The following is a 43,900-nucleotide window of genomic DNA, read 5'->3' on the forward strand; positions in this document are numbered from 1 at the left end:
CGTGGTTTTGATTTATTGTTTGGCGACGATTATCAGATCATAAATGAAGCCTTTTTTCTATCTAAAAATAAACGGTTATTGCTTAAGATCCTGTCTATGTATATGGTTTAGCATACCAAATAATCAAAGTACTGGAGAATATAATGAAGAAATTACATGATATCGCAAAAGAACTATCACCTGCAAAATCGTATAAGATGCTGATTGGTGGTGAGTGGGTAGACAGTACCTCAAAAGAAACAATGAAAAGCTATAATCCTGCAACCGGAGAGTTACTGACAGAATATGCAGCTGGAAATGCTCAGGATGTTGATCTTGCTGTCCGGGCTGCAACAAAAGCCTTGCCTGCATGGCGAAAAACTTCAGCAGAAAAAAGACAATCTCTCTTACTGAAAATTGCTGATTTACTGGAGGCAGAAGCAGAACGTTTTATCACTCTGGAAACATTGGATGGAGGTAAAACACAATCTTTATGCCGTAATTTTGATATTCCATTCGCTATCGATCATTTCCGCTATTTTGCTGGCGTGATCCGTGCTCATTCAGATGCAAGTGATATCATTGATGAAAATACCCTCAGTCTGGTGATCAGAGAGCCAATCGGTGTAATTGGTCAAATCATTCCCTGGAATTTCCCTCTGCTGATGGCAGCCTGGAAAATTGCCCCAGCTCTGGCTGCGGGTAATACCATCGTTATCAACCCAGCCAGTCTGACGCCTATTACTTTGTTAGAATTGGGCCGTATCATTAATCAGGTTCTTCCTGCGGGCGTTGTTAATATCGTTACAGGTCGTGGCTCTGTTGTTGGTCAGGCAATCCTCGACCATGAGGGCATTGGAAAGGTCGCTTTTACCGGCTCAACAGAAGTGGGTTACAACGTTGCCACAGCCGCTGCCAAAAGGCTTATTCCGGCTACGCTTGAGCTGGGAGGTAAGTCTGCCAATATCGTTTTCCCTGATGCAAATATGAAAAAAGCGGTCAAATATGCCGCCAATGCTATCCTGCTGAATCAGGGGCAAGCTTGTGAATCAGGAGCTCGTTTATTCCTGCACAAAGATATCTATGATTCATTCCTGCAATCATTAAAAACAGTCTTTGAGACTATCCGGGTTGGTGACCCGATGGACCCGGCAACTGAAATGAGCTGTCAGGTTAGTGAAGAACAGATGAATACCATTCTTAGCTACATTGATCTTGCTAAACAGGAAGGTGCAACCATTCTTACCGGTGGTAAACGTATTACCGGTTCAGGCTATGATGATGGATTCTTTGTACAGCCAACGATCCTTACCAATGTGACTAATAATATGCGGGTAGCACAGGAAGAAATTTTCGGGCCGGTACTTTGTGTCATTCCGTTCAGTAATGAAGAAGAAGTTATCGAGATGGCTAACGATTCAGAATATGGTCTGGCGGGGGCCGTCTGGACACAGGATATCAATCGTGCCCTGCGTGTCGCTAAAGCCGTTGAAGCAGGCCGCATATGGATTAATACCTACCATGAGCTTCCGGCTCACACACCATTTGGCGGTTATAAAAAATCAGGGCTTGGACGGGAAACACATAAAATGATTATGGATGCTTACACTGAAGTCAAAAATATCTATATCAGTACCAAAGAAGATTAAGTTATACCGTAAAATCAAGTATCCCTTTCTAAAAAAAGAGGATGCCAACCGGCATCCTCATTATTTTTTACCATCAATATCAATTAAATCCAGAAGAACCAGGCAACTACAGAGATAATCGCGATACATGCCAGATTCAGGACAATCCCAACCCGAACCATTTCAGTCTGCTTGATATAACCGGTGCCATAAACAATCGCATTCGGTGGTGTTGCTACGGGCAGCATAAATGCACAGGATGCACCAATACCAATAATCATGGTCAGCACAATCACCGGCATTCCCAACGCTTCTGCAACGGTGGCAAAAATAGGAACAAGCAGTGCTGCACTGGCTGTATTACTGGTGAATTCCGTCAGGAAGATAATAAATGCTGCAATAGCAACAATGATCACAAACCACGGGCTTGATCCGAAAGTTGCAGCCATACCATTTGCCATCACTTCACTGGCACCGGAGTTTTTCAGAACAGCACTCAGAGTCAGACCGCCACCAAACAGCATCAGCACACCCCATTCGGTGTTATTCTGAATCTGTGACCATGTTGATACGCCAGTAATACCAATCAGAGTAGCTGCACTCACCGCAATAATGGTATCTAGATCTTTTACACCACCAAGTGCATCACTGATGATGGAGCTAAAAATCCAGCAAACAACTGTCAAAAGGAAAATAAGCATGGTAATAACACGTTTACCATTCCATTCGAGACGCTCAAGTTCCAGATCAAATTTATGATTCAGGTTCGGACGTAACATGATGTACATCAGCATGACCATAACCGGTAACAGAATAATCACCATTGGTACGCCATATTTCATCCATGTCACAAAATCCATACCCAGCTGTGCCGCTGCAATTGCATTAGGCGGACTGCCTACCAAAGTGCCCAGACCACCAATGCTGGCGCTATACGCTACACCCAGTAACACAAAGACAAATGTATTACGTTCTGTACGAACATCCAGATTAGCCAGAATACCCAGAATAAGCGGCAGCATCATTGCGGCAGTTGCCGTATTGCTGATCCACATAGAAAGTAGCGCCGTGATACCGAATATCAGCATCACCGCCACTGACAAACGCCCACGGGCAATCAGTAGAAGACGGTTGGCTATTAGCCTGTCTAAACCTTGGATATGTAGCGCTGTCGCCAGTGCAAATCCACCAAAAAATAAGAAAATAATTGGATTGGCAAAAGATTTCAGCGCGTCACCGGTATTCATCAATCCCATTCCGACTGCCAGAATTGGAATACACAGTGCAGTAATCGTGACGTGAATGGCTTCAGTCAGCCATAACACACCCACAAATGCCATCAATGCCAAACCTGCGTTTGCTTTTTCGCTATAAGGCAAAAACTTCAGCAAGGCGATCAGCAAGATGATATCCAGCGCAAGAATAATAAAGCCTCTTTTATTTGAAGGCATCGGCCCGACCGCTGGGGTTAAAGATTCTGAAGCGTCCATGAAGACTCCATGTAACAATGAAACATAACTCCGTAATGTAAAAATAATAATTGATGAATCATTGCTCTAAATGTTAAAGAATTACATTACATGTGAAATAATAAGGAGTCTGAACGATAAATAAAATACGAGATGTACGATTTTGGGATCTGCTACGCGAGATTTGTTTAATTAATAATTAAACGAGCAAAAAAACAGCGTATTTTATGGAGTTATGTCACATTTCTTATTTTTGGTTTACCCGAGTAATCATCCATTACCCGGTAGAGAAGAATAAGGCGAAAGAATATTATCCTTTCGCCAAATCATAAACAATATTTATTATTTATCGAAGCAAATCAGTAATTATGCCTGACCTTTAACTTCTTTCAGGCCATTGAAAGGAGCACGGTTGCCCAGTACTTCTTCAATACGAATCAGCTGATTGTATTTAGCAACACGGTCAGAACGGCTCATTGAACCTGTTTTGATTTGACCTGCCGCAGTACCTACAGCCAGATCAGCAATGGTTGCATCTTCAGTTTCACCGGAACGGTGAGAGATAACTGCGGTATAACCCGCTTCTTTTGCCATTTTGATTGCAGCCAGAGTTTCGGTCAAAGAACCGATCTGGTTGAATTTGATCAGAATGGAGTTAGCGATGCCTTTTTCAATACCTTCTTTCAGGATTTTGGTATTCGTTACGAACAGGTCGTCACCAACCAACTGAATTTTATCGCCCAGTACTTGAGTCTGGTAAGCAAAACCATCCCAGTCAGATTCGTTCAGGCCATCTTCGATAGAAACGATTGGGTATTCTTTGGTCAGGCCTTCCAGATAATGGGTGAACTCCTGAGAAGTGAAAGTTTTACCTTCGCCTTTCAGTTCATAGTTACCGGTTTCTTCGTTATAGAATTCAGATGCTGCGCAGTCCATCGCCAGAGTGATGTCTTTACCCAGTACATAACCTGCTTGCTCTACTGCTTCTTTGATGGCTGCCAGTGCTGCTGCGTTGGATTCCAGATTTGGAGCATAACCACCTTCATCACCCACCGCAGTATTCATGCCTTTTGCTTTCAGTACTTTTGCCAGATTGTGGAAAACTTCAGAACCGATGCGTACCGCTTCTTTCAGCGTGCTCGCACCTACCGGCTGGATCATGAATTCCTGAATGTCCACGTTGTTGTCAGCGTGCTCACCACCGTTAATGATGTTCATCATTGGCAGAGGCATGGAGAATCGACCTGGAGTGCCGTTCAGTTCAGCAATGTGCTCATACAGAGGCATACCTTTTGATGCAGCTGCCGCTTTAGCGTTTGCAAGAGAAACTGCCAAAATCGCGTTAGCACCGAAATTGGATTTATTTTCAGTTCCATCCAGCTCGATCATGATCTTATCGATATTTGCCTGATCTTTCGCGTCCTGACCAGCCAGAGCCTGCGCAATCGGGCCATTTACCGCAGCAATCGCCTTCAGTACACCTTTACCCAGAAAACGGGATTTATCACCATCACGCAGCTCTAATGCTTCACGGGAACCTGTTGATGCACCTGATGGCGCCGCAGCCAGACCTACAAAGCCACCTTCCAGATGTACTTCTGCTTCTACCGTCGGGTTACCACGGGAATCGATGATTTCACGGCCGAGCACTTTAACGATTTTGGACATTAGGTTTTCCTCAGTACAAGTTAAATTCCGGGCGATTGATGGTCATGCAAAAATCGCATCAACCGCCCCATATTTTATTTCAACTGGCTTTTCTGGTATTTGCCAGCGGCTTCTACGAAACCGGCAAATAACGGATGGCCATCGCGAGGCGTTGAAGTGAATTCAGGATGGAACTGACACGCAACAAACCACGGATGATTCGGGTTCTCAATAATTTCCACCAGCTTATTGTCGATTGAACGACCAGCAATACGTAAGCCTGCATCTTCAATACGTTTCAACAATAAGTTGTTCACTTCGTAACGATGGCGGTGACGTTCAACAATTTCGTCCTGACCATAAAGATTACGCACCAGACTGTTTTCAGTCAGATGACACAACTGGCCGCCAACACGCATCGTTCCGCCGAGATCGCTCTCTTCGCTACGTACTTCAACATTGCCGTTCTCATCACGCCACTCAGTGATCAGACCTACAACCGGTAACTTACATTCAGGTTCAAACTCAGTAGAGTTAGCCCCTTCCATACCCGCAACATTGCGTGCAAACTCGATCAGAGCAACCTGCATTCCCAGACAAATCCCCAGATAAGGAATTTTGTTTTCACGGGCGTATCGGGCAGTCATAATTTTGCCTTCGATACCACGGCCACCGAAGCCTCCCGGTACCAGAATTGAATCCAGACCTTTCAGTACTTCAACACCACGGGTTTCAACATCCTGAGAATCGATCAGTTTGATGTTGACGGTCAGACGATTTTTCAGACCTGCATGTTTCAGGGCTTCAATCACCGACTTATAAGCGTCCGGTAATTCAATATATTTGCCCACCATACCGATGGTTACTTCGCCTGACGGATTAGCTTCTTCATAAATGACCTGTTCCCATTCGGACAGATCCGCTTCCGGGCATTCAATGCTGAATCGTTTACAAATATAATCATCTAAGCTCTGAGATTTCAAGAGGGCTGGGATTTTATAAATAGAATCAACATCTTTTAAAGATATAACCGCTTTCTCCGGCACGTTACAGAACAGTGCAATTTTTGCACGCTCGTTGGCTGGGATAATGCGGTCTGAACGACAGATCAAAACATCTGGCTGAATACCGATGGAAAGTAATTCTTTCACAGAGTGCTGGGTAGGCTTAGTTTTCACTTCGCCGGCTGCTGCCATATAAGGCACCAGAGTCAGGTGCATAAACAGAGTATTCTCACGGCCCACTTCTACAGCCATCTGGCGAATTGCTTCAAGGAATGGCAGGGATTCGATATCACCTACAGTACCGCCGATTTCCACCAGCACAACATCATAGCCTTCTGCACCACGGATGATACGGTCTTTGATTTCGTTAGTGATGTGAGGAATAACCTGAATGGTTGCGCCCAGATAATCGCCACGGCGTTCTTTGCGCAGAACTTCGGAGTAAACACGACCCGTCGTGAAGTTATTGCGACGTGTCATTTTGGTTCGGATGAAACGTTCGTAATGGCCTAAATCGAGATCAGTTTCAGCGCCGTCTTCGGTTACGAAAACTTCCCCATGTTGGGTTGGGCTCATTGTACCCGGATCAACGTTGATATACGGGTCCAGTTTCATAATGGTGACATTGAGTCCACGGGCTTCGAGTATGGCCGCCAAAGAGGCTGCGGCAATGCCTTTACCCAGAGAGGATACGACCCCGCCGGTCACAAAAATATAATTAGTTTTCATGCTGAACCTGAAGTTTAGGTTTAAAAGGATGATGAATATAACAGGACGGGAAAGCAGTATACCCTAACCTTAAATGCGCTACAAACTCTATCTCCTTTATCTGTTCAAGTGTAGTAATTTCTAGGGGAAACTTATCGTAGAAATAAATTTTTTAAATAGGCAAGGAATAAGGTACAGAATGCCGGCCTTATTAGCTATACTTGATTGTATCTCAATTGAGATACACCATGAACGATAAGTGAAACCGGAGAATTTAATTATGGCTAATACTTCAATGTTACATGTCCGTGTCGATGATGAACTAAAGACTGCTGCTGCTGAAAAACTTGCCAATATTGGTATGACTTTATCTGATGCTGTCAGAATTCTACTCACTCGCATAACGATAGAAGGAGGGATGCCCGTTGGATTAACAATTGATTCAGAAAAATATGATGTCTGGTTCCGTGACAAAGTAAAAGAAGCTTTAGCTGATACAAACCCCACAGTCTCGCATAAGCAGGTGATGGATGATGTACAGGCATTAATCGACAGGAAACGCCGCCGTGAATGAGTTAGAGTGGCTGGAGTTAGCTCGCACTGACCTGCTGGCGATTATTGAGTACATAGCTGATGATAATCCATATGCTGCTCAATGCCTCAAGGACGATATTGAAACAAAGGCAGAAAAGCTGCTGGATTTTCCCAAGATAGGGCGCCCCGGGCGGGTTGCAGGAACCAGAGAACTGGTTGCCGGGGCAAATTATATCATCGTGTACCAAGAAGATGTTTTCACCATTCGAATACTGCGCGTGTTACATGCCGCGCAACTGTGGCCCTCATCTAATTGAAATTGATTGATTATTTTTCGGTGTATTACAGTTGCTGTTTTTTCACCTGCTCCCACATTTTATCCATTTCCTCTAATGTGGCTGTTTCCAGCGACAAACCGCTATCAAGGATGAGTTTTTCCACATTACGAAAGCGGTTTTCAAATTTCTGACAGGCTTTCTGTAATGTCGTCTCCGGCTTGTGTCCTAAATGGCGGGACAAATTCACGACTGCAAACAACAAATCGCCCAGTTCTTCTCCCACGCGATCATCATCCACAACCGCCTGTTTCGCTTCATCCATCACTTCGTCAATTTCTTCATAAACCTTGTCTAACACAGGGCCGATGGTATCCCAGTCAAAACCGACAGAAGCACAGCGTTTCTGAATCTTATACGCTTTCATCAATGCAGGCAGGCTGGCAGGGATATCATCCAGAACGGAATGCTGGTCTTTTTCGGCTCTTTCTGCGGTCTTGCGCTGCTCCCAGCTACCAATCGCCTCTTCGCTGCTGATACCCGATTGCTGGTTAAAGATATGCGGGTGTCGGCGTTCCAGTTTGTTACAGACCGCTTCACAGATATCCTCGAAATCAAACAATTGCTCTTCCTGTGCCATCTGGGCATAAAACACTATATGAAACAGCAGATCGCCCAACTCTTCTTTCAGAGCATTCGCATCATTGCGCTCAATGGCATCAATGACTTCATAAGTTTCTTCCAGCGTGTAAGGGGCAATTGTGGCTGAAGTCTGTACTTTGTCCCACGGGCAACCGTGCTGAGGATGGCGCAACTGCGCCATAATCTCTTTAAGTCTCTCAATACTTTTCATACTTGCCACTGACTTGGTATTCATTTGATCCATAACTGATTAGTTTCCATGCAGACGTCTGGCTTCAATCACATCAGGCAGTTGATTCAGTTTCGCCAACACCCGCCCCAGCACCTGCAAGTTGTAAATCTCAATATTCATATCGATAGTTGCCAGCTGCTGTTTCACATCGCTACGGCTGCTGACCCCTAATACATTCACTTTTTCGTTAGCAAGGATTGTGGTGATATCCCGTAGTAACCCGCTGCGATCATTGGCAAGTAATCTCACCACCAGCGAATAGCCACTGGAGTAACTTTCTCCCCATACGGCATCCACCACACGCTCCGGCGCACTTGCTTCCAATTCCGTTAACTGATCACAGTCTGCCCGGTGAATGGAGATACCGCGCCCGCGTGTAATAAAGCCCGTAATTTCATCTCCGGGAATAGGCTGACAGCAACGGGCAATATGGTGCATCAGATTACCGACTCCCTCCACGACAACCCGCCCGTTATCTTTTTTGCTGTTACGTGGTGCGAATGTTTTGTTCTCAAGTGTGCGGAGCGCTTCCCGATCTGCTTCTTCTGCCGTGGTTTTATTGAACTTGCTTTGCAGGAAATTTGTCAGTTGATGAATACGGATATCACCTACACCGATACCCGCCAGCACTTCCTCCAGCGAATTCACGTTATAACGGACAATCAGCTCTTTTTCCGCTTCTTTAATGGTGACACCCAAATGAGCCAGTTCACTATCCAGCATCTGGCGACCCGCAATAATATTTTTATCGCGATCCTGTTTACGGAACCAATTGTGGATCTTAGCCCGTCCACGGCTGGTTGTGACATAGCCAAGGTTAGGGTTCAGCCAGTCACGGCTTGGATTGGGCTGTTTCTGAGTGATAACTTCAATCTGATCACCCATCTGGAGCTGATAACTGAATGGCACGATACGCCCGCCAATTTTCGCCCCGATACAACGATGACCCACATCGCTGTGAATGTGATAGGCAAAATCCAGTGGCGTTGAACCGGCAGGTAAATCGATCACATCCCCTTTAGGTGTGAAAACATAAACGCGATCATCAAATACCTGACTGCGGACTTCATCCAACATCTCTCCGGTATCTGCCATTTCCTCCTGCCATGCGATCAACTTCCGCAGCCATGCAATCCGGCTTTCATAACTACCTGATTTACCACCACCGATCGCCGTACCTTCTTTATATTTCCAGTGAGCAGCCACGCCCAGTTCAGCATCATCATGCATCTGGCGGGTACGGATCTGGATTTCAAGTGTTTTACCGTTCGGCCCTAACACTACGGTATGGATGGATTGATAACCATTGGGTTTAGGATTGGCAACGTAATCATCAAACTCATCCGGCAAGTGGCGGTAGTGAGTATGCACTATCCCCAATGCCGCATAGCAGTCCTGCAAACGATCAACGACAATGCGCACGGCACGCACATCAAACAGTTCATCAAATGCCAGCGATTTTTTCTGCATCTTGCGCCAGATGCTGTAAATATGTTTAGGACGCCCGTAAATTTCCCCCGAAATTCCTTCTTTGAGCATATAACGGCGCAATGTCGTGATAAATTTTTCGATGTATTGTTCGCGGTCAATCCTGCGCTCATGCAAAAGCCGAGCAATCTTTTTATATTCATCGGGATGCAGATAGCGGAAGCAGAAATCTTCCAGCTCCCATTTTAACTGGCCGATCCCTAAACGATTGGCAAGAGGCGCATAGATATTGGAGCACTCTTTTGCCACCAATACCCGTTCATCTTCACTGGCATCCTTCACTTCCCGCAGATAAGCGATCCGCTCCGCCAGTTTAATAATCACGCAACGGAAATCTTCGACCATTGCCAGCAGCATCCGCCGTACATTATCCACCTGAACGGAGCAGGTCGCATCGGTATGCGTGGCTTTCAGCTCGCGGATAGCGTCCATCTCCAGCACACCATGAACCAGATCCATAATGGGCTGACCAAACGCCTCTGTCACGGTTTCACTATTAAGTAGCCGGGCATCAAGGAGGGGAAAAAGCAGTGCCGCACGCATACTGTCATTATCCATGCTCAGTGTGGACAGAATTTCCACCATTTCAACACCACGCCACAATAACAACTCGGCATTAGGGTGATCCTGAACTTTTTCGTGACAATAGCGCCATGTTTCAACTAACTTTTGGCTGGATTGTGGATTAACAATATTTAAACTCGCGATCCACTTATCGACAGCAAATTCACCTGCCGGTGTGAGATGAGCACTTCTTACTGCAACCATAATTTCTCCCTACTCGATAGTCATCGGCTCTCAGCTGGCAGTGTTTCCGCAATTAACGCGAAAATAGCGCCATAGATTCCAGATGACCGGTGTGCGGAAACATATCCAGCATCCGCACACTGACAAGATGATAACCGGCCTCCAGCAGAACTTTGCTGTCCCGCGCCAGGGTTGTGGGGTTACAAGAAACATAAACCACTTTTTCAGGAGCCAGTTTTACTATATGTGACATAACACCAGCAGCACCCGCACGAGCGGGGTCCAATAATACTTTATTGAAGCCCTGTGCTGCCCACGGCTGTTGGCGGATATCCGATTCCAGATTTTCGTGGAAAAAAGTGACGTTACTAAGTCCATTTAACCGAGCATTATATTGCCCGCTTGCAACCAATGCCGCAACGCCTTCCACACCGACAACAGCCTTCGCTTTAACCGCTATCGGCAGAGTAAAGTTTCCCATGCCACAGAAGAGATCCAATATCCGGTCTTCCGGCTGCACATCCAGCCATGACAGCGCCTGAGCAACCATTTTCTGATTAACTTCATCATTAACCTGAATAAAATCCTGCGGGCTGAAGACCAACTTTAAACCATCCACCTGATACCAAGGCTCAAACTGCCCGATTTCAGGAGACAATGCTTCAAGGGATTTTTCATCACCCGCCAGATAAATGACCACCTGATACTGCCTCGCAAAATCCCGCAGCATCTCTTTATCTTCATGCTTTATGGGGGCAAGATGGCGTAAAACAACTAACGGGCCATTATCTGCCAGCACTAATTCAACATGCCCCAAGCGTTTCGCTACTTTCAGGCTGCTTAAACACAGAGATAATGGCTGCAATAATTTTTCCAGCTCAGGGCGCATAACCGGGCAATGTCTGATATCCACCAAATCATTGGTCTGACTCTGACGAAATCCCATCACTAGCTTACCCTGTTTATCATGATATTGAAGGCCAAGCCTTGCCCTGCGCCGATAACCATATTCCGGGCTGTGAATAACAGGCTGAGCACTGATACTGATGCCCGTCTCCCGCTGGATCAGATGTTCCAGTACGCTGGCTTTAGTTTTCACCTGTAACTCTGGTGCGGCATGTTGCTGCTGGCAACCTCCGCACATTTTGAAATGCGGGCAGCGCGGATTTACCCGAAGCGGGCTGTCCGATAAACGTTTTACCACTTTAGCTTTAGCAAACTGGCGTTTTTCTTCTGTCAGTTGAACTTGTGCCTGCTCACCGGGCAATAACCCCGGAATAAAGATCGTTTTTCCCTGATGACGGGCAATACCCTGCCCCTGAGCATCAAGGTTGTCTGCGGTAACGGAAATAATGCTTCGGTTTACGGAGCGGCGATTTGGGGAGTAAAATTGCACCATGATTCTGACTGACTTTGAAAAATTGAGTTTTGATTTTCCCACAATGGATGCCTAATGACCAAATATAGCCTACGCACCCGTATGATGAGCCTGATTTTGGTTCCTGTTTTACTGGTCGGAACGCTTGTGAGTATATCATTTATCTCATATCGCTATTATGAGTTGAAGAGCCTGATAGTCCGCAGTGGGATCAGTATTATTGAGCCGTTGTCGATCGCCAGCGAAATAGGGATAAACCTGGATAACAGTAAGCGCGTAAAATCATTGATAAATAGACTTCATCGCCGGAATTCTGAAATCGTTATGGCAATTGCGATCTTTGATGAAAACCATAAACTGTTCGAAATCTCCAATGATAAATATGATGTCAACCTGCTACGCCTCAGGCCTGATGATCCCATTCCGACAACACTGACCAAAGAGGAAGATAGCAACAGCATTATCCTGAAAATGCCGATTATCTCAGAAACCAGTGCTTCTCATGGATGGCCTGATTCACCAAACAAATCCGTTCCTATCGGTTATATCGCCATTGATTTGGATTTACGGGCCGCCCAGCTCCAGCAATATAAAGAGATTGCAACCTCTATCATTCTACTGATCCTCTGTCTTGGCGGAACGGCATTGTTTGCCCATATCTTGGTTCGTAAGGTCACTGAGCCGCTGGATTGTATGGTAAAAGCCGTTAACCGTATCCGGCAGGGGCAACTGAATACGCGGGTGACAGGGGCGATGCCGGGCGAGTTATCCGCGCTCCAGAATGGTATTAATACCGTTGCGGAATCGCTGTCAAAGTACAAAGATGAAATGCAGTTGCATATCGAACAGGCGACTTCTGATCTGCAAATTACGATGGAACAGTTGGAAATTCAGAATGTGGAACTGACGATCGCCAAAAAACGGGCGCAGGAAGCCGTCAGGATCAAAACCGAATTTCTGGCGAATATGTCCCATGAGCTACGGACTCCCCTTAACGGCGTTATCGGGTTTACCCGACAGATGCTGAAAACACCAATAACTTCTCAACAGACAGAATACCTCTATGTCATTGATCGTTCGGCTAACAATCTGCTGAAAATCATCAATGATATTCTGGATTTTTCACGTCTGGAATCCAATAAGCTGATATTGGATCAAGTACCTTTCCTGCTGCGAGATACCGTCAATGAAGTGATTGAGTTACTGACGCCTTCTGCTAGTGCGAAAAACCTGCCTCTGCATCATTATATTGATGAGAAGCTACCAAACCTGATGATTGGTGATCCTATCCGCTTGCAGCAAATACTCACTAACTTAATTGGTAATGCCATTAAATTTACCGATAAAGGCAACATTACGCTGGAAATAAAACTGCGTCAGCAAAGGCATCATAGGGTACAAATCGATTTTACCGTTACGGATACCGGAATTGGCATTAAATCAGAATACCGCCCTATTCTGTTTCAGGCATTCAATCAGGCAGATGCCAGCATTACCCGCCATTATGGCGGTACAGGATTAGGATTAAGTATCACCAAACGGCTGGTTAATGAAATGAACGGGGAAATAGATTTCATCAGCGAACCAACCAGAGGAACAGTATTCTATTTTGATATCTGGCTGGAAAAAGAGGAGTTCCAGCTTGGTTCTATACCTGAACGTTTACCTCAGCCCCACACATCATTCCGCCTGCCGATGACAGTCATGGCAGTGGATGATAATCCGGCTAATCTTAAATTAATCGGCGCTCTTTTAAGTGAACAGGTAGACAATACTATTTTGTGCAGCAGTGGTATGGAAGCCCTGAAAATGGCACAGAAACATCCGCTGGATCTCATTCTGATGGATATTCAGATGGCAGATATGGATGGGATTCAGGCCTCAGAACAAATCCACCAGCTACCGGAACATAAGCAGACTCCGATTGTTGCTGTCACAGCTTTTATCTGCGATGAAACATGCAATCAGACAGACACCCCTTTTATCGATTGCCTGTCTAAGCCATTGGATGAAGTTCGTCTAAAGAATTTGTTGAATCAGTACAGTCCCCCCCCAAAACCGCAAGCCATAGACTGGAAACTGGCTTTGCAACAAACAGCGGGTAAAGAATCACTGGCGCTGGAAATGCTGTCAATGCTGGTACAATCTCTGCCAGAGATGAAAACGAAGATTGAACAAGCATTAACCGCAGAAGGTGAAATTCATCGTGAATCGTTTTTGCATCATGTTCATCAGTTGCATGGCAGTTGCTGCTATAACGGTGTGCCTAAACTCAAAATGATTTGTGAGTTGATTGAAAAACAGTTGAGACAAGATATTTCTCTGGCTGATTTAGAACCGGAACTACTGGAATTTATTGATGAAATCGACCATGTTATTGCGGCAGCTCCTGATATATTAAGAGCCGCCAAATCACTCACCTCGACACCATAAACTTACGGTATTCTTCGTAAGCATAGTGGTCTGTCATGCCACTGATGTAATCCTGAATCAGGCGTGCCCGATAATAAAATTCGATCACGTCTTTTTCTGTTTCATCAGTGGCGATAATACCTTCCACCGCTTCGTTATAAGCCAGTCTGTGTTTGGTTGAAAGTTTGTGTAACAGGCGGGTTTCAATAAAGTATTTTTTGTGGAAGTTATTCTGATGTAACTCCCAGAAATCCTGTCGGGACAGCTCCAGTAACGGGCTGTAAACATCCAGTAAGCCGGTAATAATCCGATAGCCCTGCAACTCCAGCTCTTCTACTTCCGGGTGATTAAATACCCGTTTCCGCGTGACGCTTTTTAATGTTCTCAGCAGACGGTGTTCTTCGCCATTAGCTTCCAGCAAGGCTTGATTGAAAGTACCTGCATAAATTGCCGGTAAATGCTCAATAAAACGCTGCGCCGTATAAGGAACCAGTTTGCCGGTGATAAATACCCGCAGATACATAAAAAATTGTTCGTGAATATTGCGGCGGGCTTCATTATTCGTCGTTTTCCTATAGGCCTGAATCACTGTCGATTCGAACAAATCGCCTTTTTGGTGGCCGCCATTCTCTTCCCACTCCTGCTTCAGATATTCCATCAATTGATCAACATTAAAAATACCCTTCTCAACTGCATCATCCAGATCAGCAATACAGTAAGAGATATCATCAGCGGCTTCCATAATATAAGTCAGCGGAAAACGGCAGAAATCCCCCAATTGCAGCTCTTTTTTCAATTCTCGGATAAAACAGTCTTCCGACCAGTAATAGCCTTTTTTCTTCATCAGATAGCTGAATTCTTCCGGCGAGTCTTCAAGGCGATAAGCGGGACAGGTATATTTCAGAATGCAGCCAATTTGGGCATAAGTCAGATTCAGTTTAAGTAGATTGTGTGCCAGCCGGATAGCCTGTGCGTTTCCTTCAAACTGGCATAGATCCATACGTAACTGGCACCGGAACAGATCTTTTTTCTCTTCACCACTCAAACGTAATGCCGCAACCTGACAGTTATCCTGTCGGTTGGGTTGTTCTGCTGTAGGTTCAGGTAAATAAACAGGATCTAACCGACGAGCGAACCAATCCCTAATCGCTGCCTCACCAAAATGGCCAAACGGAGGGTTGCCGATATCATGCATCAGGCAGGCCATTTCAATCAGGCTTTCAAAAGCCATCAGGCGATCACTCAGACCATATTTTTCCAGCAAATTATGCTTTGCCAGTTCGGCAATAATTGTTTTGGAGATGTAACGACCAATTTGTTGCACTTCCAGCGAATGTGTTAACCGGCTGCGTACAGCTGCATTACGCTCCAGCGGAAACACCTGTGTTTTCTGTTGTAACCGCCGGATAGCTGCTGAGTTGATGATGCGCCCGCGATCGCTTTCAAACTGGCGGTTTATTTGCTCTTCATTGGCGTCATGGATGGCAGAGTTTCTGTACTTACGCTGAAAATTCAATTTTTGCTTGAAATCAATCTTAGACATCAATCCCCCCATATCGAATGATATGATTATTTATAGCCGGAACCTCTGGCAGACGATTATATAATGATACACTGCCGGATTAATCAAACCCTTATGATTATACCCAATGGATTTCGGGCTGCATCGCAGCGGCAAGGGAGTGATAAGACGAAGGGTATAGGTTATCCATTAATTAATAACATAAAGCGAGTATGACACAATGAAAGTAGGTGTAATAGGTGCAATGGAGCAGGAAGTGACTTTGTTACGCGACCAGATCGAAGGTCTGCAAACATTGTCACGCGGTGGATGTGAGATCTATACCGGTAAGCTGAATGGTGTTGATATCGCCTTGCTGAAATCCGGTATTGGTAAAGTTTCTGCCGCACTTGGTACTACCCTGTTAATTGAACACTGTCAGCCGGATATTGTGATTAATACCGGTTCAGCAGGCGGCCTGAATCCGCAACTGAAAGTGGGTGATATTGTGGTCTCTGAAGAAGTACGTTACCACGATGCAGATCTTACTGCTTTCGGTTATGAACCGGGCCAGATGGCGCAATGCCCGCCCGCTTTTATTGCTGATGATAAATTAATTACTCTGGCAGAGAAATGTATCCAGTCTCTGGAACTGAACGCAGTTCGTGGTCTGGTATGCAGTGGTGACGCTTTTATCAATGGTTCAGAACCACTGGCACGTATCCGGGCGACTTTCCCACAAGTTGCTGCGGTTGAAATGGAAGCGGCAGCCATTGGCCATGTTTGTCACCAATATAAAGTGCCTTTCGTTGTTGTCCGCGCTATTTCTGATGTCGCTGATCAGGAATCTCATATCAGCTTTGATGAGTTTCTGGTTGTCGCCGCACAGGAATCCACACGGATGATCAACGCAATGCTGACTGAACTCAGTAAACAATAATCCATTATGTAACGTGGAACACTGTTCATGAAAATCGCCTCTCACCGCGCTATCCGAATGGCATTTGCATTTCTGCCATTCAGTTTTCTGTATGGTTTTTGTCTATACAGTTTTTTCGCTGTTTTCAGTGCTCCACTTTACGCTGCATCATCCCGTGTTATCAGCCTTGCCCCTTCCACAACTGAGCTGGCTTATGCGGCGGGCATGGGCGATCAGCTTGTCGCTGTCAGTGCTTATTCAGATTACCCTGAAGCGGCGAAAAAACTGGAGCAAGTCGCAGATTGGCAGGGTATTAATGTTGAACGGATCATTGCCCTGAAACCTGATTTAATACTGGCATGGCGGGGGGGCAATCCGCAAAGGCCACTGGAACAACTGGCCGCGCTTGGCATTCCGATTTTTTATTCTGATATAAAGAAAGTAGAAGATGTTGCAACAGATTTAGATCGGCTGGCTGCCTACAGTTTACATCCGGCTGTAGCCGAAAAATCGGCTGCGGATATCCGAAAAAAATTCAGTGAATTAAAACAAGTGTATGCCAAATCCAACCCTAAGCCTGTATTTCTTCAGTTTGGCATAAGCCCGATATTTACTTCATCCCGTCATACCATTCAGAGTGAAATTGTTTCCGTATGCGGAGGAAGAAATATCTTTGCCGATAGTCCCGTTCCGTGGCCTCAGGTTAACCGTGAGCAGGTACTTGTCCGCAAACCTGAAGTGATTGTCATGGGAGGAACGGAAGAGCAAAAACAGCGAGTAGCCGAATTCTGGCAACCACAATTAAATGCCAGAATTATCACTATCAATGATGACTGGTTCAGCCGTGCAGGACCCAGAATTATTCTGGCAACAGAGCAGTTATGCCATCAATTAAATATGTTATAATTCTTTCCCCTTTATTAAATTGATAAATAAAACGAAAAAAGTTTTTTATAAAATATCATTAAAACATCACAAACATTATTTTTGTATAAAAATACATCAATATGCATAATTTATAAACAGGATGTATTGCATAAAAAAGTCAATTAAGCATTAATGTTTGAGTATTAAACTCATGTTGTGTTTTATTATCAAATAAAATCAGTATTGAGTTAAAATACACATATCAATTTTATTTGGTGATCATAACCTGAATGAAATTAATATTCCACTAAATTAATTTATCTTATAAAAAGGTGAATATAATGAAAAGAACACGTAAAATAGCCAAACCAGCCAGATGTGAAGTTACTGATTAACTCTTTGAATTTTCATTAATAAATAAATCATGATATTCAGGACTAATATCATGGATAATTCATAACTGGCTAAATAATTTCGGCATTGTAATGAGTCTTCTTAATTCCTGTTGAACTAAAATAGAAGATAAGTAAACCTGCAGGAATAGGACCATCCCCTTTTCCTGCTTTACTGATAATAAAATACTGGGGAATATAGAAATGACGAAAGAAGAATTTTTTGAAAAAATAGAGTCTGTTAATTTCTCTGTAATTAGAAAAAAATTAACTCAGAAAAATCCTAATATAGCCAAAGTATGGTCGGAAGAGGGAGCCATTGACGCGATAGAACAATATAAAAGATTTATGTATCTGATTTACAAATATAATAAATCAGGTATAAAACTAGTTCCATCTATTGAGATAGATGAAATATGGCATCATCATATTTTAGATACAAAAAACTACCAAAAAGACTGCGAAAACATTTACGGTTATTTTGTTCATCACTCTCCATTCTCCGAGTTAACAGGAGATAATAAACTCGATGAAGTAAGTATTAATTTCATGAAAACACAACAGCTTTATTTAGAGGAGTTTGGTGAATATATGTATGAGGTTGATTTTTAAGCATCCCTACCCAGTTAGAAATCCAATCAGAAATATTAATGCAAAAAGGATAATTTTTTCTGGATAAAAGAATGAGATTAGAAATAAAACAGGGCAACACTTCCGTTGCCCTTATGTTCTGAATAACAACATCAAATACTGAAAGATGAACCACAACCACAAGTCGTTTTTGCATTCGGGTTGGTCACAATAAAACGGGAACCTTCCAGCCCTTCGGTATAATCAACGCTACCACCTACAAGATATTGCAGGCTCATCGGATCAACGACCAGCTCAACACCCTGTTTCTGGATCGTCATATCACCTTCGTTAATTTGGTCATCGAAAGTGAAACCATACTGGAAACCGCTACAACCACCACCGGTAATGTAGACCCGCAGGCGCAGGTTCGGATTCTCTTCATCGGCAACCAATACTTTCACTTTGTTGGCTGCGGCATCGGTAAACTGCAAAGGCAGTGCAGCATCATCGCTCATATTTTTACTCCAGTCCGGTTTTCCGGTAAAAGTTCCCGGAAAGTTGCTGTATACCCATAAATAATAGGGAGGGCATAAACCTTCTGATCAGTTAGCAGTGATTATCTAATACCTGACTGATTCGTTCAAGTTTTGCCATGCTCAGATATCGTACATCTTATTCCTGAGTTTCTCATTTGGCTTACCTATTAGGGTGATTTAGAATGGCAAATCCACATATCTGTTGTCTTTCAGGAGCATTGATTAATGAGCCAGTCCGAAACACTTTACTCTCAGGCAAAACATGTTATCCCCGGTGGTGTTAACTCTCCGGTACGCGCTTTCAATGGTGTTGGCGGTATACCTGTATTTATCCAACGTGCCAATGGTGCTTATCTTTATGATGTCGATGGTAATGCCTATATCGATTATGTCGGTTCATGGGGGCCAATGGTTCTGGGACACAATCACCCTGCTATCCGCAATGCGGTTATTGAAGCCGCTGAGCGTGGCCTGAGTTTTGGTGCGCCAACGGCTGCCGAAGTAGAAATGGCAAAAGTGGTCACAGAGCTGGTTCCTTCCATGGATATGGTTCGGATGGTGAACTCAGGCACGGAAGCAACTATGAGTGCAATCCGTCTGGCTCGTGGCTATACCCAGCGTGATAAAATCATCAAATTTGAAGGTTGCTACCACGGCCATGCTGACTGCCTGCTGGTCAAAGCAGGTTCCGGTGCTCTGACTATCGGGCAACCAAACTCTCCGGGTGTTCCTGCCGATTTTGCCAAACACACACTGACCTGCGTCTACAATGATCTGAATTCTGTGCGTGAAGCATTCGAAAAATTCCCGGAAGAGATCGCCTGTATTATCGTCGAACCTGTTGCCGGAAATATGAACTGTATTCCGCCACAACCTGAATTTTTATCAGGTTTGCGTAAACTGTGTGATGAATTCGGCGCTTTGCTGATTATTGATGAAGTAATGACTGGTTTCCGTGTTGCTCTAGGCGGCGCACAGGAGTACTACGGAATTACACCTGACCTCACTTCTCTTGGAAAAATCATCGGTGGTGGTATGCCGGTAGGAGCATTCGGTGGTCGTCAGGAAATCATGGAAAAACTGGCTCCAACCGGCCCTGTTTATCAGGCAGGTACGCTTTCCGGTAACCCGATTGCAATGGCGGCTGGTTTAGCCTGCCTGAAAGAAGTGGCTCAGATTGGTGTTCATCAACGCCTGAGTGAACTGACAGATAAACTGGCAACCGGACTGAAAAATGCGGCATCCAAAGCGGGTATTCCTCTGGTTATTAACCATGTCGGCGGTATGTTCGGCATTTTCTTTACCGATGCAGAAAGCGTTACCTGCTATCAGGATGTGATGAAATGTGATGTTGAACGTTTCAAGCAATTCTTCCACTTAATGCTGGATGAAGGGGTATATCTGGCACCATCTGCCTTTGAAGCCGGTTTTATGTCCATTGCTCATTCAGATGAAGATATCCAGCGCACCGTTGATGCTGCGGCTCGTTGTTTTGCGAAATTGAAATAACCCATTTTCTATAACACCACGCATTCCCGTGGTGTTATAGATTACAGTTTATATCAAGCTTCGTGTCGCCTGAATTGCCGACATTATCCCCAAAACACCCAACACAATAAGCATCAACCAACGAAAATGCTGCGCACTGATTCGGCTTCTCAGGCGAGTGCCAATCAAGAGAGCAAAAACCGATAACACAGTCAGTAACAATACAGGCCACAAATAATCCGAAAAGAATAATTCAAATGCTTCATTACGCAATACTACCAACTGGCTGATCTTTCCGAGCAAAAAACAGAGATTAGCTGCCTTGGCTATTTCGTGGCGATCACGACTCATTGCTAATAAGCACATTATCAATATAGGAGACATCGCGTTTGTTGCCTCACCAATAACGCCTGCGAGCAAACCAAATATTGATAAAATGACTGGATTTTTAGGTAATTTAAAATTATTGCTGCCGATGCTACTGATAACGTAAAAAGCTATTACTCCGCTTAATAACAATTGCAAATAAGCTGGATTAATCAGAAATAATAGTTTAGCCCCAATAAAACTGCCTAATAATGAGAAAAGTGCCAGTAAACTGTATTTATGTAATATCCGACCAATCTTTCCGCCCGATATAACACTTAATATATTGACCACTAATGTTGGCCATAAGGCTAATACAACCGCCTCTTTCAAAGGCATAAATAAACTTAACGCGGTTGTACTGGCAATCGGAAAACCAATACCACTGATTCCATGTAATAACGCAGCGGTAATAAATAGAAGAGATAAAACAATAACATTCATAATTTCGAGCAACTTGTTTTTATATTTTTCTAAAAAGATCCTTAAATGGATCACGTTCTATGATGCTTTGATTGCGATCACTCAGATCTAAGAAATCATACGGTGCAGAAAGCTTACTCAGCACGTTAAAGAAATTATCCCAACTGTCAGTTTTAGACTCCTTTTTGAGAATTGTAATGGTTCTTTCCATAATCCGCCTTTGAACAGAACATATGCTTACATAATGCATATATCAAAAAGTTAGTGTATAAAAACAAATCAATATTTACTCTGATATCAGACAATATCGAGAAAAACAATGTCAAAACGTACTATTTTGTTAACCGGAGCAAGTGGGCGTATAGGGCAGACTTTTTTTCTGGCTATGCAGGAGCATTATATTTTTACTCTTGTAGATCAAAAATATCCTGACTATCCCATCTCTGATCCACACCATTTCATTCTGGCTGATTTATCTGATCCTACTGTTATTGAAGAATTAGTTTCTGATGTAGAAAATATTATCCATCTCGCGGGTATTCCCCACGCGAATGCTGTATTCGAAGATTTATTGCCTGCCAATATATTAACAACAACCTATCTGCTTCAGGCCGCAGCTAAATTACAATGCCGCCGTTTTGTTTTTGCCAGCAGCGCACAGACAATTGAGGGGTATCCAGTAGATAAACAGATACCGGATGGAGCAGCAGTATCACCCGCGAATATATACGGCGCGACAAAATGTTATGGAGAAGCACTTTGTTCCTATTTTGCTTCTCAGAAAGGTTTGTCTTCCGTTGCAATTCGTATCGGCGCATTTGAATTTAAGGAGAATCATTCGCTGAAAACAGCCCGTGATCTTAGTGCCTGGCTCAGCCCGGATGATGCAGTTCAGTTACTGACTTGTGCCATTGAGACAGAGGAAATTACGTTTTTTATTGCGCATGGCATTTCTGATAATCGTTTTAAACGCCTTGATTTAACTGAAACAAGAAAAGTGCTGGGATATACACCAAAAGACGATGCTTTTCGAACATTTGATCTAACATCGTTCGAGCATTGAGGTTTGCTATCGCACTGAAATTGGGTCATACCCCACTTATTAAAAGTAGGGTATGACATTTTATAGTTGCAGATAATTACAGGTTATTGCCCAAACATCTCTTTCAGCCAGCCCGGTGCCTCTTCTTCTTGGCCTTCCTCAATTGGCTGCTGCACGGATTGCTGGCATAACGCCTGTGGGTCATCCGTCCAGATCGGTAACGTTCTGATACCTGTTCCGGCACAATTGAAAGAACCATCTTCGTTAACTGACATATCCACAATACCTTCCGGTGGACGGTTATTCAGCACCAAAGGTGTTTCGTTTGCCAGATAACGTTCATAAATCTTCAAGGCGCCTGTTGCTCCCGTCAGCTTGGTCGGCTCGTTGTTATCAAGCCCGGCCCAGACAATCGCAACTTCTTTACCGTCAATTCCGGCAAACCATGTATCACGCAGATTATTGGTCGTTCCTGTTTTCCCAGCCAGATTATATTTACCATATTTTCCGGTCAGAGAGCGGCCTGTTCCCCGCGCAACAACCTGCTGCATACCATATAACGTCAAATAGGCTGCCTGAGCAGGTACAGCCCTTTCCGCCTGCGGAAAGCTCTGGTAAACCACGGTGCCATCCTCAGCAATGATAGAGCGCAGTGCTGAAAGTTTGGCGCGATTTCCCCCACTGGCAATAGTCTGAAACTCCTGAGCCATTTCCATCGGAGTCAGGTTGATACCGCCCAGTAACATTGCAGGTACTTTCTGAATTTCTTTCTCTGGAATACCCAGTAACACCAGAGTATTCGCAATATGATCCAACCCTACATCCAGCCCCAGATTAACTGTCGGTACATTCATGGAACGCGCCAGCGCATCAACCAACATCACTCTTCCACTGAAATTACGGCTGAAGTTTCTCGGCTCCCACGGTTTACCGCCCGCCTGAGGGATTGAAATAGCTTCATCCGCCAGCCAAGTGTTAAGACGATATTTATCCGGTTCACTCAATGCGGTCAGATAAGTTGCAGGCTTGGCAAGCGAACCTATTAAGCGGCGAGCATCCATAGCACGGTTAAAGCCCGGATATTGTGGCTGCGAACCACCCACCATCGCCCGGACTTCACCACTGAAACGGTCAACAACGACCATTGCACCTTCCAGCTTAGGTACAGGGCGATTTTTGTCTGTGCGCAAAGCGGCAATACCGTTTTCTATCGCATTCTCAGCCGCATCCTGCGCAACCGGATCTAAGGTTGTGAAAATTTTCACACCCGATAAGTCATTAACTTTTTCACCCAGTTTTTGCTGTAATTCCTGACGCACCATCTGCATAAATGCAGGTTGAGGTGCTATCACATCACTTTTCGGTTTGACACCGAGTGGACGCGCACTCAGCAGGTCATACAGCTCCTGATCGATTACTTTTCGGTTCTGGAGGATCTTCAAAACGATATTACGGCGTTCCAGTGCATTTTTAGGGTTACGCCACGGATTATAATACGAAGCCCCTTTAACCATTCCTACCAGCAATGCCTGCTGATCCAGACTCAGCTCATCAATCGGCCGCCCGAAATAGTAAAGACTCGCTAACGGAAAACCACGGATCTGTTCATCACCACTCTGCCCTAAGAAAACCTCATTCATATAGAGTTCAAGAATGCGATCTTTGCTGTAACGCGCATCCAGCAATAATGCCATTAAGGCCTCATTGGCTTTGCGGCTGATGGTACGTTCGTTAGTCAGGAATAAATTTTTGACCAGTTGCTGGGTTAACGTACTGCCCCCCTGAACTGTGCGGCCTGCCAGCAGGTTTTCCAGTGCTGCCCGAAGAATTGAAAGAGGTCTGACGCCATCATGCTCATAGAAATAACGATCTTCGGTTTCTAATAATGTCTGAACCAGTAAGTCAGGAAAGCCGGAGCGCGGAACAAACAGGCGCTGCTCTCCGTTCGCAGACTGCATCATGGTGATAAGTTTTGGGTCAAGACGGAAAAAACCAAACTGACGCTGGTTTTCCATGTTTTCAATACTGACTAATTGATTGTTATCGAAAGTCAGCCTAGCCTGAATCTGGCCTTCTTTGCCATCAGGAAAATCAAATGGCCGACGCAACATTTCAATATTATTGCCTCTGACAACAAACTCACCCGGACGGGTTATTTTAGTCACCCGTCTATATTGCATACCCTCCAGTAACCGTACCATTTCGGTCTTACTGTAATTCATGCCCGGTTCAAGATTCACCATACGGCCATACACCGCAGCGGGTAATACCCACACTTTACCGTCAATACGGTGACGGATTTTGCTATCAAGATAAAAACCATAGGCAGCAATGAGAACTGCCAGCACAATAAATATTTTCAATAGCAGCAGCCAAACCCATTTGCTTCCCTTCTTTACCTGAGGGGATTTTTTCCCTTTCTTCGTCATGAGTTCCCCCTCATCACCATTGTCATTTTCGTCTTCAAAATCATTGTATTCATAATCATCATAGTCATCCCGCCGATGACGTTTATTTGCCTGACGCCCACGACGATGTTTTGTTTTTTTACCCTTCCGTCCGATTGGCTGACGATTATCATCAGACATACCGAATTCTCCAAATATGAGTTGATTCAAACGATCACATATATTTTTTCACGCGCCTTGTCGGTGCGGTGTTAGCAGGATCATCAGGCCATAAGTGTTTTGGATAACGCCCTTTCATCTCCTTTTGTACTTCACGGTAAGCTCCCTGCCAGAATGCTGCAAGATCCTGCGTGATCTGCAACGGTCGTTGAGCCGGAGACAATAGCTCAACAACGACAGGCACACGCCCCTTTGCCACAGCCGGATTCTGCTGTTCTCCGTACATTTCCTGCATTTTCACGGATAATACAGGTGGTTTATCATAGAAGTATTCGATTCCAATCCGGCTTCCGGTTGGCACAGTGTAATTAGCAGGCAGTTCATTATCCAGTATTTGCCGCTGCGGCCAGTCAAGTAATCCTATAAGGGCTGCTGACAGTTCAACCTGCCGCAATCCCTTCAAATCTCTCACCCCTTCCAGTACCGGTTGCAGCCACTGCTCAAGGGAGGTCAGTAAAGTGTCATCATCAACCGTCGGCCATTGTGTTTCTGGTAGCCACTCCTGAGCACGTTGCAAACGAATACGGAGCTGCAACGCTTCCTGTGACCAGTTCAGCGCCGCCAGCCCTTCCTGCCGAACCCAGTTAAGCAGAGCTTCCTGCAACTCAGCCTCTGAGGGTTTTGCCAGAGGCTGTGCCCTGACTGTCAATCGTCCACATTTCAGTCTCTTCCATGCCCGTAAAGTTCCTTTATTATCATCCCATTCAATAGCTGTCTGTTCGGTAAACAAAGACGGATATTGCCGGATGATTTGTTCAATATCTAATGGATAAGCAAGCAGAATACGTGCATCTGGTATTTTATTGCCCTGCTGTAATAAAGGCGCCACCAGCCATGTCTCACCTGAAAGCGCTTCTTCACGTTCCAGCACAGCACCCAGCCCCGTAGCTAGTTGGAATCGCCCGAGATTATCGCGGTTTTTTGCGATTCTGTCGGGAAAGCCCTGTACCAGTAACTCCGCTATATACTTCACATTAATATCGGCAGCACTCGCAATAGTATTACCCGTCAGTTCTCTGAATAACTGTTTTGACCGCTGCTGCCAGCTTGGTTGATTGGCGGTAAGGCAATGGGTAAGATCCGGCTGTCTCTGTCGCGGTGGTTCTTCAAGGATTGCGACCAGTTTTGCTGCCGTTGCCAGCATTCCCCGATCTGAATTCTGCCTGTCATACTGCTCTTTACCTAAGCACAGCATAGCGGCTAAACGAGGCTCACAACCAGATTCAGTCATTTGCCAGCCACGGGCGGTTAACTGCTGCTTATCATCCAGCGCTCCCAGCCGTACAAGCAAAGAGCGGGCAACAGTAAGTGCGGCCTGCGGCGGATTATCCAGCCAGCGTAGCTGACTGCTATCACGGCATCCCCACTGTAGTAACGAAAGCAGCAGGCTGCTCAAATCGGCATGCAGAATCTCAGGTTCACTGTGCTCCGCAGCTCGCTCTGCCTGTTCCTGACTGAACAGATGCCAGCAAACACCGGCTTCCAGCCTGCCTGCTCTCCCTGCCCGCTGAACCATTGATGCCTGACTGACGCGTTGAGTGATCAGGCGGGTTAAGCCTGTCCGGGGTTCAAACCGGCTGGTTCGTTCCAGACCACTATCCACCACCAGACGAATGCCTTCAATCGTCAGGCTGGTTTCTGCAATATTGGTCGCCAGTACGACTTTTCGCTTTCCTGCCGGTGCTGGCGTTATCGCCATTCGTTGTTCTGTTAATGATAAAGCACCATACAGCGGACACAACAATGTATCGCTACCGATTTTGTCTTCTAAGCAGGCCTGTACCCTTTGAATTTCCTTCACTCCGGGTAAAAACAGTAATAGTGAACCTTGCTCCTGCTGTAACAAACGTAATACCGATGAAGCCACTGTCTGTTCAAAAGGTAAATGAGCAGGTAATGGATGATAACTTCTTATCACCGGATAACTACGTCCTTCTGAAACCACGACAGGCGCTTCCGGTAATAGAGAAGAAAGGCGCTGGTTATCCAGCGTTGCAGACATAACCAGAATTCGTAAATCATCACGCAACCCTTCCTGCACATCCAGCAGCAGAGCCAAAGCCAGATCGGCTTGTAAGCTACGTTCATGGAATTCATCGAGTATAACAAGAGAGACGCCACTCAACTCAGGGTCCTGTTGCAGCATACGGTTCAGGATACCTTCAGTGACCACTTCAAGGCGTGTGTGAGCGCTGACTTTGGTTTCCAGACGCATCCGGTAGCCCACCGTTCTGCCGACTGGCTCGTTCAATTGTTCTGCCAGACGTTCCGCAACACTACGTGCAGCAATACGCCGGGGTTCCAGCATAATGATCCGCCCGTTAAACCGTGATTTATTCAGGATTTCTAACGGTAATCCGGTTGATTTTCCGGCTCCGGTCGGGGCATGCAGTAATACCTGTTTTGAAATTTCTAACTGGGTTATGACTGAGTCCACAACGTCATAAATGGGTAATAGCAAAGGTTCACCATAAGGATTAACTTTCAATGAAGGCCATTGTAGCATTGACGATTTTAATTGCAGTTGCCGTTTAATTTTAATTCATGTGACTTCATGCAAGTTACATCATGATAAAACAGCTATGAGATATAAAGGAAAGTGTATGGAATTTTCACCACCATTAAAGCACGCTACATTGATTCGTCGTTATAAACGTTTTCTGGCTGATGTCCTGACCCCGGAAGGTGAAACCCTTACCATACACTGTGCTAATACCGGAGCAATGACAGGGTGCGCAACCCCAGGTGATACAGTCTGGTATTCCACTTCGGATAACCCCAAACGCAAATATCCTAATAGCTGGGAACTCACACAAACTCAGGACGGGCACTGGATTTGTGTTAATACACTCAGAGCTAACGATCTGGTTTTTCAGGCTATAGAGAAGGATCTTATTCCAGAATTATCCGGTTACGAAAAAATCAGCCGCGAAGTGGGTTATGGAAAAGAGAAAAGCCGGATAGATTTATTGTTAGAGTCAAAACAAAAAGTTAACTGCTATATTGAAGTGAAGTCAGTGACGCTGTTACAAGGAAATAATGGCTATTTTCCTGACGCTGTTACAATTCGTGGGCAAAAACATTTACGTGAACTATCATTGATAACACAACAGGGACAGCGGGCTGTCCTGTGCTTTGCTGTGCTACATTCCGGCATTAGCCAAGTTATGACAGCAAAACATATAGACCACAATTATGCTTTTCTTTTGGAACAAGCATGCGATTTAGGGGTCGAAGTAATCTGTTACGGGGCCAGCATGACAGAAAACAGGATGGTTCTAAGTCACAAATTGCCTTTTGTATCAATGGGATGATTTGTAAACAGATCATGCTGATGAGGTGAGTTTTGCAGCATATTTAGGCAGTAAACACGGCTGCCTTCACACCATTGCAAAACTAATGGTAGGAATAATTGCCAACCTCGCAGTCATCTGCTATTTATAGCGGCCTATTTTTTTCCCCCTACTGTCAGGGGGCTCGTTTGATAGTGCGTGTGTAAGGAGAAGCATTATGCAAGAAGGGCAAAAACGTAAAACCTCGTCCTTGAGCATTCTCGCCATCGCTGGGGTAGAACCTTACCAAGAGAAGCCAGGCGAAGAGTACATGAACGATGCCCAGTTAACGCATTTCAAGCTAATTCTGGAAGCATGGCGCAATCAACTCAGGGATGAAGTAGACCGTACTGTATCTCATATGCAAGATGAGGCAGCGAACTTCCCTGATCCGGTTGACCGTGCAGCGCAAGAAGAAGAATTCAGTCTTGAATTACGTAATCGGGATCGTGAACGTAAGTTGATCAAAAAGATCGAAAAAACGCTGAAAAAAGTCGAAGATGATGATTTCGGCTTCTGTGAATCCTGTGGGATTGAAATCGGCATCCGTCGTTTGGAAGCTCGTCCTACAGCTGATTTATGTATTGACTGTAAAACGTTGGCTGAAATTCGCGAAAAGCAAATGGCTGGCTAACGGATGGGTGAGTACGGCGCTGCAAGGCGCCGTATGTACCTTTCATCTGATCCTGATATGACGCAATCTGAATCCGAACACTCCTCATCATATATCGGGCGTTTCGCACCCTCTCCATCTGGTGATCTCCACTTTGGCTCTCTGGTGACGGCTCTGGGCAGTTATTTACAAGCCCGCGCTCATCATGGGAAGTGGCTGATGCGTATCGATGACATTGACCCGCCTCGGGAAGTTCCCGGTTCAGCGGCGCGGATACTGCGTGCACTGGAGCACTATGGGCTTTACTGGGATGGCGAAGTACTGTACCAGTCCCAACGCCATGAAGCTTATCGGGCGATACTGGCTCAGTTGCAGCAACAGGGAAACAGCTATTACTGTAGCTGCACCCGCCAGCGTATTCATCGGTTGGGAGGATTTTACGATACTCACTGTCGGAAACTACAATTGCCAGCGCATAATGCTGCTATTCGCCTGAAACAATATCGTCCTGTTTATGATTTTTACGACAAATTACAAGGTAATGTTACTGTACCTGTAAAAATGGCTGAAGAGGATTTTATTATTCATCGCAAAGATGGATTATTCGCCTATAATCTTGTCGTTGTTATTGATGATAATTATCAAGGCATCACTGAAATTGTCAGGGGAGCAGATTTGATTGAGCCGACGGTTCGCCAAATATCCTTATATCGGTATCTGAATTTTACAACACCGGATTATGTACATTTGCCTCTTGTATTAAATGGAGAGGGAAATAAACTTTCCAAGCAAAATCATGCCAAACCGATCCCTCTTGATGATCCACGTCCACTGCTGGTGAAAGCGTTATCATTTTTAAACCAGCCAACGATTACCGGCTGGCAGGATATCACCACAGAACAGCTACTGGAGCAGGCAATTGCAGGTTGGAATATAGAACATGTTCCGCCTAACGACATAATTAATGGACAATTTAAATAAAGTGTTTCTATTGACACTGCAAGCATTCTCAAAGAATGCCCAGTAAGTTATGATTAGCGGCTGTTTTTGTTTTAATTTTATCCGTCACTATCGAGGTGTACCATTTTTAACCGAGTAGCAACTTTCTGCCGTAATTTGCTGATCCGCGAAACTAAGATAAAACGCGAACCACAGGCAGCCAGTGAAAGGCCAGTCACCATATCTGACCATTCTGCTCAAACAAAGAGCAGCACTCTGCCTAAACGCCGCAGAGTAAATCGCACATCTTCATCCAATGCCGAAAACATCAAAATGAAGAAAAAGTCCGTAAAGACAAAACCTTCTGATTCCCCGATTACCGTTATTCCACGGGATCAGCATTCTATTTCACGTAAAGATATCAGTGATAATGCATTGAAGGTTTTATACCGCCTGAATAAATCTGGTTTTGAGGCTTATTTAGTCGGCGGTGGCGTACGTGACTTACTGTTGCATAAAAAACCCAAAGATTTTGATATCGCCACCAATGCCACACCTGAACAGGTTCGCAAATTATTCCGTAATTGCCGTCTTGTTGGTCGTCGTTTCCGTCTTGCCCACATTATGTTCGGGCCGGATGTGATTGAGGTTGCTACATTCCGCGGGCCACATGAACAGGTTGAAAGCAATGACCGTAATCAGTCACATAAAGCCCAGAGCGGCATGCTATTGCGTGATAATATCTTTGGTTCTGTAGAAGAAGATGCCGCGCGCCGTGATTTTACAATTAATAGCCTTTATTACGGTATTGAAGATTTCGCATTACGGGATTATGTCGGTGGAATGGCTGATCTGGAAGCAGGCATTATACGCCTGATTGGTGATCCGGAAACCCGCTATCGGGAAGATCCGGTGCGGATGCTGCGGGCAGTCCGCTTCGCCAGCAAACTTCATATGACCATCGAAAAGAATACCGCAGAGCCAATCCCACGTCTGGCATTTCTGTTGCGGGATATTCCATCAGCACGCTTGTTCGAAGAATCACTGAAACTCCTGCAATCAGGGGATGGTTACAACACATATAAGTTATTGTGTGAATACCAACTGTTTGAACCCCTGTTCCCGCTCATCCAGCGTAGCTTCACCCAAGCCGGTGATTCACCAATGGAAAAACTGCTGGAACAGGTATTAAAGAATACCGATTACCGTCTTCAGAATGACAAACGGGTCAATCCAGCCTTCCTGTTTGCGGCAATATTATGGTATCCGCTGATTGAACATGCTGAAAAGCTGACTCAGGAAGGGGGCTTACAGTATTACGATGCTTTTGCTCTGGCAATGAATGATATTCTCGATGAACAGTGCCGTTCTATTGCCATTCCGAAACGTCATACCACAACAATGCGTGATATCTGGCTATTGCAGCTTCGTCTGCCACGTCGTCAGGGTAAACGGGCGAATAAATTGATGGAGCACCCCAAATTCCGGGCTGCCTACGATTTACTGGAATTACGCGCCAGCATTGAGCCGCGCCACGAACTGAAAGAACTGGTGCTTTGGTGGACAGAATTCCAGCAGTCAACACCATCACAACAGCGGGGCATGATCTCCGGGCTTGGCAATGACCCCGTTCGTCGCAGAACGCGCCCCCGCCGTGGCAACCACCTTCGTCATAACAGGAATAACAACTAGTATGACCCGGGTTTATATCGCCATTGGCAGTAATCAGGCCTCCCCTTTGCAGCAGGTTAATAATGCACTTGCTGCACTGAAATCGATCCCTGAGACAACGTTTATTGAGCGTTCCTCTTTTTATCGGACTAAACCAATGGGGCCGCAGGGTCAGCCTGACTTCCTCAATCTGGCTGTAGCATTAGATACAAACTTACAACCGGAAATATTGCTTGACCATACTCAGGCAATTGAACTGGCTCAAGGGCGTGTCCGTAAAGATGAACGCTGGGGGCCAAGGACGCTTGATTTAGATATTATGCTGTTCGGTGATCAAATTATTAATACTGAACGCCTGACCATTCCCCACTACGGTTTAAAACAGCGTGAATTTATGCTTTATCCGCTGGCAGAAATAGCCCCGGACCTAGTGTTTCCTGATAAAGAAACATTAGCAGAACGATTAAAACATGTTCCAGAAAATGGCCTGACGTTTTGGTTGTAACACTTTAAGTTGTAAGAAAATAATTTTATCAAGGAAAAGTAACGCAGTATTTCATACAGTCATGGCCTATTTCTGGATAATCCGAACCTGTTCCATCGGGTATCAGCTATACACGATACCCGGATGGACTGTGCTCTATACCCAACACCGGGTATAAATATTCAGGAGATAATAATGAAACCAACAACCCTGTCAGATTTGTGTCAGTTGAAAAAAGAGAAACGCAAATTTGCGACTCTCACAGCTTATGATGCCAGTTTTTCACGCCTTTTCGCCGAACAAGGCATCAATGTCATACTGATTGGTGACTCACTTGGTATGACTGTGCAAGGGTTTGATTCAACCTTACCGGTTACTGTTGGAGATATTGCCTACCACACCCGAAATGTCCGCACCGGCGCTCCCCAGTCTTTTCTAATCGCCGATATGCCATTCATGAGTTATGCCACTCCAGAACAGAGCTGCAATAATGCTGCTGAATTAATGCGTTCCGGTGCCAATATGGTCAAGATTGAAGGGGGAAGCTGGTTGTATGAGACAGTAAAAATGCTGACTGAGCGTTCTGTTCCTGTTTGTGGGCATCTGGGCCTGACGCCACAGGCAGTTAATGTGCTGGGAGGTTACAAAGTTCAGGGACGTGATGAAGCGACAGCTCAGCAACTGCTCAACGATGCTATCACTCTGGAAAAAGCAGGCATGCAGCTATTAGTGCTGGAATGTGTGCCAACCGAATTAGGTCGGAAAATTACCGAAGCACTCGAAATTCCGGTTATTGGTATTGGTGCGGGTAATCAGACGGATGGCCAGATCCTCGTTATGCATGATGCTTTGGGCATTACTGCCAAACCACCAAAGTTCGCCAAAAATTTCCTTAAGGAAACCGGCAACATACGGGATGCTATCAGTCTGTATATTGAACAGGTAGAAAATGGCACCTACCCTGATCAGGCGCATTCATTCAACTAATGTATACCCGGCATGACTGCTAATTAAAGGAGTAGAGCAATGCTGATCATAGAAACTATCCCCATTTTACGCCGTGAAATCCGCCGTTGGCGTCAGGCAGGAAAACGAATTGCCTTTGTTCCTACAATGGGTAATCTGCATGATGGTCACATGGCTCTGGTTGATACCGCCAAAGCTCAGGCTGATGTGGTAATTGTGAGTATTTTTGTCAATCCGATGCAGTTTGACCGTGAAGATGATTTAGTCAATTATCCGCGTACTCTACAGGAAGATTGCGAAAAACTGAGTCGTCGTAATATCGAAATCGTTTTTACCCCCAATGCCAGCGAAATATATCCGAATGGCGTAAACAGTAACCAAACTTTTGTTGAAGTACCTGAACTCTCTCATATGCTTGAAGGTGTCAGCCGCCCTGGGCATTTTCGGGGAGTTACCACGGTTGTCAGCAAATTGTTCAACCTAATCCAGCCTGATCTGGCCTACTTCGGTGAAAAAGATTTTCAGCAGTTACAGATTATCCGCAGGATGATCGATGACATGGCTTACGATATTACACTGGTTTCCGTACCTATCGTCCGTGATAAAAATGGGTTGGCCTTAAGCTCACGTAATAACCTCCTCTCGACAGAAGAGAAAAAAATAGCGCCACAATTAAACCAGATTATGCAGCGTGCAGCCGAAAAGCTGAAAAATGGCGAGCGGGATATTGAGCAACTGCTCGAAACCGTATCCATGAGTCTGCGTGAAGCCGGTTTTCTGCCGGATGAGTTGTTTATCCGTGATGCAGAAAATCTGGAATCTTTGACCTCACATAGTAAAAAAGCGGTGATCCTGATGGCTGCATGGTTAGGAAAAACACGCCTTATTGATAATCAGCAGGTTGATTTAACTGTTTGATTTTACTATGAGGGTGTGTGTCAGTTGTCGTTTCGGCACGGTTCACATCCTCATAAGAAAACAGCATCCTGATTAACCGTTATCCAAAATCAGCACTAGTAAGCGCAATTTTATTATTTAATTTTCATCAACCCGCTTTGTTATCTTTTCTTTTTATCCCCCGCTTATATCCGTCTATATAAAGCATCCGGTTAATAAGGAAAATTAAACATGGCACATAAATTACGCTTTCTTGGCAGTTTACTGTTGTTGCTCGCATTCTCTGGTAATGTACTGGCTACACAACCTAAGCAAATTACTATTGGTTATCAGAAATCAAATATTTTTATGCTACTGAAATCCCGTGGGAATCTGGATGATGTATTCAGGCAGGAAGGTATCAAAATACGCTGGGTAGAATTTCCTGCCGGGCCACAGATGCTTGAAGGGCTTAATATTGGTAGTATCGATCTGGCATCAACCGGCGATGTTCCTCCTGTCTTTGCGCAAGCCGCAAAAGCTGATTTGGTTTATCTTGCCCACTCTCCGGCTCATCCGAAAACAGAAGCTATTGTCGTAGCGAAAGACTCTGCGATTAAAAGTATTCAGGATCTGAAAGGCAAACGTGTCGCACTGAATAAAGGCTCTGATGTGCACTATCTGCTGGTAGCCGCACTGGAAAAAGCCGGATTAAGTTATAAGGATATCAAACCTGTTTATTTACCACCGGCAGATGCCCGCGCCGCTTTCCAGCGAGGTGTCATTGATGCCTGGGCTATCTGGGACCCTTTCCTGTCCGAAGTAGAAACCAATACCGGAGCACGCCAGATAAGTAACGGCGAAGGGCTGGTGCCTCATTACACTTTCTATCTTGCCAGCCGGAAATTTGTTGATAATTACCCGCAGGCGGCGGAAAAAGTGGTTCAGGAACTGGTGACTCTCAGTGACTGGGCAAACCAACACCCTGACGAAACAGCCACCATTCTTGCCGATGCTACCAAACTTGATAAAACTATCTGGCAACGGGTGCTTACACGTACTATTTATGGCGCTGAACACATGACTCCCGCTGTTTTTAACCAGCAACAGATTCTTGCTGATACTTTTACCCGTATCAAACTATTGCCTGTGAAAATAGATGTTCGTCAAGCAAGCTGGTCGTTAGATAACCTGAACAACCAATCTGAACAGTCAAAATAAATAGCCTCACCATACTTTAGCTATTTTTAACTTTTACATTTCATCTCCGATAAACAGGAATGGGGAAGTTCAGAGAGAGGTTCAGATAAGTGCAGAATATGCAATACTTCATCAGCAACAGTCACTGCGTGTTCTGCCACCTGTGGCAATCCCATCAGCTCACCAAAACGACCACGGGCAGCAGGGCCAACTATCAGCAATGTCGGGTGACTATGTCCATAACGGTCAATGGCATGTGAATGTTCATCAACATGCAACCCAAGACCGAGTACATCCGGTTGAATAATACCGCGTCGGGCAAGATCCTGTAGTAAAGGCTGGCTATCCGTCAGCGTACTGTGTGCCGGGCCTGTGGTGATAATAAATTTATCCACGGTGACTTTTATCAGCTCCCCCTGACGCAACTTCAGCGATAGTGTTAAAGTCTCTTTATCCGCTTCCGGCTTTTCTGTTTTTAACTTTTCCGTTTCAAGCTTCACCAGACGTGCAGCAATAACGCTGAGATTTCCCTGCTGCTGACGGTGAGTAATTATTTCGGCTACCTGCGGAGCAATGCGATACCGATGAACATCCCAGAAACTACGCAAATGACGTAAAAAGCGCTGCTGCTCCACCAGCGGAAATTTCTGCCAAAGTTCCTGCCCGTGTGTACGCACCGCATCCAGCACTATCTGCCACGGTATTCCCTGTTCAGCCATACGGATTATGTCAGTTCGGATATGCTGCAATAAATGCCGCACGGAGCGAAATCCCAGAGTGCTATATTTTTTCTCCCACAGAGAACCCTGCTCTGGGAGATTATAATGGGTCGTTAGATTGGGGCGAGAAAGTAATCCCCGACGGGAGAATGCCAGCACAGAACCAGTATGGTTATAACCATGCAATGTTGCGAGTACATCAGCCATCGACAGGCCGGTGCCCATAATCGCGATCCGTTCGTCTTTCTTCACCTTCGCCAGTGCTCCCGATAACCAAGGGTTATCAATCAGTGCCGGATGCCCGGAAAAAGGGACTAACAGACGGGGTAAAGCCGGAGGTGGGTGACTTATCGCCAGTACAATAATATCAGCCTCCAGTGTGTTACCTGATTCAGTGACAACGCTGCGCCCTGCTAGCTGTACGGCTGTATCACGTATATGTTCCACTGTCACCAGACTATTCTGTTCCTGCGCTTGAGCTAATCTCTCCGCCACATAGCGCCCGAACATACTGCGCTGCGGATACACATCATCATTGGGAAGCCGCGCCTTCGAGTCCAGATAAAACTCCGGTTGCTGGCGATACCAATGATCAAAATCCCCCTCTTCCATACCACTGAGCTGCATCCGTGAAGCGGGTACATTGATCCGATGAGCAGGATCGGGGGAAGAGTAAGCTAACCCCGCCCCCAGCATGACACGGGGTTCAATAATGGTAATATGCAAACGTGAAACGGCCTGACGTGCCAGATGAGCAGCCAATGCTGTACCACTGAAACCTCCGCCAATGATCACGACTCTCGAAGTTTTCATTCCCTTAACTCTGACGTTAACTGTTGTTCCAGTATTCTGACGCGAGGCAGCACTTCCCGACCAAAAAACTCAACCTCTTCCTGAAAGTGAAGGAACCCCAGCAGCAGCAATTTCACTCCGGCCTTTTTATAGTCGATGATCCGTTCAGCTATCTGTTGTGGCGTACCAATCAGCCTTGGCTTAAAACCATCATTGTACTGAACCAAATCATCAAAACTCGACTTTGCCCAGTTTCCTTCTTTTTCCGGTGAAGCCAGCCCCGCATTCTGTACTTCATGCTGAAAACCTTTCACCGCCTCCACATCAGCGTACTCAATAATTTCCTGAAGCACCTGCTGTGCCTGCTGCTCTGTGTCTCTGGCAATCACAAACGCATTCATAGCCACTTTCACAGAGTGACCATTCTGACGGGCTTTAACCCCAATATCCTCAATCTGTTGGCGTACACCTTCCACACTATTGCCATTAGTGAAATACCAGTCAGAAACCCGCGCAGCCATATCCCTTGCAGCGCGTGAACTGCCTCCCTGAAAAATCTCCGGCTGGGGATCAAGCGGCTTCGGTTTCAGGCTGTAATCCCGGAAACGGTAAAAATCCCCGGCGAAAGTGAACGTTGGTTCTTGCCAGATCCCCCGCAAACAACGAATAAACTCCTCAGAGCGTAAATAGCGTTCCTCATGATCAAGCCAGTGTTCACCGATAGCTTTAAATTCACCACGAAACCAGCCACTGACAATATTCACCGCAATACGGGCACCAGAGAGATGGCTGATAGTGGCAATCTGCTTAGCTGCCAGTACCGGATTCCAGGGGCCGGGCAACAAAGCAGCTATCACTTTCAATTTTTCCGTCGCGGCCAGCAGATCCTGAGAAAAAGTTACCGATTCATGCTGATTATCAGCACCATAACCTGCGGTAAAACGGATTTGTGTCAGAGCATAGTCAAACCCGGCTCGTTCAGCAATTTGCGCCAACCGCCGATTATATAATGCATCCCATTGAGTACGTTGAGGAATTTTACTGACTACCAACCCGCCAGAAACGTTGGGTACCCAGTAAGCAAATTGTAATGGCTGTTGTTCTGTCGTCATAATTGGCTATGAGTGCATCCCGTTTGCAGGAGAATATGCGATTTTACAAGGCAATACTGTTACAAAAAAATATCATTGCCCCTGCAACCTTTCAGCCTTCATCTTCTTGTTGTTTTATTAACATGAGTCAGTACCACCACTAAAGCTTGGCACTGGCATAATTTTCTTGGGAAACCTGTGGTTGTGTTACCGGACGTTCACCGCCACCAATAGTTTCACCAAACGGCCCTGTATTGGCAGAACGGATGGTCAGACGATGCTGATTTTCCTGCGCCGGATTGATCTGCAATAACGGCATAACCAGCTCAGCAAACCGATGTGCCTCTTCAAGATGAGGATAGCCGGAAAAGATAAAATTGCTGATACCCAGTGCCTGGTATTCCCGGATACGCTCTGCCACTTGTTCAGGATTTCCGACCAGTGCCGTTCCCGCACCACCGCGTGCCAGACCAACACCTGCCCACAAATTCGGGCCAATCCGTAAATTATCTCTTGAACCCTGATGGAGTGAATTCATCCGTGCCTGCCCGGCGGAATCCATACGGGAAAATATTTTCTGAGCCTGAGCAATCGTGTCATCATCCAGATAAGCAATCAGACGATCTGCGGCAGCCCATGCCTCTTCTTCTGTTTCACGGACAATGACATGCAGACGGATACCATATTCCAAAGTCCGGCCTTGTTGTGCGGCTCGTTCACGGACTTGTTGTAGTTTTTCTGCAACCAGCTCAGGCGGTTCTCCCCATGTCAGATAGGTATCAACCTGCTGCGCGGCCACATCAAGGGCATCTTCAGAAGATCCACCAAAATAGAGCGGAGGACCATTTTCCTGAATAGGCGGGAACAGTAATTCTGCCCCTTCCACCTGTAAATGTTTCCCCTGATAATCCACTTTTTCACCTGCCAGCATACGTGAATAAATATCAAGAAACTCACGGGTCAGTTGATAACGGTCAGCATGACTGAGAAAAATGCCATCACCTTTATTCTCCACCGGATCACCACCAGTGACGACATTAATGAGAACCCTTCCTTCTGACAGCCTATCCAGTGTGGCTGTCATTCTTGCCGCCAGTGACGGGGGTTGTAATCCCGGGCGCACAGCGACCAGAAAACGTAAATTACGGGTGACTGATACCAGAGCAGAAGCCACCAGCCACGGATCTTCGCAACCTCTTCCGGTTGGGATCAAAACACCGTGGTAGCCCAGATTATCCGCTGCCAGTGCAATTTGTTGCAGATAAGGAAGATCTACGGGTCGTCCACCTTTGGTTGTGCCTAAATAATGTCCCTCACCATGAGTAGGCAAGAACCAGAAAAGCTTAATGTCACTATTGCCATAAACTGTCATTATTTTTTCCTTCATAGATAATGTCGGGATTGATTTGTATTTATTTTTCTTTTATCTGTTAATTCTTATCTTTTTTATCAGGGCTATACCCTGTGAATTTCAAAATGCATCGCGGCAGCCAAGGGAATGAGCGCAGCCAATAAAGAAGCAACTTGAAGACGACGGGTATAATTATCTGGCTGCACTTTCATAGTCATCCGTTTTACCGACATGTGGCCGATCGGAGTTGTTATTATGCTTCCCTTGCTCAACGGGGGTCATAATCGCCTCCAACACCTGAGCTTCTAATGCTGATAATTTTGGCATCATCATCGTTCTGGGGCGTCCGAGAGGGATCGCCAGATCCATACCTATCTCCCCCTGCTCTATCAGTAAAATCCGGTCTGCGATCAGAACGGCTTCATGAACATCATGCGTGACTAAGATGACGGTAAACCCATACTGCTGCCAGAGTTGTGTTAACAACTGCTGCATCTCCAGACGAGTCAGAGCATCCAGTGCGCCGAACGGCTCATCCAGCAACAGCAAACGAGGGCGGTGAATCAGTGCACGAGCCAGTGCCACGCGCTGCTTTTGTCCCCCCGATAATGCCGAAGGCCAATCATTGGCTCTATCCGCCAGCCCAACAGCTTCAAGTACTGCCAGTGCTTCCGATTTCCAGCTACCGTTAAGACCCAGCCCGACGTTATCAATCACCTTTTTCCACGGAAGCAGACGCGCATCCTGAAACATCATCCGAACTTCACTCTCAGATGCAGCCAGAGGTACACCATCAGCACTCAGACTGCCTGCGGAAACAGATTCCAGCCCCGCCAGCAAACGTAATAACGTACTTTTTCCACAGCCACTACGTCCGACAATAGCGACAAACTGGCCTTTTTGAATTGATAAGTTGAGGGATTTAAGGATTTCACGATCACCAAACTGTTTACTGACCTTCTCCAGAGTAAGGCTCAGCCCCTGCTGAACTAACGACAGATGCTTCATGAGTTTCTTCCTCCTGTCTGCCATGACGGATGCCACCGCAGTAACCAGATTTCCAGCCCGTATGCCGCCATATCAGCCAGTTTACCCAGCAGTGCATAGAGAATAATCGCCAACACGACAATATCCGTCTGCAAAAATTCTCTGGCATTCATCGCCAGATACCCAATACCTGCATCAGCAGAAATGGTTTCAGCGACAATCAGTGTCAGCCACATTAAGCCCAGCGAAAAACGGACACCAACAAGGATCGAAGGCATCGCTCCCGGCAAAATAACCTGCCAGAACAAACGCCAGCCACTGAGACCATAGTTACGGGCCATCTCAATTAACCCTCGGTCAAGATGACGGATACCATGAGACGTATTAAGGTAGATAGGGAAGAATGTACCCAACGAGACTAAAAATATTTTGGCGCGCTCATCAATACCAAACCATAAAATGACCAGCGGGATCAGTGCCAGATGCGGCACATTACGCAACATCTGAACCGTACTATCCAGCAGGCGTTCCCCCGATTTTGACAACCCGGTTATCACCCCCAGCGCAAGGCCACAGGAACCTCCTATGACAAACCCACTCAGTGCACGCCAGGTACTGATATAAAGATTGCTCCAGAGTTCCCCGCTTTGCAGTAATGTCCAGCCTGCTTGCAGTACTTTTTCTGGAGGAGGCAGTATGCGATCCGATAACCAGCCGGCATAACCTGCAATCTGCCAGCACACAACAAGTAATACCGGGAGCAACCAAGGGAGGAAACGTGATTGAAACCGCGAGCTGCTCACCACATTCATTTTATTTCCCCAACCGCTGACAATAGGGGAGAAGATTTTATCTCTGACGAACGAGTCTGTAATGGCTTGATTTGCAAAGGACGACGCTGAACCGCACGGAAAAAAGCCCTGATATTTTGATCCAGACGACTGCGTATTTCCGCAGAAATGGTCGGCTCAGTTGTTTTATCCCCTGCTTTATTACCGTATTCAATCTGGCTATCACAGGCATAAACACCACTGATAATCTCTTCTGCTTTCAGCACACCCAAAACAGGTTTAAGTGAATAATCCAGTGCCAGTAAATGGGAATTACTTCCTGCTGTCATTAAAGGCAGCACAACTTTATTTTCCAGTGCCCGCTCAGGAAGAAGGTCAAACAGTGCTTTCAATCCTCCCGGATAGGAAGCTTTATAAACCGGTGCGGCCACCACAACGCCATCAACGCTCTCCAGCTGTGTAATAAAATGTTTAATATCAGGATGATGAAAGTTGGCGTTTATTAATGCATCAGCATCAAAATCACTCACTCTGACTGTGATAGCCTCAATGCCTTCCTGAGTTAACCACTGATACACATAATTGAGTAAAACTGACGACTTAGATATAGGTGCCGGGCTGCCACCTAAAAAAAGAATACGCATAAAACCCCTCACTTACACAGCCAGAATTGGAATCAGTTATTTCCTTTTTAAATCTCGAAGCGAACGAAGAGAAATAAATATTTTTACTTTGTAAATCTAAAAAGTGGCAATAGGACGTAACATGCAGTGAAAAGGGGATATATTATGTTTTATTCATGATTCATAATTTATTTATTACTTAAAGGAATAACTTTTATAATTAAATTATTTAATAGCTGGAAAATATATTTCTATATTGGTGAATATTTTTCTGACAATCCTAATGCAATGAATTTTCAACAACTAAGAATTATCCGTGAAGCAGAGCGCTGCCGCTTTAATCTGACAGAAGTGGCAAAAGTGCTCTATACATCACAATCAGGCATTAGCCGCCATATCCGTGAATTGGAAGAAGAATTAGGTGTTGAGTTATTCATTCGCCACGGTAAACGATTTCTTGGGCTGACTGAGCCGGGAAAAGAGATGCTGACCATTGCACGCCGTATACTTAATGATGCTGATAAAGCCCAACGGTTGGCTGAACATTTTACCGGACAGCATCAAGGGGTGTTAACTATCGCCACGACCCACACACAGGCCTGTTATAGCCTTCCCCGGGTAATAAAAGTATTCCGTGAAATTTATCCGGAGATCCGGCTGGTACTTAATCAGGGTTCCCCCGGAGAGATCATGAAAATGTTACTTAATGGTGAGGCGGATCTTGGTATTGCATCAGAAATGCTGACCCAGAACAGCAATATTGCTGCGTTTCCGTGGTTTGTCTGGCATCACTCTTTACTGGTTCCTGCGAAACATGAACTGGTCTGGAGACCTGATATTACATTGGAACAACTGGCAAAATACCCCTTAGTCACTTACCGGTACGGCATTGCCGGACGCTCTCAGATTGATAAAGCATTTAACAGCGCACAGCTCAATCCGGATATCGTACTCAGTGCTCAGGATTCTGACGTAGTCAAAACCTACGTAAAACTGGGGTTAGGCATCGGCATTGTTGCCGAAACTGCCAGCCAGCATAACCACGATCCAGATTTAGTCACGCTCAAGGCTCGTCATCTTTTCTCCCCCAATACGGTCTGGATGGCAGTGAAACAAGGCCAGTTACAACGTGACTATCTCTGGGAATTCATACTACTGTGCAACCCTGACTTATCACTGGATGAAATTAAAAACAGCATCGTTACAGGTAATAAAAATATTCCGGCCTGTCTTGATTTTGAAATTTGAACTCATCAAAAATGGGCTGATTAATTTTTAATACCAAGAAAACAGCCCTCATCTCCCGGCAAGCGAAATAGACTGTCAGCCTCCATCTCATTACCCAGCACGGCCTGAATCCAGACTGTACCATCAGCCAGCCTCAGGGAAGACAATATGATGCCGGTTTTGCGCCAGCGGGAACCTAACTGCCACTCTAATTCACTTCCGATAGCAGGAAGATAGCTGGCATTACCTGCCAACCAGTACATTGCCCGCTTATTCACACCACGGTATTTGGTACGGGCTATCGTCGCCAGTCCCATATACATCCCTTTCTCAAAACTGATACTGCCTTCGATATTCTGGAGATTAACAGCCTGAGGAACAAGCTGTGCACTGACAGCAGCTTCAATCACTGGAAAACCCGCTTCTATATCTAATGCCAGCCACTGCTGACTGTCACTTAACCGTGCTGGCAACTTTTTCATTAATTCTGCTGCTTTCACAGTATCGGTGATTAATAAAAACCTTTCCTGTGGTAATGAAAAATGAAGTAGTGTAGTCGCACCGTGCTGAATAACCGTATTATCAGCATCCGGCAGAACGGGGAAAAATGCTCCCAGTTCATCCCGGCAATTTTCACCAGCAATACCCAATAACAAACTTTCCGTATCCTCAGCCAATACCACTTTGGAAAACACCGCATATTTCTTTAATTCAGCAAGCTGCTTCTCAATGACACCGCGACGCTCAATATAGGCATATCCTTCACCACGATGAAACAACCTCAGACTGCTCCACATTTTTCCTTTGGCATCACAATGAGCCGTTAATACATGCTGGTTTTCAGCAAGAATATTGATATCGGCTGTCACCTGCCCCTGAAGGTACTTCTGGCTGTCAATACCTGTAACAGTCACCAATCCCCAGTCATTCAGAGAAATGAGTGTCAATGGAAGCGTATCTGAAGGCACTGGCGAAAGGGGAGATAACTTCGGGAGAGTTTGGCTAACCATAATAGTTCCTGTCGGTATATTCTGTTTATATCCATCGTTTTTCAACAGCAGTCGTGTATTCAAACAAAGAATCAATAACTCTGAAAAATATGGATGAAATGAAAATAAGAAATACTGCCTCTTTCAAAAGATAGAATGACAAAGCAACTTTTTTCAAATTGACAAAAAAATCAAATGCCACTATAAAACCTTGAGTTAACTCGAGGTCAATAGGAATGAAAAAGAATAAAAATATTGATTTTAATAAAGCATCATAGATAGGCTCTTAAGAATTAAGCCGTTCAAAACACGCATCCAATGTTTTGTTTTTACATGATTTTCTTTGTGGTGTTTTGAACGCGTTCTGGCATA

36 protein-coding genes are annotated in these 43,900 nt (G+C 45.3%); 18 read left to right on the plus strand and 18 right to left on the minus strand.

Features of this window, described 5'->3' with window-relative positions:
• The first annotated feature begins 143 nt into the window (after positions 1-143).
• Positions 144-1,628, plus strand: coding sequence for an aldehyde dehydrogenase family protein (locus tag Xinn_RS12150; protein ID WP_086955494.1), 1,485 nt, complete (start codon positions 144-146; stop codon positions 1,626-1,628).
• Between the two features lie 83 nt (positions 1,629-1,711).
• On the opposite strand, the gene Xinn_RS12155 is transcribed toward Xinn_RS12150, so the two are convergent.
• From Xinn_RS12155 to pyrG, 3 genes are all read right to left on the minus strand, one after another.
• Positions 1,712-3,097 carry an SLC13 family permease gene (locus Xinn_RS12155; protein WP_086955493.1) on the minus strand — a complete coding sequence of 462 codons (1,386 nt, stop codon included), beginning with the start codon at positions 3,095-3,097 and terminating at the stop codon, positions 1,712-1,714.
• Between the two features lie 345 nt (positions 3,098-3,442).
• The gene (eno, locus tag Xinn_RS12160) at positions 3,443-4,744 is read right to left on the minus strand and encodes a phosphopyruvate hydratase (protein ID WP_086955492.1); all 1,302 of its coding nucleotides are present in this window, start codon (positions 4,742-4,744) and stop codon (positions 3,443-3,445) included.
• Between the two features lie 74 nt (positions 4,745-4,818).
• On the minus strand, positions 4,819-6,456 hold the full coding sequence (gene pyrG, locus Xinn_RS12165) for a glutamine hydrolyzing CTP synthase (protein WP_086955491.1): 1,638 nt from the start codon (positions 6,454-6,456) through the stop codon (positions 4,819-4,821).
• 259 nt (positions 6,457-6,715) lie between these two features.
• On the opposite strand from pyrG, the gene Xinn_RS12170 reads away from it, so the two are divergent.
• Complete coding sequence (locus tag Xinn_RS12170; RefSeq protein WP_086955490.1) at positions 6,716-7,009, plus strand: type II toxin-antitoxin system RelB/DinJ family antitoxin; 294 nt, start codon at positions 6,716-6,718, stop codon at positions 7,007-7,009.
• The gene (locus tag Xinn_RS12175) at positions 7,002-7,286 is read left to right on the plus strand and encodes a type II toxin-antitoxin system RelE/ParE family toxin (protein ID WP_086955489.1); all 285 of its coding nucleotides are present in this window, start codon (positions 7,002-7,004) and stop codon (positions 7,284-7,286) included. Before Xinn_RS12170 ends, Xinn_RS12175 begins: the two co-directional genes overlap by 8 nt.
• Positions 7,287-7,311: 25 nt before the next feature.
• On the opposite strand, the gene mazG is transcribed toward Xinn_RS12175, so the two are convergent.
• The 3 genes from mazG to rlmD are packed head-to-tail and all read right to left on the minus strand — an operon-like array spanning position 7,312 to position 11,752.
• Entirely contained in the window at positions 7,312-8,097 is a 786-nt protein-coding gene (gene mazG / locus Xinn_RS12180) for a nucleoside triphosphate pyrophosphohydrolase (RefSeq protein ID WP_086956586.1), read from the minus strand.
• A gap of 39 nt (positions 8,098-8,136) precedes the next feature.
• Positions 8,137-10,374 carry a GTP diphosphokinase gene (gene relA, locus Xinn_RS12185; protein ID WP_086955488.1) on the minus strand — a complete coding sequence of 746 codons (2,238 nt, stop codon included), beginning with the start codon at positions 10,372-10,374 and terminating at the stop codon, positions 8,137-8,139.
• Positions 10,375-10,426: 52 nt separating this feature from the next.
• Positions 10,427-11,752, minus strand: coding sequence for a 23S rRNA (uracil(1939)-C(5))-methyltransferase RlmD (rlmD, locus tag Xinn_RS12190; RefSeq protein ID WP_086956585.1), 1,326 nt, complete (start codon positions 11,750-11,752; stop codon positions 10,427-10,429).
• A gap of 54 nt (positions 11,753-11,806) precedes the next feature.
• On the opposite strand from rlmD, the gene Xinn_RS12195 reads away from it, so the two are divergent.
• Positions 11,807-14,164, plus strand: coding sequence for an ATP-binding protein (locus tag Xinn_RS12195; protein ID WP_099137658.1), 2,358 nt, complete (start codon positions 11,807-11,809; stop codon positions 14,162-14,164).
• On the opposite strand, the gene dgt is transcribed toward Xinn_RS12195, so the two are convergent.
• Complete coding sequence (gene dgt / locus Xinn_RS12200; protein WP_086955487.1) at positions 14,148-15,686, minus strand: dGTPase; 1,539 nt, start codon at positions 15,684-15,686, stop codon at positions 14,148-14,150. The two genes, Xinn_RS12195 and dgt, sit on opposite strands and share 17 nt — an antisense overlap.
• Before the next feature lie 199 nt (positions 15,687-15,885).
• Here dgt and mtnN point away from each other — a divergent pair, with 199 nt between their 5' ends.
• The 3 genes from mtnN (at position 15,886) to Xinn_RS12215 (ending at position 18,434) form a co-directional block, all read left to right on the plus strand.
• Positions 15,886-16,584: a 5'-methylthioadenosine/S-adenosylhomocysteine nucleosidase gene (mtnN, locus tag Xinn_RS12205; protein WP_086955486.1), complete on the plus strand. Its 699-nt coding sequence runs from the start codon at positions 15,886-15,888 to the stop codon at positions 16,582-16,584.
• A gap of 27 nt (positions 16,585-16,611) precedes the next feature.
• Positions 16,612-17,469, plus strand: a complete 858-nt coding sequence (btuF, locus tag Xinn_RS12210; RefSeq protein ID WP_244590193.1) for a vitamin B12 ABC transporter substrate-binding protein BtuF — start codon at positions 16,612-16,614, stop codon at positions 17,467-17,469.
• A 557-nt stretch (positions 17,470-18,026) separates the two neighbouring features.
• Positions 18,027-18,434: a glycine-rich domain-containing protein gene (locus Xinn_RS12215; RefSeq protein WP_086955485.1), complete on the plus strand. Its 408-nt coding sequence runs from the start codon at positions 18,027-18,029 to the stop codon at positions 18,432-18,434.
• 131 nt (positions 18,435-18,565) lie between these two features.
• On the opposite strand, the gene erpA is transcribed toward Xinn_RS12215, so the two are convergent.
• A complete protein-coding gene (erpA, locus tag Xinn_RS12220; protein WP_086955484.1) occupies positions 18,566-18,910 on the minus strand; it encodes an iron-sulfur cluster insertion protein ErpA in 345 nt (114 codons plus the stop codon).
• 246 nt (positions 18,911-19,156) lie between these two features.
• On the opposite strand from erpA, the gene hemL reads away from it, so the two are divergent.
• Positions 19,157-20,440 (plus strand): glutamate-1-semialdehyde 2,1-aminomutase, encoded by a 1,284-nt coding sequence (gene hemL, locus Xinn_RS12225; RefSeq protein ID WP_086955483.1) that lies wholly within the window; start codon positions 19,157-19,159, stop codon positions 20,438-20,440.
• A gap of 48 nt (positions 20,441-20,488) precedes the next feature.
• Here hemL and Xinn_RS12230 read toward each other — a convergent pair whose 3' ends face one another.
• Positions 20,489-21,229, minus strand: a complete 741-nt coding sequence (locus Xinn_RS12230) for a sulfite exporter TauE/SafE family protein (RefSeq protein ID WP_086955482.1) — start codon at positions 21,227-21,229, stop codon at positions 20,489-20,491.
• Positions 21,230-21,527: 298 nt separating this feature from the next.
• On the opposite strand from Xinn_RS12230, the gene Xinn_RS12235 reads away from it, so the two are divergent.
• Complete coding sequence (locus Xinn_RS12235; protein ID WP_086955481.1) at positions 21,528-22,271, plus strand: NAD-dependent epimerase/dehydratase family protein; 744 nt, start codon at positions 21,528-21,530, stop codon at positions 22,269-22,271.
• Between the two features lie 83 nt (positions 22,272-22,354).
• On the opposite strand, the gene mrcB is transcribed toward Xinn_RS12235, so the two are convergent.
• Both mrcB and hrpB read right to left on the minus strand, forming a co-directional pair.
• Positions 22,355-24,838 (minus strand): bifunctional glycosyl transferase/transpeptidase, encoded by a 2,484-nt coding sequence (gene mrcB / locus Xinn_RS12240; RefSeq protein WP_086955480.1) that lies wholly within the window; start codon positions 24,836-24,838, stop codon positions 22,355-22,357.
• Positions 24,839-24,872: 34 nt separating this feature from the next.
• The gene (gene hrpB, locus Xinn_RS12245) at positions 24,873-27,383 is read right to left on the minus strand and encodes an ATP-dependent helicase HrpB (protein WP_086955479.1); all 2,511 of its coding nucleotides are present in this window, start codon (positions 27,381-27,383) and stop codon (positions 24,873-24,875) included.
• Between the two features lie 97 nt (positions 27,384-27,480).
• On the opposite strand from hrpB, the gene sfsA reads away from it, so the two are divergent.
• The 8 genes from sfsA (at position 27,481) to Xinn_RS12285 (ending at position 34,979) form a co-directional block, all read left to right on the plus strand.
• Entirely contained in the window at positions 27,481-28,191 is a 711-nt protein-coding gene (gene sfsA, locus Xinn_RS12250) for a DNA/RNA nuclease SfsA (RefSeq protein ID WP_086955478.1), read from the plus strand.
• 196 nt (positions 28,192-28,387) lie between these two features.
• Complete coding sequence (gene dksA, locus Xinn_RS12255; protein WP_086955477.1) at positions 28,388-28,843, plus strand: RNA polymerase-binding protein DksA; 456 nt, start codon at positions 28,388-28,390, stop codon at positions 28,841-28,843.
• Positions 28,844-28,900: 57 nt separating this feature from the next.
• Positions 28,901-29,803, plus strand: coding sequence for a tRNA glutamyl-Q(34) synthetase GluQRS (gene gluQRS / locus Xinn_RS12260; RefSeq protein ID WP_086956583.1), 903 nt, complete (start codon positions 28,901-28,903; stop codon positions 29,801-29,803).
• 291 nt (positions 29,804-30,094) lie between these two features.
• Complete coding sequence (pcnB, locus tag Xinn_RS12265) at positions 30,095-31,453, plus strand: polynucleotide adenylyltransferase PcnB (protein ID WP_211286014.1); 1,359 nt, start codon at positions 30,095-30,097, stop codon at positions 31,451-31,453.
• 1 nt (position 31,454) lies between these two features.
• A complete protein-coding gene (gene folK / locus Xinn_RS12270) occupies positions 31,455-31,937 on the plus strand; it encodes a 2-amino-4-hydroxy-6-hydroxymethyldihydropteridine diphosphokinase (protein ID WP_086955475.1) in 483 nt (160 codons plus the stop codon).
• A 174-nt stretch (positions 31,938-32,111) separates the two neighbouring features.
• A complete protein-coding gene (gene panB, locus Xinn_RS12275) occupies positions 32,112-32,903 on the plus strand; it encodes a 3-methyl-2-oxobutanoate hydroxymethyltransferase (RefSeq protein WP_086955474.1) in 792 nt (263 codons plus the stop codon).
• A 39-nt stretch (positions 32,904-32,942) separates the two neighbouring features.
• Positions 32,943-33,800 (plus strand): pantoate--beta-alanine ligase, encoded by an 858-nt coding sequence (gene panC / locus Xinn_RS12280; RefSeq protein WP_086955473.1) that lies wholly within the window; start codon positions 32,943-32,945, stop codon positions 33,798-33,800.
• A 210-nt stretch (positions 33,801-34,010) separates the two neighbouring features.
• Positions 34,011-34,979, plus strand: a complete 969-nt coding sequence (locus Xinn_RS12285) for a sulfonate ABC transporter substrate-binding protein (protein ID WP_086955472.1) — start codon at positions 34,011-34,013, stop codon at positions 34,977-34,979.
• A 26-nt stretch (positions 34,980-35,005) separates the two neighbouring features.
• Here Xinn_RS12285 and Xinn_RS12290 read toward each other — a convergent pair whose 3' ends face one another.
• From Xinn_RS12290 to ssuE, 6 genes are all read right to left on the minus strand, one after another.
• Positions 35,006-36,490 carry an FAD/NAD(P)-binding protein gene (locus tag Xinn_RS12290; protein WP_086955471.1) on the minus strand — a complete coding sequence of 495 codons (1,485 nt, stop codon included), beginning with the start codon at positions 36,488-36,490 and terminating at the stop codon, positions 35,006-35,008.
• The gene (gene sfnG / locus Xinn_RS12295; protein ID WP_086955470.1) at positions 36,487-37,581 is read right to left on the minus strand and encodes a dimethylsulfone monooxygenase SfnG; all 1,095 of its coding nucleotides are present in this window, start codon (positions 37,579-37,581) and stop codon (positions 36,487-36,489) included. Before sfnG ends, Xinn_RS12290 begins: the two co-directional genes overlap by 4 nt.
• A 139-nt stretch (positions 37,582-37,720) precedes the next feature.
• Positions 37,721-38,932 carry an FMNH2-dependent alkanesulfonate monooxygenase gene (ssuD, locus tag Xinn_RS12300; RefSeq protein ID WP_086955469.1) on the minus strand — a complete coding sequence of 404 codons (1,212 nt, stop codon included), beginning with the start codon at positions 38,930-38,932 and terminating at the stop codon, positions 37,721-37,723.
• Between the two features lie 171 nt (positions 38,933-39,103).
• Positions 39,104-39,919: an aliphatic sulfonates ABC transporter ATP-binding protein gene (ssuB, locus tag Xinn_RS12305; RefSeq protein WP_086955468.1), complete on the minus strand. Its 816-nt coding sequence runs from the start codon at positions 39,917-39,919 to the stop codon at positions 39,104-39,106.
• Positions 39,916-40,710, minus strand: coding sequence for an aliphatic sulfonate ABC transporter permease SsuC (gene ssuC, locus Xinn_RS12310; RefSeq protein ID WP_086955467.1), 795 nt, complete (start codon positions 40,708-40,710; stop codon positions 39,916-39,918). The genes ssuB and ssuC overlap by 4 nt, the downstream gene beginning before the upstream one ends.
• Positions 40,707-41,333: an NADPH-dependent FMN reductase gene (ssuE, locus tag Xinn_RS12315; RefSeq protein WP_086955466.1), complete on the minus strand. Its 627-nt coding sequence runs from the start codon at positions 41,331-41,333 to the stop codon at positions 40,707-40,709. Before ssuE ends, ssuC begins: the two co-directional genes overlap by 4 nt.
• A gap of 267 nt (positions 41,334-41,600) precedes the next feature.
• Between ssuE and cbl the strand changes: the two genes are divergently transcribed.
• On the plus strand, positions 41,601-42,560 hold the full coding sequence (gene cbl / locus Xinn_RS12320) for an HTH-type transcriptional regulator Cbl (RefSeq protein ID WP_086955465.1): 960 nt from the start codon (positions 41,601-41,603) through the stop codon (positions 42,558-42,560).
• Positions 42,561-42,580: 20 nt separating this feature from the next.
• Here cbl and ygfZ read toward each other — a convergent pair whose 3' ends face one another.
• Entirely contained in the window at positions 42,581-43,549 is a 969-nt protein-coding gene (ygfZ, locus tag Xinn_RS12325) for a tRNA-modifying protein YgfZ (protein ID WP_086955464.1), read from the minus strand.
• Positions 43,550-43,900: the final 351 nt, after the last annotated feature.

Source organism: Xenorhabdus innexi (assembly GCF_002632485.1).
Lineage (GTDB): Bacteria > Pseudomonadota > Gammaproteobacteria > Enterobacterales > Enterobacteriaceae > Xenorhabdus > Xenorhabdus innexi.

Coding starts and splice junctions, on each gene's coding strand:
- mtnN (WP_086955486.1), top strand. CDS start 15,886: ATGAAAGTAGGTGTAATAGGTGCAATGGAGCAGGAAGTGACTTTGTTA.
- cbl (WP_086955465.1), top strand. CDS start 41,601: ATGAATTTTCAACAACTAAGAATTATCCGTGAAGCAGAGCGCTGCCGC.
- dksA (WP_086955477.1), top strand. CDS start 28,388: ATGCAAGAAGGGCAAAAACGTAAAACCTCGTCCTTGAGCATTCTCGCC.
- gluQRS (WP_086956583.1), top strand. CDS start 28,901: ATGACGCAATCTGAATCCGAACACTCCTCATCATATATCGGGCGTTTC.
- relA (WP_086955488.1), bottom strand. CDS start 10,374: ATGGTTGCAGTAAGAAGTGCTCATCTCACACCGGCAGGTGAATTTGCT.
- Xinn_RS12170 (WP_086955490.1), top strand. CDS start 6,716: ATGGCTAATACTTCAATGTTACATGTCCGTGTCGATGATGAACTAAAG.
- hemL (WP_086955483.1), top strand. CDS start 19,157: ATGAGCCAGTCCGAAACACTTTACTCTCAGGCAAAACATGTTATCCCC.
- ssuD (WP_086955469.1), bottom strand. CDS start 38,932: ATGACAGTTTATGGCAATAGTGACATTAAGCTTTTCTGGTTCTTGCCT.
- rlmD (WP_086956585.1), bottom strand. CDS start 11,752: ATGGTGCAATTTTACTCCCCAAATCGCCGCTCCGTAAACCGAAGCATT.
- Xinn_RS12150 (WP_086955494.1), top strand. CDS start 144: ATGAAGAAATTACATGATATCGCAAAAGAACTATCACCTGCAAAATCG.
- Xinn_RS12235 (WP_086955481.1), top strand. CDS start 21,528: ATGTCAAAACGTACTATTTTGTTAACCGGAGCAAGTGGGCGTATAGGG.
- ssuC (WP_086955467.1), bottom strand. CDS start 40,710: ATGAATGTGGTGAGCAGCTCGCGGTTTCAATCACGTTTCCTCCCTTGG.
- btuF (WP_244590193.1), top strand. CDS start 16,612: ATGAAAATCGCCTCTCACCGCGCTATCCGAATGGCATTTGCATTTCTG.
- panC (WP_086955473.1), top strand. CDS start 32,943: ATGCTGATCATAGAAACTATCCCCATTTTACGCCGTGAAATCCGCCGT.
- sfnG (WP_086955470.1), bottom strand. CDS start 37,581: ATGACGACAGAACAACAGCCATTACAATTTGCTTACTGGGTACCCAAC.
- folK (WP_086955475.1), top strand. CDS start 31,455: ATGACCCGGGTTTATATCGCCATTGGCAGTAATCAGGCCTCCCCTTTG.
- pyrG (WP_086955491.1), bottom strand. CDS start 6,456: ATGAAAACTAATTATATTTTTGTGACCGGCGGGGTCGTATCCTCTCTG.
- Xinn_RS12155 (WP_086955493.1), bottom strand. CDS start 3,097: ATGGACGCTTCAGAATCTTTAACCCCAGCGGTCGGGCCGATGCCTTCA.
- ssuE (WP_086955466.1), bottom strand. CDS start 41,333: ATGCGTATTCTTTTTTTAGGTGGCAGCCCGGCACCTATATCTAAGTCG.
- dgt (WP_086955487.1), bottom strand. CDS start 15,686: ATGTCTAAGATTGATTTCAAGCAAAAATTGAATTTTCAGCGTAAGTAC.
- mrcB (WP_086955480.1), bottom strand. CDS start 24,838: ATGTCTGATGATAATCGTCAGCCAATCGGACGGAAGGGTAAAAAAACA.
- sfsA (WP_086955478.1), top strand. CDS start 27,481: ATGGAATTTTCACCACCATTAAAGCACGCTACATTGATTCGTCGTTAT.
- erpA (WP_086955484.1), bottom strand. CDS start 18,910: ATGAGCGATGATGCTGCACTGCCTTTGCAGTTTACCGATGCCGCAGCC.
- ygfZ (WP_086955464.1), bottom strand. CDS start 43,549: ATGGTTAGCCAAACTCTCCCGAAGTTATCTCCCCTTTCGCCAGTGCCT.
- eno (WP_086955492.1), bottom strand. CDS start 4,744: ATGTCCAAAATCGTTAAAGTGCTCGGCCGTGAAATCATCGATTCCCGT.
- Xinn_RS12215 (WP_086955485.1), top strand. CDS start 18,027: ATGACGAAAGAAGAATTTTTTGAAAAAATAGAGTCTGTTAATTTCTCT.
- mazG (WP_086956586.1), bottom strand. CDS start 8,097: ATGAAAAGTATTGAGAGACTTAAAGAGATTATGGCGCAGTTGCGCCAT.
- Xinn_RS12290 (WP_086955471.1), bottom strand. CDS start 36,490: ATGAAAACTTCGAGAGTCGTGATCATTGGCGGAGGTTTCAGTGGTACA.
- hrpB (WP_086955479.1), bottom strand. CDS start 27,383: ATGCTACAATGGCCTTCATTGAAAGTTAATCCTTATGGTGAACCTTTG.
- Xinn_RS12230 (WP_086955482.1), bottom strand. CDS start 21,229: ATGAATGTTATTGTTTTATCTCTTCTATTTATTACCGCTGCGTTATTA.
- Xinn_RS12285 (WP_086955472.1), top strand. CDS start 34,011: ATGGCACATAAATTACGCTTTCTTGGCAGTTTACTGTTGTTGCTCGCA.
- pcnB (WP_211286014.1), top strand. CDS start 30,095: ATGAAGAAAAAGTCCGTAAAGACAAAACCTTCTGATTCCCCGATTACC.
- Xinn_RS12195 (WP_099137658.1), top strand. CDS start 11,807: ATGACCAAATATAGCCTACGCACCCGTATGATGAGCCTGATTTTGGTT.
- ssuB (WP_086955468.1), bottom strand. CDS start 39,919: ATGAAGCATCTGTCGTTAGTTCAGCAGGGGCTGAGCCTTACTCTGGAG.
- panB (WP_086955474.1), top strand. CDS start 32,112: ATGAAACCAACAACCCTGTCAGATTTGTGTCAGTTGAAAAAAGAGAAA.